This window comes from uncultured Oscillibacter sp. (assembly GCF_910579365.1).
GTDB lineage: Bacteria > Bacillota > Clostridia > Oscillospirales > Oscillospiraceae > Oscillibacter.
Genome location: NZ_CAJTUX010000018.1, coordinates 1 through 41452, shown reverse-complemented (window position 1 = coordinate 41452; position 41452 = coordinate 1). Strand labels below are relative to the sequence as shown.

Here is a 41452-nt window from a genome sequence, read left to right as displayed (position 1 = left end):
TGGGGGACGGCGCGTCCACCGTGGTGATGGAACAGCTGCGGACCCAGGACCCGGAGCCCCGCGACCACCTCTGCTATCTCACCAAGACCCCGGACGGAAAGATTTTGAAATCCTCCACCGTCTACATCCGGGACCGGAAGGGCCGGGTCTCTGCCATCCTGTCCATCAATTACGACATCTCCCGCCTTATTTTGATGGAGGAGGCCCTGCGCAACCTGACTTCCACCGGGGAGGAGGTCCCCTCCGAACCGGAGAAGATCACCAACGTCAGCGACCTGCTGGACGAGCTCATCCAGCAGTCCGTGGCGCTGGTCGGCAAGCCCGCCGCCGTCATGAACAAGGACGACAAGGTGAAGGCCATCCAGTTCCTCAGCCAGAACGGGGCGTTCCTCATCACCAAGTCCGGCGACAAGGTTGCCAAATATTTCGGTATCTCCAAGTACACGTTGTATTCCTATATTGACATGAATAAACAGGAGGGCAGCTGACATGATCGATCTTACCATCAACAAGCAAGGACTGGAGCACAACCTGAAAAAGGCCCGGGAGCAGAATATCCTCATCCCCACCATCTCCCAGATGCAGCACCCGGAGACCATCCCCGGCAAGGTCCGGGACAAGCTGAAGGACGTGGGCCTTTGGGACGTGAATCCCCTGAACCTCTTCCGCATCACCTGGAAGAACGAGGCCAAGGAGTCCGGCGGCCTTTTCCAGGAGGTGCCCAACTACATCGAGCTTCCCCCGGAGCTCACCGGCGTGCCCTGCCGCATCATCGCCATGGCGGGCAAGTGGTTTCCCACGGGCTGCCACAAGGTGGGCGCGTCCTTCGGCTGCCTGGCCCCCCGGCTGGTGACGGGGCAGTTCGACGTGGACGTCCACAAGGCCGTCTGGCCCTCCACCGGCAACTACTGCCGGGGCGGCGCCTTTAACTCCAAGCTGCTGGGGGCCCAGGGCGTGGCCATCCTCCCTGCCGAGATGAGCCAGGAGCGGTTCGACTGGCTCCACGAGATCGGGGCCGAGGTCATCGCCACCCCGGGCTGCGAGTCCAACGTCAAGGAGATTTTCGACAAGACCAACGAGCTCAAGCAGGACCCCCAGTATATGATCTTCAACCAGTTTGAGGAGATGGGCAACCCCCTCTGGCACTACAACGTCACCGGCTTCGCCCTGGCGGACCTCTTCGAGGCCGTCAAGCGCCCCGGGGACCGCTTCGCCGGGGCCTGCTTCACCTCAGGCTCCGCCGGAACCATGAGCACCGGCGACCTGCTCAAGGAGCGCTATCCCCTTCTCAAGCTGGGCGTGGGCGAGGCGCTCCAGTGCCCCACGATTCTCAACAACGGCTTCGGCGGCCACCGGATCGAGGGCATCGGCGACAAGCACATCCCCTGGATTCACAACGTGAAGAACACGGATCTGGCCATCGCCATTGACGACGAGGACTCCCAGCGCCTCCTGCGCCTCTTCAACACCCCCGAGGGGCAGGACTACCTTCTCAACACCCTGAAGCTGGACCCCGCGCTGGTGGAAAAGCTGACGTGGCTTGGCATCTCCGGCATCGCCAACGTGCTTTGCTGCATCAAGATGGCCAAGTACTACGAGTTCACGGACCGGGACGTGGTGGGCACCGTGCTGACGGACTCCGCCGCCATGTACGGAAGCCGGATTCAGGAGCTCCACGACCTGCACGGCGCGTACACCTCCGCCGAGGCCCGGCTGGACCATAACCTTCACGTTCTGGGCCTGAAGACCGACAGCATGATGGAGCTGACCTACGCGGACCGCAAGCGGGTCCACAACCTGAAATACTACACCTGGGTGGAGCAGCAGGGCAGAGACATGCACGAGCTCAACGCCCTGTGGTACGACACCGAGGGCACCTGGGACGCCGTCCACGCCCAGGCCAAGGACCTGGACGCCCTCATCGACGCCTTCAACGAGGAGAGCGGCGTGCTGAAAAACCTGTAAATCGGAATAGGAAAAGGCGAAGCGTTCAGCTCCGCCTTTTTCGCGTATCCGCCCGGGGAGGGGCGGTCAGATTTTCTTCTTGGCATCCTCCATCAGGGCCTTGACCCTGGCCCGGATTTCCGCGATTTCCCTGGTCTCCGCTTCCTCCAGCGGCAGGTCCGGGATATCCTCCAGGCGCAGCATTTCCCCGCCCGTGCGCAGCCACGCCTTGAGTTCCGTTTCCAGGGTCAGCTCTCCCTTCCGCTCCTCTTCGCACAGCTTTCTGGCCCAGAGCATTCCCTCGATCAGGACGTCCCCGGCCGCGCCGAAATTCATCTCGTCCATCAATGTCAACGCGTCCGAGACGGCGTTGTAAAGACGCAGGTAGCAATGGGGCGCTTCTTCCATTTCGATCACCTCAGCAAGTTTTTATTTGTGCTATGTTTTGTTTTATATTATATAATGCATCAATTCGGCAAAAATTGCAATACCCTATGTATTACAAGACAGCAATAATTTTGTATTGCACGGGGTGTGAAATGAGAAAATTCAAAATTCCCAAGAATCCCTCTTCCACGAACAAATCCGTTCGTTTTCCCAATGACCTGATTGAGGAGGTAGAAACCGCCATTCGCGGAACAGACTGCACCTTCTCTGCCTTTGTCGTTGAGGCCGTCCGGGTAGCTCTGGATAACCTGCGCGAGGACGAGGATGGCGGGACGTGAATCGGGGCCTTGGGGAGCGCCCGGTTGGAGGATTGAACCGCGCGGGGGCGGCGATCGCCGCCCCTGCTTGACAAAAGAATCCCGCTCATATATAATCATAACAGAAGGGCGCCGCCGCAAGACGGTTCGCCCGCGAAATAAGCTAGGGACTTACTCCGCTAGCCGTTCGGGTACCGGCCGGACGGCTAGCACGCTTTTGTGGTAAGTACCAGCATTGTCCCGATGAAAAACACCAGGAAACGCAGCACAGCAAAAAGCTGTCTCTTCCACATCCGCACCACCTCCCCCTGTCTGGAATTTGCGTTGGGGTATTATCGGTGGACCAACCATCCTATGCAGCAGCGCTCTTCTCCCTTTATTATACAGATTACAACACGGGTTGTCAATTCACATAAACCAGGGCCGGGAACGCATGGCGTTCCCGGCCCTGGTTCTCAAACGCGCAGGCCTCAGCGAATCTTCCGGGCCTCCACGTAGTACCGTTTGTCCTCCGCGTGGCCCATGGAGAAGGTCTTCCGGGGCAGCACGCCGTCGGCCATGACGGTCTTGAACAGCTGCTGCTTCCCCATGGCGGGCAGCTTGAAGCCGATGCTCTCCGGCTGGCGGCCCAGGCGGTCCGTCACCTCGCCGCCGTGGATATAGTCGATCTCGCCGCCGTGGTCCTTGACATAGCCGTCCAAAAAGGCCTGGAGGGTTCCCACCGCCAGCTGCACCCGGGGATTGGGGACGGTGAGAAAACCCTCGCCTCCGGCGTGGGTATAGGCGATGACGTGCCCCTCGCCCCTGCCCTCGTAAGCGCCGGGGTAGGCGGCCAGGAAGGATTCCAGCACCTCCCCCGGCTTCACGCCGAAGACCACCCGGTGGATGGGCTCGAACTGGAGGGCGCTGTCGTGGTTGTTCACCACCTCCACCAGGGCGTACCGGGCGGGGAGGGCGGCCCACTCGCTCTCGGGGGTGACCTTCTTCAGGTCCTCATAGCACTGCTTGGCGGTGGCCAGGGAGTGGTTCCCGTCTCCCACGGCGAAGAGCAGCGGCGGAGCGTCCTTCACGCCGTACTTCCAGGTCTGCTCCTCCGGGGAGCAGAGGGCCGCCAGGGCGTCCGCCGTCTGGTCCATCTGGGCGGAGGAGAGCCGCCAGCCGGTGATGCCGCCGCCGCCCTGCTGGAGGGGGAAGCGGTAGAGCTCCTCCATCTCGCCGGAGGCCCGGGTCAACGGCTCGATGACGGTTTTATTGGGGTCGTCGATGAGGAGCATGACGTGGGGCAGCTCGATGGGGGCGTCCTTCCGGACCTTCACCCGGGGGGGGATGCGGGAGAGGACGGTGCCCTCCGTGGCCCGGATGAGGGCCCCGGAGCCGGGGGTGAAGTCGTACTGCTCCAGGTCCACCATGCCAATCAGGCCGTGGCGGATTTTCCCGTCCGACTGGACCCGCTCGATATAGAGGAGGCTGTCCTCCAGGGTGCGGAACAGCCCGCCGTCCAGATAGGCGCTCATGGCGGCGTTGACGGCGGCGATGCGCTCCTCCACGTCCGGGGCGTTCAGCCCCGCCTCGGGGAGGATGAGCCGCAGGGTGGAGGGGGCGTCTCCCACGTTCTCCTCCACCGCCTGCCAATACTCGGGCTGGGAGGTGAACTGGTCGCAGGCCACCACGGCCCACTTTGTCATATCCGTGCCCTCCTTGGGCAGGAGGATGTTGGCGGGATAGAAGCCTAAGGTTTCAAACTTCGGATTCATGGTCGCGTCTCCCTTCCTGTTTTATTCAGAGTTGTCTTCGTTGCCGCCGCTTCAGCCCGGATGCGCTCCGGGCAGGCGAAGCGCGATCAAGTTCTTCTGGATACTTTTCTTTCAAGAAAAGTATCACAAAGCGGCCTTGATGGCGGCGAGCAGATCATCGAACTCCTCATAGGCGGGGATGTTCGGGTAGTCCTTCTTGATCTGCTCCGTGCTCTTGAAGAGGAAGCCCGCCTTGCTGGCCTGGATCATGGCCAGGTCGTTGAAGCTGTCCCCGGCGGCGATGGTCTCGTACCCGATGGACTGGAGGGCCTTGACGGTGGTGAGCTTGGACTTCTCGCAGCGCATCCGGAAGCCGGTGATCTCCCCGCTGGGGGCCACCTCCAGCGTGTTGCAGAAGATAGTGGGCCAGTTCAGCTTTTCCATCAGGGGCTTGGCAAACTGCTCAAAGGTGTCGCTGAGAATCAGCACCTGGGTGGTGGCCCGAAGGTCGTCCAAAAACGCCTTCGCCCCGGGGAGGGGATCGATTTTGGCGATGGTGGCCTGAATTTCCTTGAGGCCCAGGCCGTGCTCCTTCAAAATGCCCAGGCGGAAGTTCATCAGCTTGTTGTAGTCGGGCTCGTCCCGGGTGGTGCGGCGGAGCTCCGGGATGCCGCTGGCCTCGGCGAAGGCAATCCAGATTTCGGGGACCAGAACGCCCTCCATGTCAAGACATACGATGTTCATAGCATTTCTCCTTGGTGTTCCGTAATGGGGGAACCGAGTTCTCTGCCTGTAGTATACCAGAGTTTCCGGCGCTTGTCACCTGTAATTTGCGCCGCCGGGGCGGGCGGGTTTTTGTCCGGCGGGACTTGCTTTTTCCGGAATCCTATGGTATCTTGAGCGGTGCAAAGCGTCAAGCAAAACGGCAGGCGGCCCCTGTCTTTCAAGCCGGATGCTTCCCGCTATTCTAAAAGTAAGGAAAGAGGCAGCGTCTATGGATTTCCAGACCCTCTCCGCCGCGCGGTACTCCCTGCGCAAGTTCGACTCCCGGCCCGTGGAACCGGAAAAACTGAACCTCATTCTGGAGGCCGGGCGAAACGCCCCCACCGCCCACAACTACCAGCCTCAGCGCATCTTCGTCCTCCAGAGCGCCGGGGCCCTGGAGAAGGCCGACGCCTGCGCCGGCTCCCACTTCCATCCCCCGGTGATGCTGGCGGTGGGCTATGACCCCTCCGTCTCCTGGAAGCGGGAGACCGACGGCAAGGACCACGGCGAAATCGACGCCGCCATCGCCGTTACCCAGATGATGCTCCAGGCCGCGGACCTGGGCCTGGGCACCACCTATGTGGGCATGTTCGAGCCGGAAAAGCTGCTGGCCGCGTTCCCGGAAATGGCGGGAATCCGCCCCATCGCCCTGCTGCCCCTGGGCTATCCGGCGGAGGGGGCTCACCCCGCCCGCCTCCACACGGACCGCAAACCTTTGGAGGAGCTGACGGTCTATCTCTGAGACGCAAGCAGGAGGCTGCCGAAGGGCAGCCTCCTGCTTGTTACCGTCTCTTTCTCCCGCCGCGATAACCCCGGCGGTTTCCGCCGCCGACGCTGCGTCCATAGCGGTAGCGGCGGCGGCTGAAGAGCAGCTTCCACCCCGCGAAAAGCACCGCCAGCACCGCCACTACGCCCAGGATCACCTTGGCGGCGGCTGTGGAGAAAAACGCCTTCACGTCCCGCCACAAAACCCGCAGGCGGGAGGCCTCCACACTGTTCAGCGCCGCCAGATCCACCTGGGCGCACTCCTCCCCGTTCAGGCGGATGGTCATGGTGCCCAGCACGTCCCCCTCGCTGATGGGGGCCTCCGCCGGGTCGGATTTCAGCTCGATGGTCTTCTCCAGCTCCTCCAGGTCCACCCCCTTGGGCAGCAGCAGCTCCACCGTCTTCACCGGGCGGAGGGTCACGTAATCCGTGGAGGAGAGGGACACCGGGGCCTCGCCGGCCACGTCGTCTTCTTTCAAAACCGTCTGGTAGGAGAAGTTGCCAAAGCCCCAGTCGTACAGCCGGTTCGTCTCGCCGAAGCTGTAGGTCCACCAGGTTCCATCCGCCCGCTGTTCCCGCTCCGTCCCCAGAATGACGCAGAGGAAGTCCATGCTGGCCCTCTGGGCCGTGGAGACCAGGCAGTGCCCCGCCAGGGAGTGGGACCCGGTCTTCACGCCGTGGACGTCCCCGTTGTAGTAGTCCCTGCCGCTGCGGATGAGGAAGTTCGTGTTGTTCAGCTGCCGCTCCTCTGAGACGTTGGTGGCGGGGACGGTGTGGGAGCTGGTGTCGCAGATGGTCATGAACATGGGGTATTCCAGGGCCGCCTCGGTGATGAGATACAGGTCCCAGGCGGAGGAGTAGTGCTGGGAATCGTGGAGCCCGTGGGGATTCATGAAGTGGGTATTCTCACAGCCCAGCTCCTCCGCCTTGGCGTTCATGGCGGCCACAAAGCCGCTGACGGAGCCGGAGACCTTCTCCCCCAGGATGGCGCTGGCCTCGTTGGCGGAGCTCATCATCATGCAGTACAAAAGCTCCTCCACCGTCAGCGCCTCCCCCACCTCGATGCCGGCGGTGCTGCCGTCCTCCGCCAGGTCCTCCATGGCGGTGGCGGTGGCGGTGATCTCCTGGCTCATGGAAAGGCGCCCCTCGTCCACAGCCTCCAGCACCAGAAGGCAGGTCATGATTTTGGTGAGGCTGGCGGGATAGAGCTCGTCGTGCTCATTCAGGGCATAGACCACCGCCCCGGTCTTCCGGTCCACCAGCAAAGCCGCCTTGGCCTGGATTTCCGGGTCCGGGACCCCCGCCGCCCCGGCGGGGACAGTCAGCTGTGCCGCCAGCAGAAGAAGCAGGAAAAAAATCGAGAAAAAGCGCGTTGTTTTCATGTCCATCCCCCAAAATATGTGATATACTAAGTCTCAGCCAGGCCCTCAGGCGGCGGTTTGACGCCGCCGTTCGATGATTTCTTCACCTAGTATAGCAAAAAAAACGGAGGAACGCAACATGGACAAGCGCGGAAACATCGCTCTGGGGGAGTGGATGCTGCTGGGTTTGACGGGGCTGTTTTTGTGCCTGCTTCTGGGGCTCTTTCTCCATGACCGGGCGGCGCTGGCAATTCCCGCCGCCGCGGAGACGGAACGGAGCGCCCCCATTGAGGCGGTCCGCCCCGACCCGGCGCCCCTCAATCTCAACACCGCCTCGGAGGAGGCGCTTACCGCCCTCCCCGGCATCGGGGAGGAGCTGGCCCGGCGGATCGCGGCCTACCGGGAGGCCAACGGGCCCTTCGCGGCCGTGGAGGATTTGACAAAGGTCTCCGGCATCGGCCAGGGCAAGCTGGCCGCGCTGGAGGGATGGATTACAGTGGAGGATACGGAATGAAAATCCTGGTGGTAGACGACGAGAAGACCCTGGTGAAGGGCATCAAATTCAATTTGGAAAATGAGGGCTATGAGGTGGAGTGCGCCTACGACGGCGCCGCCGCCGTGGAGCTGGCCCGGGAGGGGAAGCTGGACCTCATCATCCTGGACCTGATGATGCCGGAGCTGGACGGGCTGGAGGCCTGCATGCGCATCCGGGAGTTTTCCAACGTGCCCATCATCATGCTGACGGCCAAGAGCGAGGACGCGGACAAGCTGATGGGCTTTGAGTGCGGGGCGGACGACTATCTCACCAAGCCCTTCAACATCCTGGAGCTCAAAGCCCGGGTCCGTGCCCTTCTCCGCCGGGCCGCCGGAGTCCAGCGGAACCGGGGCAGCATTCTCACCGCAGGGGGCATCACCCTGAACACCGAGGAGCGCTCCGCCGCCCGGGGGGACACGCCGGTGGACCTCACCGCCAAGGAGTACGATCTGGTGGAACTTTTGATGCGCAACCCCCGGCGGGTCTACAGCCGGGAAAACCTGATGAACGTGGTGTGGGGCTACAGCTACGCCGGGGACTACCGGACGGTGGACGTACACATCCGCCGCCTGCGGGAGAAGCTGGAGGAGAACCCGGCGGAGCCGGACCACATCTGCACCAAGTGGGGGGTGGGGTATTATTTCAAGGAATGAACGGTCTTATTGGAGCAGCCTCCAGTTCCGCTTCGGCCTGAGCTACATCCTGGTCATCCTGGCGGTGCTGGTGCTGCTGAATACCTATCCCCTCCTGGTGTCCGAGGATTTGGTGTTCCACTCCAAGGCCACGAATCTCCAGAGCAGCGTCTCCGTCATGGTGAACGCCCTCTCCGGCCTCTCCCCCCTGACGGAGCAAAACGTCGGCGACGCCATGGCCCTGGCGGAGGAGGCGGGCCTGAGCCGCATCCTGGTCACCAACAGCACGGGGCGGGTGCTCTACGACACCCGCGAGACCGGCTCCGCCGTGGGCTATCTGGCCTTGTACACGGAGATCGTCCGGGCCCTTCAGGGATACGACGCGTTCAGCTGCACCTACCAGCGGGGGGCCTTCCGAAGCCGGGCCTCCTCTCCGGTGATGTACCAGAGTCAGGTTATCGGCGCGGTCTACGCCTATGAGTACGACACAGAGCAGGCCGCCCTCCTCTCCGGCCTTCAGGAGACACTGCTGCGCCTCTCCGCCATGGCGGGGGTTCTGGTGCTGCTGCTGAGTTTGGTGCTGTCCAAGGCCCTGACCCACAAGATCGGCCTGCTCCTCACTGCCATCCGGCAGGTGCGGGAGGGGTCCTACAGCCACCGGGCGGCCATTCGGGGCCGGGACGAGATCGCCCAGATCGGCTTTGAATTCAACAGCCTGGCGGACCGCCTCCAGACTACGGAGACCGCCCGGCGCCGCTTCGTCTCCGACGCGTCCCACGAGCTGAAAACCCCTCTGGCCGCCATCCGGCTGCTGTCGGACTCCATCTTGCAGACGGACAACATCGACCCGGAGACCACCAAGGAATTCGTCTCCGACATCGGCCGGGAGGCGGAGCGCCTCTCCCGCATCACGGAGGACCTTCTCCGCCTCACCCGGCTGGACAGCGGCGTGCTGGATCCCCCGGCGGAGGTGGACATCCTGCCGGTTCTGGAGCAGGCCATGCGGATGATGACCCTGGTGGCCCAGGAGAAGGGGGTGGACCTCACCTACTCCGCCGGGGGGGCGTGCGTGGTCCTGGGGACCCGGGACGAGACCCATCAGGTCATCTACAATCTGGTGGACAACGCCGTGAAGTACTCCGCCGCCGGCGGCTCCGTCCAAGTCTCCCTGAACCGGGAGGGGGAGCAGGTGATCCTCGCCGTGGCGGACAATGGCGCGGGCATCCCGGAGGCGGACCTGCCCCGGATTTTCGAGCGGTTCTACCGGGTGGACAAGGCCCGGTCCCGGGCCGCCGGAGGCACGGGCCTGGGCCTCTCCATCGTCAGCGACACGGTGAAGCGCCGGGGCGGAACCGTGGAGGCCGCCAACCGTCCCGGGGGCGGCGCGGTGTTCACCGTCCGCTGGCCCGCCCTGGAGAGGAGGGAGGACGCGTGAGACACCGGCTCTGCCTGCTGCCGCTGCTGCTTCTGCCGCTTCTGCTGGCGGGCTGCCAGCGGGAGGAACCGGCCCGGACCGCCTATCAGCTCTACTTCCAGGAGGCGGACCTCACCTATTCCGCCGGGGACTCCCCCTTCCGCACGGAGACCGTGTACTTATACGACGCGGAGACCGGCACGCCCCTCCGGCTGGCGGAGGCGCTGATAAACGAGCTTTTGAAGGGCCCCGCCGACGAGACCCTGAAAAGCACCCTCCCCGCCGGGACCACGCTGCTCTCCCTGCGCATCGCGGGGGATCGGGCCCAGGTGGACCTGTCCCCTTCCTATGAGAGCCTTTCCGGCGTGGCGCTGACCCTGGCGGACAGCGCCATCGCCATGACCCTCTCCCAGGTGCCGGAGGTGTCCTCCGTCCAGATCACCGTTCGGGGCCGGGAGCTGGCCTATCGGGACCAGCAGGTGCTGAACATCCGGGAGGTGCTGCTGACGCCGGGGGAGGACGTGGTCAGCACCGTGGATGTCCTCCTCTATTTCCTGGACCAGGAGGGCCGTCTGGTCCCGGACGCCCAGACCCTGGACCTCTATGAGGGCGACACCCAGGTCTCCGCCGTGGCCAGGGCCCTGGAGCAAAAGCCGGAGGGCCGGAACCTCTTCTCCCCGCTGCCGGAGGGCTTTCAGGTGAAGTCCGTGTGGCTGGAGGAGGACATCTGCTACGCGAACCTCTCCTCCGCCCTGCTGGAGGGAGCGGAGGAGCAGGCGGTCCAGACCGCCCTCCGGGCGCTGGAGCATTCCCTTTCCTCTCTGGAGGCGGTGGAGGAGGTCCGCTTCCTGGTGGACGGCGAGTTCCGCCGGAGCCTGGGGGCGCTGGCGGAGCTGGAGGAGTAAAGTTTTGTCCTTGACATCCCTTCGCGGCTCCTGTAAACTAAAAAAGGTGGACCTTTTCAGGGCCGCCGCAAGAAACGAACAAAGAAACAGGAAGGAGAACCTCCGCTATGAGAACCCCCTCTGACCAGCAGACGCTGTTCCAGATTCGAGGCATTCCCCCGCTGGGCTCCGCCGTCTCCTTGTCCCTCCAGCATCTGGTCGCCATGATTGTGGGCTGCGTCACGCCGCCCATCATCATCGCCGGGGCCATCGGCCTGAGCCAAACGGACCGGGTGCTTCTGATCCAGGCCTCTCTGGTCATGTCCGCCGTGTGCACCATTATCCAGCTCTACCCTGTGAACAAGTATTTCGGCTCCGGCCTGCCGGTCATCATGGGCGTCAGCTTCGCCTATGTTCCCAGCATGCAGGCCATCGCCTCCACCGGCGGCGGCGTGGGGGCCATCGCCGGGGCCATGATCGTGGGCGGCATTGTCGCCATGATCGTGGGGGTGTTCGTGAAGAAGATTCGCCTGCTCTTCCCCCCGGTGATCACCGGCACGGTGGTTTTCACCATCGGCCTCTCCCTCTATCCCACGGCCATTAACTACATGGCCGGCGGCACGGCCAATACATATCAGCTGGTGGTGGAGACCAAGGGGCAGACGGAGGCTTTGGTTTACGGCTCCTGGCAGAACTGGCTGGTGGCCATTCTCACCCTGGCCATCGTCATGCTGCTGAACAACCACGGCAAGGGCATCTGCAAGCTGGCCTCCATCCTCATCGGCATGCTCTGCGGCTATGTGATCTCCATGTTCTTCGGCATGGTCTCCTTCGCCGAGGTGGGCTCCGCCGCCTGGTTTTCCCTGCCCCGGGTGATGCACTTCGGCGTCACCTTCGACCTCCCCTCCTGCGTGGCCATCGGGCTGCTCTTCGCCATCAACTCCATTCAGGCCATCGGCGACTTCACCGCCACCACCGTGGGCGGCCTGGACCGGGACCCCACGGATCAGGAGCTCCAGGGCGGCATCATCGCCTACGGCGCCAGCAACATCCTCACGGCCTTCTTCGGCGGCCTGCCCACGGCCACCTACTCCCAGAACGTGGGCATCGTCACCACCAACAAGGTGGTCAACCGCATCGTCTTTGCCCTCACCGGCGGCTTTTTGCTGCTGGCGGGCCTGTCCCCCAAGTTCGCCGCCGTGCTGACCACCATCCCCCAGTGCGTCCTGGGCGGGGCCACCATCACCGTCTTTTCCACCATCGCCATGACCGGCATGAAGCTCATCGCCTCCCAGAACCTGACGGCCCGGAACACCACCATCGTGGGACTCTCCGCCGCCCTGGGCGTGGGCGTCTCCCAGGCCAGCGGGGCCCTGAGCCAGTTCCCCGACGGCTTCACCATGATTTTCGGCAAGTCCCCCGTGGTCATCGCCACGCTGATGGCGGTGCTGCTGAACCTGATCCTGCCCAAAGAAAAGAACTGAGAACGTTATGGAGATTGAGATTCTGCGCTTCCACTGCCCCGGCCTGTCGGACGGCGGCTTCTTCCCCCGGGACAACACCGGCCGGGGGAAGGACCTGTCCCCCGAGATCGTGCTGGAGAATCTGTCCCCCCGGGCCAGGACCCTGGCCGTCACACTGGAGGACCTGAGCCACCCTCTCAAGGGCTTCACCCATTGGATAATGTGGAACTTTCCCGCCCGGGAGGTCATCCCCGGCGGTCTGCCCAAGTACGAGCGGCTGGAGTGCGGGGCGGCCCAGGGCATGGCCTACGGCATTCACCGCTACGCGGGGCCCAAGCCGCCCCCCTGGTCCCGTCACCGCTACCGGCTGACGGTTTACACCCTGGACTGCGTCCTGGGCCTGAGCTCCAACGCCCGGAAGAAGCACTTCCTGAAGGCGGCGGAGGGACACATCCTGCAAAAAGGCTGCCTGACGGCAGAATATGGCTGAGGAAACCGGGGAGGCGCAAGCCTCCCCCGGTTTTGGCGTCCCGACCCGGACGGGCATAGGGGGCCCTTGCGCATGCCCGGCGGGACCGCCCTTGATTTCCCCTCTTGCTTTTTTCCCGCGAAGGGACTATAATTCAATGCTATAAAGCTATAAAGCGCTAAACAATTCCCGTTCCAGCCATCCGGACTCATCGTCCGCAAGAAATAGAAGGAGGAATCTCCCTATGAACTTTGTCTTCATCTCCCCCAACTTCCCGGAGGCCTACCGCTGGTTCTGCATCCGCCTGCGGGAGAACGGCGTCAACGTCCTGGGCGTGGGCGACGCGCCCTATGACGGGCTCCACCCCGATTTGAAAAAGGCCCTGAGCGAGTACTACCGGGTGGACAGTCTAGAGGACTACGATCAGGTTCTTCGGGCCCTGGGCTACTTCACCGGGCAGTACGGCAAAATCGACTGGGTGGAGAGCAACAATGAATACTGGCTGGAGCTGGACGCCCGGCTGCGGACGGACTTCAACATCACCACCGGGCTCAAGGCCCATGAGATCGAAAAGTACAAGAGCAAGATGGCCATGAAGGCCTTCTATAAAAAAGCCGGCCTCCCCTGCGCCCGGTACGCGCCGGTGACGGACCTGGAGACGGGCCTGGCCTTCGCCGGCGAGGTGGGCTATCCCATCATCGTCAAGCCGGACAACGGCGTGGGGGCCATCGCCACCTGGAAGCTCAAGAACGACGAGGACATGCGGCAGTTCTTCCGAGACCCGCCGCCGGTGCAGTACCTGATGGAGGAGTACGTCTCCGGCTCCGTCACCACCTATGACGGCGTGTGCGATTCCCGGGGCGAGGTGCTCTTCGCCGCCAGCCACATCACCCGGAATTCCATTATGGACATGGTGAACGAGGGCGTGCCGACGTATTACTATGTGGATAAGGAGGTCCCTGCCGACGTGGAGGCCGCCGGCAGGGCCACGCTGAAGGCCTTCGGCGCGGCCAGCCGCTTTTTCCACCTGGAGTTCTTCCGCCTGACGGCGGACAAGCCGGGCCTTGGCCGGGTGGGGGACATCGTGGCCCTGGAGGTGAACATGCGTCCCGCCGGAGGCTATACCCCCGACATGCTGAACTTCGGCCAGAGCGTGGACGTCTACCAGATCTGGGCGGACATGGTGGCCTTTGACGGGCTGCGCCACCATTACGACGGTCCCCACAGCTACTGCGTCTACGCCGGGCGGCGGGACGAGAACCGCTATGTGCTCTCCCTGCCCCAGCTGGAGGCCCGGTGCGGCAATCACGCCCGGCTCTTCACCCGGATGCCCGACGCCCTGGCCGGCACCATGGGCAACCAGGTGGCCATCGCCTGTTTTGACACCCTGGAGGAGGTGGACGCCTTCGTCCAGTCCGCCTTCCAGCTGGAAGAGTCCTGAAGAAATTGGGTTCTCCCGCCCGGTGAAAATTTTTTCGCCGGGCGGGAACTTTTTTGCTCCCGCCGCCGTCATACTCTCAGAAGCCATTCACAAGACGATTACAACACAAGGAGACTATGTATGAAAACGAAACTTCTCGCGCTGATTCTGGCGCTGACTCTGACCCTGTCCCTGGCCGCCTGCGGCGGCAAGGACGCCCCCGCCCAGGACGGCGCCCCCGGCGCCCCGGAGGTCAGCACTCCCGAGGACGGGGAAACCGCCCCTGCCGAGGAGGGGGAACCGAACGCCCCCTCCACCAGCGCGCCTGGGGAGAACTGCCCCAATGAGCCCGGCGCCCCTGCGGAAAGCGAGTCCCAGGAGGGAGCCGACCTCGCCGAATTCTACAACACCCTCCGGCAGGAGTACACGTGGCCCGAGCTGATGAGCCTGACGGAGGACGAGACCATGACGGAGCTGCTGGACAGCTACTACCCCGGCCTGTCGGAGATTTCCACCAAGCAGTGCGGCGTCTACACCGCCGCCATCTCCGCCGCCGTAGGCGAGATCGCCCTGGTAGAGGTGGAAAACGCGGAGGACGTCCAGGCGGTGAAGGACATCTTCCAGGCCCGGATTGACTACCAGGTGGGAGACGGCACGAGCCCCGGCGGAGCCTGGTATCCCGCGACGATCGAGGGCTGGGAGACCAATTCCCACATTGTCAGCAGCGGAAATTACGTCATGCTGGCGGTGGGCGACGAAGCCGCGGCGGCGGCGGACCGCTTTAACCAGCTGTTCCAGTGACTCCCGGGGCGGAGGGACCACGGTTCCTCCGCCCTTGCGGTATTCCGGGGGACCGGAACGTCCCCTTCGGAGATTTGGGCCATGCAAAGGCGGCCTGTGCGGCTCCGCGGCGCAGGGCCAGAGCCGGACGCCCCCCGGCGAAATACCCCTTGCCTTCCGTTCCTCCCTGGGCTATAATGGATGTGACATTCCAACGTCAAAGGAGAAACGCATCGTGGCACTGTTTGATATCTTTAAAAAGCAGCCCGCCGGGAACAAGCCCCCCGCTCCCGCCGTCCCGGAGGACGACGTGTCTATCTACTCCCATATGCGGGTGGAAGTGACCACTATAGACGGACAGATTCTCTTTGTAGCCAAGCTGATGTATCCCCGAAGAACCATGGCGGAGCTGCATCAGTGCTCCGAGATCGATAACCCCATACTGAAGGACCAGTCGGAGATACAGCCCCTTTACGTCCACATCCGGGGCTATCATGACCGCCAGCGGAAGGCTGTGTATATGGAGGGCGTCATCACCCCCCAGCCCAAGCACATCTGGCTGGTGTCGCAGCTCAGTGTCGTCCGGGTGGGAAACGACCGGGCCTTCTTCCGCCTGGACACAAACCTGGAGGCCAACGTCACCAAATTCAGCGGCCGGAACGCCGGCGAGCACCCCTGCCGCCTGCTGAACATCAGCGTGGGCGGAGCCCGCATTGCCTCGACGCAGCAGTACTGGGAGGGAGACAAGCTCCTCCTCACCGTGAAGCTGCTGGAGGACCGGGGCCCTTCCGTCATGTACTGCCAGGTGCTGCGGGTCATCGAAAAGGAGGATGGCCCCACGGAGTACGGCTGCCAGTTCCTGGAGCTGAACGAGGCCGACCAGGACAAGATTACAGAGAACATTTTTACCGCCCAGCGGAAGAGGCGGAGCACCTCCAAATAACCACGCCGCCCGCGCCGGATACCGGCGCGGGCGGTTTTCCTCAAAGGCGGAACAGCTTCAGAATGATGCCGTAGAGCACCGAGGCCACGGTGCCGAAGACAATCACCGGCCCCGCCACGGTGAACATCTTCGCCGCCATGCCGGTGACGAAGCCCTCGCTCTTGAAGTCAATGGCCGGGGACACCACGGCGTTGGCAAAGCCGGTGATGGGCACCAGCGTCCCCGCGCCGCCGTAGCGGGCGATCTTGCCGTAGAGATTCAGTCCCGTCAACAGGGCGGAGAGGAACACCAGCGTACAGGAGGCGGCGGTGCCCGCCTCCTCCTTGTTCAGTCCCGCCGCGGCCCACCCGTTGGTGATGGCCTGGCCCAGTACGCAGATGGCCCCGCCGACGGCAAAGGCCAGGACCACATCCTTGACGATGGGCGACTTTTTGGCCTTCTGCTTCACATAAGCCTGATACTCCTTGGGAGACATGTCCATGGAAAACTTCCTCGTTTCGTTCTGGATTTCCCAAATAGTGTTGCCCGCAGAGCCGGAAATATTCCCCGCCTGTGCCGGGAGCCTGATGTTCTTGCCGGAGGCGGAGATGCGTGGTATAATGGATGACATTATGAAGCAAGAGGAACCGGCGAAGATGGAAGCGCTGCCAATTCCAATCCTGTGAACGGCGGGCCGCCCAGTATATCCGGCGCTGTTTTGCCCCCTCCCGTCAAGCCGAGCCGACTTTTGAACATTGGGAATGGAAGCTGGGCAGAGGAGCTTCCTGAACACCGGCGTTTTTCAGAAAAGGAGCCCTTTTATGAGCAAACCTCTGGGCATTTACATCCACGTCCCCTTCTGCAAGCAAAAATGCGTCTACTGCGATTTTTACTCCCTCCCCCGCCGGGAGGGGGATATGGACGCCTATGTCTCGGCCCTCCGCGCCCAGCTGGCGGAGGCGGACTTCTCCGGCTATGAGGCGGACACCGTCTACTTCGGCGGCGGCACCCCCAGCTATCTGGGCCCCCGCCGCCTGACGGTCCTGCTGGAGGCGGTCTCCGCCGCCTGTCCCCTGGCCCCGGAGGCGGAGATCACCTTCGAGGCAAACCCCGACTCCGCCGGGGACCCGGGGGCCCTCTCCGCCCTCCGGCGGGCGGGGTTCAGCCGCATCTCCCTGGGCATGCAGTCTGCCGCCGACGGGGAACTGCGGGCCATCGGCCGGGTCCACACCATGACCCAGGTCCGTTCCGCCGTGGAGGCGGCCCGGCAGGCGGGTTTTGAAAACCTCTCCCTGGACCTCATCTACGGCCTGCCGGGGCAGGACCTTCCCCGCTGGCGGGATAATCTCGCCGCCGCCGCGGAGCTTGGTCCGGAGCATCTGTCCTGTTACGGGCTCAAGGCCGAGCCGGGCACGCCCCTTTACGCCCGCCGGGATACCCTGCCGGGGGACGAGGTCCAGGCGGACATGTACCTGGAGACCGCGGACTTTCTGGAGGGCTGGGGCTGGCGGCAGTATGAAATTTCCAACTTCGCCCGCCCCGGACGGGAGTCCCGGCACAACCTCAAGTACTGGACCCTGGGGGAGTACGCCGGCTTTGGCCCCGGGGCCCACTCGGATTTTCGGGGCCGCCGGTACGCCTGGGAGCGGGACCTCACGTCCTTCCTCCGCGGCGCGCCGTCCCTGTCCGAGTCCCAGGCCATGACCCCCAAGGACCGGGCGGCGGAATGGCTGATGCTGTCCCTCCGCACCGTCCGCGGGCTGGAGGCGGCGGAGTGGGAGGCGCGCTTTTGCCGCCCCTTCGCCCCCTTCGCGCCCTTTTTGACCCGGTGCGCCGCAGCGGGCTACGCCCTTCGGGAGCAGGGCCGCTGGCGGCTGACCCCCCGGGGCTTCCTGGTGTCCAACCAGATCATCGGGGAACTTCTGGACCAAATTCAAGAGGAGTGAGCGCATGCACGTCTACACCACGGGCCAGTGGGTCCTGCTGTTTTTCTTCTACTGCTTCTGCGGCTGGGTCTGGGAGTCCTGCTATGTCTCCCTCTGCCAGCGGCGCTGGGTGAACCGGGGCTTTCTCCACGGCCCCCTGCTGCCCATCTATGGCTCCGGGGCCATTCTCATCCTTCTGGCCACCATCCCCGTGGCAAAGGACCTCCGGCTGGTCTGGCTCTTCGGCATGCTGGCCGCCACGGTTCTGGAGTACGCCACCGGCGACGTGATGGAGCGGATTTTCAAGGTCCGTTACTGGGACTACTCCAATCAGAAGTTCAACCTCAACGGTCACATCTGCCTCACCAGTTCCATCGCCTGGGGCTTCTTCTCCATCCTGCTGGTGCGGTTTGTCCATCCCCCCATCGCCCGGCTGCTGGCCCGGGTTCCCGCCCTGTGCGTGGACCCCCTGGCCTTCCTTCTCACCGCCGCGTTTACCGTGGACGCGGTGCGCTCCGTCCAGGCCGCCCTGGACCTGCGGGACCTGCTGGCCCGGGCCGCCGAGGAGAACGAGGACCTGCGCCGCCTGGCGAAACGGGCGGAGGTCTACGCCGCCTTCGCCAGGGATGATCTCCGCCGCTTCCGGGAGAAAACGGAGCTGGAGAAGCTGCTGCTCCAAAAGCGGATGGAGGAGGAGCGGGAGGAGCGCCGCCTGGCCCGGACGGAGCGGGTGGAAGCCTCCCTCCGCCGCCTCACCGCCTCCAAACTGGAGATTCTCTCCACCATCTCCGGCGCTCTGGAGACCTGCCGGAACCATCTGGAGGACCTGCCCGACCTGAAGCCCGAGGACCTGGAGGCGCGCCGGTCGGAGCTGGAGGAGGTCATCCGCCGGGTCCGCCAGCGGGAGGCCGCCCTGCAAAACCGCTCCTCCGCGCCCTATCACTGCTCTCTCCGCCTTCTGCGGGCCCATCCCTCCGCCACCGCCAAGGACTTTGCCGAAACGCTGGAGACGCTGAAAAGGCTGGGGAAGGATTAGTCCCTCCCCAGCTCCTCCAGGCGTCCGCGCAGACGGTCGCGGTCCGTGAGAAGGTCATAGACCGCGTCCTCCGAGAGGACGCCCCGTTTCAGGTCCTTGGGAATCCGTCCCGCGGCGTCGTCGTCATAGTCCCGCCGCCACAGGTCCCCGCTGTAATAGGCATCCAGTTCCGCCAGCTCCTCCCGGACGGCGGCATAGTCCTCCAGGGCCTGTTCCAGGGCGTCCACCGCCTCCCTGCCCCGGTTCAAAATTCCCTCCATATGGGCAATGCGTTCCAATTGATCCATCGCGCGCCTCCTGCCGCAAAGCCCGCCGGACTGCTTGTCCGGCGGGCTCCGGCCGGCGAAACGTTTTTCGCCAACCGGAGCGAGTTTTTCAAACCAGAGGCTTGAAAAACTTCAGATTGAAAACGAAAGGAACCCCTCCTGGGTTCCTCTCGTAACTCTCTTCCTTCCCGTCGAATCCGTCTTTCCGCGTCTTTTGACGCTGCGCGCCCGCCGGACTGCTTGTCCGGCGGGCTTTTGTTTCGCTCGCTTTCAGCTCATCTGCTTCCGGCGGCTGAGATTCATGGTGCCCTCCTGCATGTTGTTCAGGGTCTCCAGGCTCATGCCGGTGCCCAGGGCCACGCAGGAAATCGCCTCGTCGGCGATCATGGTATGAATGCCCGTCCGGGCCGTCACCAGCCGGTCGAAACCGGACACCAGGCTGCCGCCGCCGGTCATGACGATGCCGTTGGTGGAGATGTCCGCCACCAGCTCCGGCGGGGTCCGCTCCAGCACGGAGTGGATAGCCTCCATAATGCGCTCCACCGGCTCCTCAAAAGCGTCCATCATCTCCGTGGAGCTGACGGCCACCACCTTGGGAAGGCCCGTCAGGAGGCACCGGCCCTTCACGTCCATGACCTCCTCCTCGTCCTTGGGGAAGACGCAGCCGATCTGCTTTTTCATCTCCTCGGCGGTGCGCTCACCGACCAGGAGGTTGTGCTTGCGGCGCATATACTTCACCACGGCCTCGTTGAGCTGGTCGCCGGCGATCTTGATAGAGGCGGACTCCACCACGCCGCCCAGGGAGATGACGGCGATGTCCGCCGTGCCGCCGCCGATGTCCACCACCATGTGCCCGTCGGGCTTGGCGATGTCGATGCCCGCGCCGATGGCCGCGGCCACGGGCTCCTCAATGAGATAGACCTTCCGGGCTCCGGCCTGGATGCCCGCGTCGATGACGGCGCGCTCTTCCACCTCCGTGATGCCGGAGGGCACGCAGATGATGACCCGGGGCTTGAAGACGGAGACCCCCGCCACCTTGTGAATGAACTCCCGGAGCATCCGCTCCGTCATGTCGTAGTCGGAAATGACGCCCTCCCGCAGAGGGCGGATGGCGATGATGTTGCCGGGGGTGCGGCCCAGCATGGCCTGGGCCTCGGAACCCACCTTCAGCAGCTTTCCGGTGTTTTTATCCAGTGCGACCACGGAAGGCTCGTTCAAAACGATGCCCTTTCCTCTTACAAATACCAAAACCGAAGCGGTACCAAGGTCGATACCGATGTCCTTTGCCATGGGCAATTCCTCCATTTATCTGATGTTCAAAAGATGATAGGCGGAAAACCGCCTGGGATTCCATAAAGTTACAAGGTACATTATACCGACAGTTCCCTCAGAATGCAAGTCTATTCTTTCGCTTTTTCTCCCCTGTTTTCCTCCTCCGGCCTGGGAAACGCCGCTGCGGCGCAGACCACTCCCGCCGCGCCCGCCTTCCGAAGGGCCCCGGCGGCGGAAACCAGGGTGGACCCGGTGGAGCACACATCGTCGATGAGGAGAATCCGCCTTCCGGAGAGGCTGCCCAACGCCTCGTAGACGCCCCGGACATTCTCCCTTCGCCGGGCGGCGTTCTCCAGCCCAGACTGGGCGGGGTTATCCCGGACCTTGCGGAGCAGGGGCTCCGGCTCCGCGCCCCAGAGCTTGCAGGCGCTCTCCGCCAGAAGGCGGGCCTGGTCATAGCCCCGGCGGCGAAGGCGCTTGGAGCTGACGGGGACCCAGGTCACCCCGTCGAACTCGCCGTCGAAGTGCTCCGCCGCCGTCTGGGCGATCTGCTCCCCCAGAGGTCCGGCGGCGGACACGCCTCCGCGAAACTTGAAGCGGAGAATGGCCTCCCGGACGGCGCCCTCATACCAGAGCGGCGCGGCGCACCGGAGGCCGGGGGCCAGCTCCCGGACGGCGCGCTCCTCCCCGGTCCGCGCAAGCGCGTCCAGACAGGCCGGGCAGCCGCCTGCGGCGTCCCGCACCTTGCCGCAAAAGGGGCACTTCGGCGGGAAGAAGAGGTCCAGCAGACCGCTCCAGACCCTCATGCCTTCGGCCCCGGCGCGCTCCGCCGCTCCAGCAGCTCTTCATAGGTGGTGCCCAGTACGCGCTTGATCGTCCGCAGCTGAGACGCCTGGATATGCTGCTTGCCGCGCTCGATTTTGACCAGGGCCTCCCTGGTCATCGAAGCGCCTTCCAATTGCAGCAAACTCACCAGTTCAGTCTGTTTCAGTCCCCTTTCCTTGCGGATAGCCCGGATGTTCGCGCCAATGCAGATATCCTGCTTGATTTTTTGTTCCTCCATAATTACCTCACAAAAGAACCCGTTTGGGTTCATTTTTCTTTATTCTATGGAGGAACCTTTTCTTGAAGGGACCCATACAGGTCCACAGCAAAAAAGGTCCATCGCAAAACACGATAAACCTTCCATGCCAGAGCGGTTATCCGTTATCCGGAACCCCGCAAACCCTTTGGAGGACGCCGTCTGTTCCGGCGGCGTCCGCTTATCACTCCGCGTCTCTCTGCGCCAGCCTCCACCGGAGGCCGGAGTAGCGGCGCTGCTGGCGGTCGTTGGCCGCCATGGCCCGGATGGCCGCGTCGTCCCCCACGGCCACCAGCAGCTCCCTGGCCCGGGTCAGGGCCGTGTACAGCACTCCCCGCACCATCAGGGACGGGGCCGCCGGCATCGCCGCCAGCACCACACAGCGGTACTCGCTGCCCTGGGCCTTGTGTACCGTCTGGGCGAAGGCCAGGTCCACCTCGTTCAGCTGCTCCGCGCCGTAGACGGCCCGCCGCCCGTCGAAGTCCAGCTCCAGCCACTCGCCGGAGTCGTCGATCTTCACAATTCTTCCCACGTCCCCGTTGAACATCCCCGTGCCCACGGTTCCGTCCTCTTTTTCCCACACCACGTCGTAGTCGTTCCGGGTCTGCATCACCCGGTCCCCCTCCCGGAAAAGCCGCTCTCCCCACAGCAGCTCCCGCTTCCCCGGGGCCTTGGGGTTCAGCGCCTCCTGAAGGCGGCGGTTCAGATTCCCCGTGCCGGTGGGGCCCTTCCGGGTGGGGGTCAGCACCTGAATCTGGTCCGCAGGAATGCCCATGTTCTCCGGCAGGCGGGTTTCGCACAGCTCCACCAGCGTGTTCACCGCCCGCTCCGGGTCCCGGCGGCAGAGGAAGAAGAAGTCCCCCTGGTTATTCGCCAGGTCCGGCGAGCCCCCCTGATTCACCGTGTGGGCGTTGCGAATGATGGCGGACTGCTCCGCCTGGCGGAAGACCTCCCGCAGGAAGACCGTCTCCACCCGTCCGCTGCGGATGAGGTCCGAGAACACGTTTCCCGCCCCCACGGAGGGCAGCTGGTCCGCGTCCCCCACCAGCACCAGCCGGGTCCCGGGCCGCAGGGCCCGGAGCAGCGCCGAAAACAGGGGCAGGTCCACCATGGACATCTCATCCACCACGACGGCGCCGGCCTCCAGGGGCTCCTTCTCCGTCTTGGAGAAGGTCACCTGCCGGGCGTCCTCGTTCCAGCTCATTCCCAGGAGGCGGTGAACCGTCTGGGCCTCCATGCCGGTGAGCTCGCTCATGCGCTTGGCCGCCCGGCCCGTGGGGGCCGCCAGGACCGTATCCAGCCCCATCTTTTGGAAGAGGGCCACGATGCCCCGGACGGTGGTGGTTTTGCCGGTGCCGGGGCCGCCGGTGAGAATCAGCACGCTCTCCCTGGCCGCCAGCTCCACGGCCTTTCTCTGCTGGGGGGCGTAGGTGACGCCCTGGGTCCGCTCCAGCTCGTCCACAGTCCGGGCGGCGGAGACCCGGCCCTCCGGCACGGCGGCCAGCAGGGCCCCCAGCCGCTGCTTCACGGAGACCTCCGCCTCCCACAGCCGCCGGAGGTAGCAGGCGTCCACGTTGGCCACCCGCTCCTGCACCACCACTCCCCGGTCAATCAAGGCGTCCAGGGCCAGCTCCGGCCGGTCCGCGCCGCACTCCAGCAGCTGGGCCGTGGCGGCAATGAGCTTGTTCCGGGGCAGGAAGACGTGGCCGTTGTTCTCATTGTGGCCCAGCTCAAAGCTCACCGCCGCCTCCAGCCGCTGCCCGCTGTCCGCCTCGAAGCCCATGCTCAGCGCGATCTCGTCGGCGACGGAGAACTCCACGCCGCAGCCGTCCCCCGCCAGAAGGTAGGGATTCTCCCGCAGCTTTTCCAGAGCGGCGTCCCCGTACTGCTGGCGCAGGCGCATGGCCAGCACCGGGGGCAGCTGATACCGGGCCAGAAAAGCCATCAGCCGCCGCAGGCCCATGTGCCGCCGGAAACCCTCGGCAATCTCCTGGGCCTTCCGATGGGTGACGCCCTTCACCGTGGCCAGACGCTCCGGGGCGGTCTCCAGTATGTCGAAGGTCTCCGGCCCGAAGCGGCTCACGATGTTCCGGGCGGTGGCGGGGCCCACGCCCTTGATGACGCCGGAGGAGAGGTAGCTGAAAATTTCCTCCTCCTCCTCCGGCAGGCTCCGCTCCATCTCCAGTCCCCGGAGCTGCTCTCCGTGCTGGGGGTGCTGTTCCCAGACGCCGGAGACGGTGAGATGTTCGCCGGGGGCCACGCAGGGGATGCACCCCACCACGGTGACGACCTCCCCCTCCTCGGTAAGGAGGCGGAGGACCGTATAGCCGTTTTCAGCGTTTTGAAAGATGACGCTATGTACCGTGCCCTCCCGGCAGATTTGCTCTTCCATTTGGAATGTCCTCTCTTTTTCGCGTTCCAGGCGGACTCAGAGTTCCGCGGCAATCTCCCCTGCGGGGACCAGGGCGGCGTTTTTCTCCCGCGCCGCCAGATAGCGGGCCAGGGCCTGACCGTCGGCGGTGAGGCCGCAGTCCGCCAGAATGATTTTCGCCCCGGGAAGGCCCCCCTGGACCCGGCGGAGCTCCCGGACGTCCGCCTCCATGGCCAGAGCCTCGCCCCGGAGGGGGAGAACCAGCAAAAGGCCCGGGATGGCCGGGCGGCCGCCGATGCGGAGCAGGGCCCCGGCGGCGGCCCAGACAATCGTGGTCAGGCCTACGGCGGATAAGAAGGCTATGACGCCGTCTTGCAGTAGAAGCATTTGAATCACCTCGGTTTAGCTTATGCAATGCCGGGGGATTCGGTTATCCATCCGCCGGATGGGGGTGGGCGATCGCCCTGGCGGGCGGGGGGGGTGGATGTCGAATCGGCTTTCTCCTCTTTCCGCTGCCGCTGCCTTGGCGGTTTTTTGCGGCTGGGATGCCGGATGGCTCCCGCCTTGGCAGACGGACGGCAATCTGACGCCCTTCTCCCGGGCCTCCGCACCGGGCAGGGGCTGTCCGATTCCCTCCGGGCCTGACTACCGCGTGATTCCAAGCTCCCCCAGGATGGCCTCCTCCCGTTCCCGCATCTGCGCCTTCATCGGTCCCTCGTCCATGTGATCGTACCCCAGCAGATGCAGCACCGAGTGGACCACCAGGTAGCCCAGCTCCCGCCGGTTCGAGTGCCCGTACTCCTTCGCCTGGGCCGCCACATGCTCCAGGGAAATCATCATGTCCCCCAGGGGCACCAGCCCTGTGCCGGGGTCCGCGTCCTCCGGTCCCGGCAGCTCCCCCGGGCAAAGGTCGAAGGCCGGGAAGCTCAGCACATCTGTGGACTTGTCCACCTGCCGGGTCTCCCGGTTCAGGGCCCGGATCTCCTCGTCGCCGGTGACAAGCACGTCCACTTCACAGGGAAAATCCACCCCCTCCGCCGCCAGCGCCGTGCGGACGGCCTTGCGAATGATAGCCCTCTGGCTCTCGTTCACCCCGGGGACCCCGGCGGTGACGGGGATATAGTGCCGCTTCATCGCTTCTTCCCCTTTTCCTTGTTCTTCCGGGTCTCATAGTCCTCATAGGCTTGTACAATTCTCTGGACCATGACGTGCCGCACCACGTCGGCGTTGGTCAGCTGGCAGATGCCGATGCCCTCCACGTTTCGAAGGACCCGCATGGCCTCCTTCAGGCCGGAGGTCTTCCCGTCCGGCAGGTCGATCTGGGTGGCGTCGCCGGTGATGACGATCTTGGACCCGAAGCCCAGCCGGGTCAGGAACATCTTCATCTGCTCCCGGCTGGTGTTCTGGGCCTCGTCCAGGATGATGAAGCTGTCGTCCAGGGTGCGGCCCCGCATATAGGCCAGAGGGGCCACCTCGATGCTGCCCCGCTCCAGGTATTTCTGGTACGTCTCCGCCCCCAGCATGTCGAAAAGGGCGTCATACAGCGGCCGGAGGTAGGGGTCCACCTTGCTCTGGAGGTCGCCGGGCAGAAAGCCCAGCCGCTCCCCGGCCTCCACGGCGGGACGGGTGAGGATGATGCGGTTCACCTGCTTGTCCCGGAAGGCCTGGACGGCGGCGGCCACGGCGAGATAGGTCTTCCCCGTGCCCGCCGGGCCCACGCCGATGGTGACCGTGTTTTTCAGAACGGAGGCGATGTAGTCCTTCTGACCGATGGTCTTGGGCTTGATGGGCCGGCCCTTGGCGGAGATGCACAGGACGTCGCCGGCAAGCTCGGCGATCTTCTCCTCCTTCCCCGCCCGGACCATGCTGATGACATAGCGGACGTTCTGTTCCCCGATGGCCTCCCCCCGGCTGGAGAGGGTGAGGAGGGCCTGGACGGCCTTGCAGGCCAGGTCCACGTGTTCCGCCTCTCCCTCCACCCGGAGCTCGCTGTCCCGGTTGACCACGGTGACGGAGAACTCCTGCTCCAAAAGGCGGATGTTCTCGTCAAAGGACCCGAAGATGTTGATGGCCTGCTCCAGCCGCTCGATGCTGATCCGTTGTTCCAAAGTCTTCACTCCCGTATTTTTCAGGCGCTACGCGTCTGTTTCTTCCGTATTCTCCGTATAGATGGGCGCCGCCTCCCCGATCTCCTCCCGGCACTCCGCCGACAGCGTCACCACCAGCGCGTCCCCCCGCTGGCGGGAGGAGCAGAGGGTGGACCGCACCTCGCCGTAGGGCTCCACCATGTCCCGGAGCTGGGCCGTGAGGATGGCCTCGGCGGCCTTCTCCGCCTGGGCGGCGGTCTGGGGGGCGGGCACGGGCTCGTAAAAGCGCCATTTCTCCATTACCAGCGTCACCGGCAGGGGAATGCCCAGAAGGGTGCAGGGATGCCTGCTGGTTATTTTATCATATTCCGTCCCTTCAATGCTACTGTTTGAGAAGAATTTTATCCGCCGGGTCCCGCATACCAGGGAGATTCCCGTTTTCTCCCGCCCCGTATAGCGCTTTTCCATCGCCGTCAGGGGCATAACGGCGGTGAGGTGATACCACGTCCGGGCCTCCACCTTCCCCATGCCCGCCAGGACCCGGGCCCCCACGGTGTCCGTGTCCTCCACGCCGGAAATCAGAATCTGCCCCTCCGTCACGGCGCTGCCGGGGATCACGCAGCTGACGCCTCCGATGGTCTGGACCTTCAGCACCAGCCCCGCCCGCCGGGCCACCAGGTTGGATGGTTCCCGCCGGTCGATCATCACGGGGGGCGGCGTCCGCTCCCGCACCTGGACGCTGGCCCGGCAGCCGGAGACGTTGACGGCGATCCAGCTTAGTTCCGGCACGTCCAGCAGCACGTGGTTCCGGATGTCCTCCCCGTTGAGGGACAAGCCGAAGGTCCCCAGGCCCACGCCGTTTTTCTCCAGGGCCCGTAGGATGCGCTCCGTGGGGACGGTCTCGTTGCCCTCCACTTGGAACTCCCAGATGAAAAAGGACCCCAGAAACAGCCCCAGGGCGCAGGCCGCCAGCCCCACCGCCAGAACCTGCCGGTGGCGAAAGCGCAGGAGAAAATAGGGCGCTCCCTCCACCCCCATGACGGAGAAGGCGCAGTCCAGGTTCCGCCCCGCCTGCCGGAGGGCCTTCCAGTCCCTGCGGGACAGGCGGCAGGTGAAGGCGGTGGGGGACTCCCACTCCAAGTCCCAGAAGGCCAGCCCCTGGGCCCCGCAGAGATTCAGCACCCGCTCGGGGAAGGCACACTCCGCCCGGACCCGGACCTGCCCCCGCAGCAGGTTCACCATCCCCCTCAGCATGGCCCCACCCACTCCACCGAGTCGATCTTGCCGCCCACCCGCAGCTCTCCCGCCGTCATGGCCATCAGGGTCAGCCGCTCCCCCTTGATGCGAAGGACCCCGGCGGCGGTGTTGGCGTCGATCTGCTCCTCCGTATAGGCCAAAAGGCCGGTGTGATGCTCCAGGTACAGCTGGCGGCTTCCCACCATTTCCAGCCTGGGCAAACCCGCCACCACGTCCGCCGGGAGGTCGAACAGCTCCGCCACTGCCGTCAGCACGCCGCCTTCCCGGTCCCTTCGATTGCGCTCCATATTGCTCACCTCAAGAGATTTCTATGCGGCGGCGGTCCAAATTCTGCTTGTCCCCCTCTCTTTTCCGCCGGGCCGCACATGTTCCCCCCTCCCGGCGCATAAACCTTCCACGAGGTGAGGCTTATGAACACGCGCTGGCGGACCGGCGGCTGTCTGGTTCTCTGCGGTCTTTTAATCTGGTTTCTGGCGGACGCCGCCCAGGTTCGCGGGGCGGCGGCGGCGGGGCTGGCGCTTTGCGGCCGGTCCGTCATCCCCGCTTTGTTCCCCTTTATGGCGGTGTCCACCATGCTGGTGTCCCTGGGCTTTGGCCAGTGGGCCGCTCCCCGGCTGGCGGGGCTGATGAGCCTCTACCGCCTCCCCGGTTCCGCCGGGTCCGCCCTGCTGCTGGGGCTGGTGGGGGGCTATCCCATCGGGGCCCGGACGGCGGCGGAGCTCCGCAAAAAGGGACTGCTCACCGCCGCCGAGGCGGAGCGGCTTCTGGGTTTTTGCAACAACTCCAATCCGGTGTTTCTCATCAGCGTTCTGGGGGGCGGGGTCTTCGGCAGCCCCCGGCTGGGAGTGTACCTGTGGCTGATTCACCTGCTCTCCGCCCTGCTGACAGGCTTTTTCTTCCGGGGAGGAAGGGGCCCCGCCCCGCGTCCCTGTCCGCCAAGGGCGGCCTCTTATCAGGCGCTCTCCCTTCCCGCCGCCTTTGTGGAGGGGGTGCGGAGCGCCTGCGGCAGCATGCTCTCGGTCTGCGGCTTCGTTCTGTTTTTCTTCGTTCTGGCCAGCCCTCTGGCAAGCCTGGGCGGCCCTCTGGCTGCGGGGCTGGTAGGGTTTTGGGAGCTCTTTTCCCTGACGCCGCTGCTGGCGGCGGACCGCCTGAGCTTTGTCCTGGCCTCGGCCTGCGCGGGCTGGGGCGGCGTCTCCATCCTCTGCCAGACGGCGGCGGTGCTGGAGGGCAGCGGCCTGCGGCTTCGGAACGTCGTCTTGGGAAAGGCGGTTCAGGCTCTTCTGGCCGGGGGGCTGGCCTGGGCCGTGAGCCTCTGCGCGCTCTGAGGGCGGCGGGACCCGCCGGCAAAAATTTAACGAGTTCCAAACATAAAATTCTGGACGGCCGCCGGGAAACATGGTATACTATATATTCTAACTATACCGTCCGCTCCGGTTCCGCCGGGGCGGCTGGAAGGAGTGCTGCGCCATGCGCGAGGAGATGCGGACCTTTGGCTATCTCTGCCCCCAATGCGGGAAACCCGTCCTGAAAGCCCGTTCCGTCTTTGCCCTGGAGGCCTCCGGCGCGGAGGTGGACTGCGGCTGCGGCGGCTCCGCCCTGCGGGCGGAGTTCGACGGGGAGCGGTTTCATCTCTCCGTTCCCTGCGGGCTCTGCGGCGGGACCCACACCGCCGTCTGCCCGCCGGAGCGGGTGCTGGAGGGGGCCGGAACCGCCCTGACCTGCGCCGGGACGAAGCAGTTCTGCTGCTTCATCGGCCCGGAGGAAACGGTGGACCGTCAGCTCCGGGAGCTGGCCATCCTGGCGGAGAAGGAGCGGAAGGGAAATGGGGACGAGGCCTTTCTGGACAGCGTCATCATGTATGAGGTCCTCTCCGAGCTGCGGGACATCGCCGCCCGCCCCGGGGGCATCGCCTGCGCCTGCGGCAGCAGCCGTTATGGCATGGAAATCCGCCGGTCCGCCGTGGACCTCATCTGCCGGGACTGCGGGGCCAGACTCCGTCTCCCCGCCGCCACGGACCAGGACCTGGACGACCTGTGCTGTCACATGAAGCTGGTGCTGCCGGGGAAGCGCCCCTGAAGCGGCAGTGTCAAACCGCCGCTTTCCAGCATACGCTGTGCTGTTTGCGCAAAATCCCTTCCGAGGAGGTACTTCCATGATCGCCATACTGGCCCGTGTCTTTCTCAAACCCGAGAAAACATCCGAGGCCCAGCTGCGCAAGGGCTACGGAATTCTCTGCGGCGGCATGGGCGTCTTTTTGAACCTGCTGCTCTTCCTGGGCAAGCTGCTGGCGGGTTTGTCCGCCGGGTCCATCGCCGTGGTGGCCGACGCTGTCAACAACCTCTCGGACGCCGGGTCCTCTCTGGTGACGCTGCTGGGCTTCCAGCTGGCGGGGCAGAAGCCGGATCACGACCACCCCTTTGGCCACGGGCGAATGGAATACCTGTCCGGTCTCGTGGTGGCCATGCTGATTCTTCTGATGGGCTTCGAGCTGGCCCAGTCCTCCGTGGGCAAGATTCTCCACCCCGTTCCGGCGGAGGGGGGCTGGCAGGTGACGGCCATGCTCTGCGCCGCCATTTTGGTAAAGCTCTATATGGCCTTTTATAACCGCCGGATCGGCCGGCGCATCGGCTCCACCGCCATGGCCGCCGCCGCCATCGACTCGCTCAGCGACTGCGCCGCCACAACGGTGGTGCTGGCCGCCTCCCTGGCGGAGCGGTACACGGACCTGATTCTGGACGGCTGGGGCGGACTGCTGGTGGCCCTGTTCATCCTCTGGTCCGGCCTCCAGGCCGCCAAGACCACCATGGACCCCCTGCTGGGCACGCCGCCCTCGGCGGAGTTTGTGGAGGAAATCCGCTCCCTGGTCCTCTCCCACCCGCCCATCCTGGGGGTCCACGACATCATTGTCCACGACTACGGCCCCGGGCGGCGGATGATCTCCCTCCACGCCGAGGTCCCCGCCGGGGGGGAGCTGCTGGAGCTTCACAGCCGCATCGACCATGTGGAGCGGGAGCTCCGGGAGCGCCTGGGCTGCGAGGCGGTGATCCACATGGACCCCGTGGCCACGGACGACGGCGTCACCCAGGAGACCCGCCGGCGGGTGGAGACCCTGGTCCGCTGCATTGACAGCGGCATCACCATTCACGACTTCCGGGTGGTGCCCCGGAGCGGGCACGCGCACCTGGTCTTCGACGCGGCGGTGCCCTTCGACTTCCGCCTCAGCGACCAGGAGGTGGAGGAGAAAATCCAAAGCGCCGTTCAGGCCCTGGACAGCAGCTTTCAGGCCAAGGTCCGGGTGGAGCGGTCCTACACCTGAAAATGGGGGCCGCAAGGCCGCGCTCTTCGATCACAGCGCGTCTCCGGAGACGAAACCGCCTCCGGGGGCGCGTTTCATTTCCGCCTCTTGACAAGCCTCGGTCATCTATGTATAATGAACATAGATGACCGAGGTATGCTGGCAAGGAGGCGCGCCATGAAAATTGACAAAAGCCTGATGAGCGGCAGCACGACGCTGCTGGTTCTCTCCCTCCTCTCCGGCGGGGAGATGTACGGTTACCAGATGATTACGGAGCTGGCCCGGCGGTCCAACCGCGTCTTCGAGCTGAAGGAGGGGACGCTGTATCCCATTCTCCACGGCCTGGAGGCGGAGGGACTGGTCACAGTGCGGGAGAAGGCCGAGGGCGGACGGACCCGAAAATACTACCGCATTACCCAGAAGGGCCGCAAGGCCCTAGACGCCCGGAAGGAGGAGTGGGTGACCTTCCGGGAGCAGGTGGACGCGGTGGTGAACAGCGCCGCTCAGGCGTGAGGGCGGGGCTATGAGAGACGCGTTTCAAATCTGGGTGGACGCCGTGTGCCAGGAGGTCCGCTTCCGTCCGGACCGGAAAGGCATTGAGACGGAGCTTCGGGTCCACTACGAGGACCATGTGAAAGACCTTCTCCGCCTGGGCCGCTCTCCGGAGCTGGCGGCGGAGCGGGCGCTGAACGCCATGGGAAGCGCCCAGGAGGTGGGCTGGGCCCTGGACCGTGTCCATAAGCCGTGGCTGGGCTGGCTGTGGGAGGCAAGCCGGTGTCTGGCCTGGGCCCTGGCGGTTCTGGCCCTGGTGACGCTGTTTCACACCATCGGCTGGGATTCCCTGGCGGAGCGCACACGCGGGGAGCTCTCCTGGGAGGAACCTCCCGCTTCGGCGGCGAAGGTGGAGCTGGAGCACGGCGTCCTCTGGGCCGCGCCGGGGGACGTGACGGAGGAGGACGGCCACACCGTGGCGGAGGTCCGGCTATGGCTTCAAATGCGGGACCCCCTGGGGACGGAACCCTGGTACGGCACACGAAGCTGGTTTTTAACCTGGCGGGACGACCGGGGAGAACTGTCGCATTGCAAACGTGACAACGCCGCCTGGACCTGGCCGGAGAGCCGGTATTGGGTCTACAATGCCGAAGCGGCGTCCTTCGGCTGGACCCGTTACTACCAGGCGGTGGAGCTGGTGCTGGACGGCCCGCCCCAATGGGCGGAGGTCTCCTATCCCCTCTCGGGACAGGACTGGACGCTGCGGGTGGAATGGGAGGTGGCGTCATGAAGCTGACGCGGGGACAAAAGACGGCCCGGAACCTGACGCTGTGCGCCCTGCTGGGGGTCTTGGTCTATACAATGCTGGGCTTTCCGCCCTACACGGTCCGGGGGATGCTGGACCAGGTGGAGCGGCAGTACCTCCTCTCGAACCTGGAGCCGGTGCTGGTGGAGAAAAGCTCCATGCGCTACAGCAACCGTTTTCTCGCCCATCACGTCACCTATCTGATTGCCCGCACCGGGGATACCTATATCAGCACGGACTTTACCCGCCACGGCCTGGAGGTCTGGCCGGAGTACCGGCGGAGTTTGAACATGAGCCGGGGCGCCCTGTGCATGGGCCTGAACGGGACGCTGTACGTGGCCGGGGAGTTCGCAGACGCGGCCTCCGCCTCCGTGGAGGTGACGGCCCGGAGGACCACCCGGACATACGTCCCGGAAACCGGGGAATACGAGCAGACCCTCGGGGAGGAAAAGACCTTCGCCTATCAGGGGGAGAAGATCAGCGACGCCCTGTTCTCCTTTTATTACCGGGAGGAGGACGCGGATACCTGGGGCGTCTGGGGGGTCAACACCGGCCTGGAGGGGGCGGCGTACAACTGGTACAGCGTCTATACCAAAGGGGCCTCAGACGGGGTCCGGGGTGTCCTTCACGCGGACCTGCCGGTAACTGTAACGCTTTACGACGGCGGCGGCGGCGTGCTGGACACCCTGGAGCTGGCCATCGACAATTATGAGCTTCACTACAACTACTGGTAAAAGAAGAGGACGGCATCTTACGATACCGTCCTCTTTTTGTGCCAATTACTGCATTACCCCGGAGATATAAGCGTCGATCAGCTCTTTCAATTCTTTCGCAGTGTAACTCTTATCCGGGTCCCTTTCAAAAATCCGAATAAGATCGTAGGCCATGGCTTTCTGAACATCTTTTCGCTCGTTCTCAGCCGGCATTGTGTTACACTCCTTTCCAAAACAGACCGAGTTTTTATCCTTTAAACTCCACGAACAGCTCCCGCACGGCGTTGGGGTCCGCCGGGGCGGCCTTCGCCGCGGGGGCGGCAGCCGGAGCGGCGGCGGGCTCGTCATGGGGACCATCCCGCCACGCCAGGAACTTCGGAGCCACCTGAGGGAACAGGGCCAGGGACAGCACGTCCTCGTCGCTCTTGGCGATGCCCTTGAACTCCTCCCGGTACTTCTCCACCTCGGGCTGGAGCAGGTCCGCCGGGCGGCAGGTGATGACGTCCTCCGGCTTGATGCCGGCCAGCGACCGGACTTCCTCGTTGACCTCGCCGGGGACCTGTCCGTACTCGCCTCGGAGAAGACCCTTGGACTCCTTGGGGAAGGTCTTGTACTTGCCCACCACCACGTTCATAACGGCCTGGGTTCCGACGATCTGGCTGGTGGGCGTGACCAGCGGGGGATAGCCGAAGTCCTTGCGGACCCGGGGAATCTCCGCCAGCACGTCGTAATACTTCTCCTCCTTGTTCGCCTGCTTGAGCTGGGAGATCAGGTTGGAGAGCATGCCGCCGGGCACCTGATAGAGAAGGGTGTTGGTGTCCACGTTCAGCACCTTCGGGTCCAGGCTGCCCTGCTCCTTGAGCTTCTGGGCGACCTTGCGGAAGTGGGCGGCGGCCTCGCTCATCTTGTTCAGGTCCAGCTTGGTGTCCCGGACGGTGCCCTGAAGCGTCGCCACCAGGGACTCCGTGGCGGGCTGGGCGGTGCCGTTGGCCAGGGGGCTCAGGGCCGTGTCCACAATGTCTACGCCGGCGTAGGCCGCCATGAGATACACCATGTCGCCGGTGCCGGTGGTGTTGTGGGTGTGGAGGTGAATGGGAATCTTCACGGTTTCCTTCAGCTTCTTCACCAGGTTATAGGCGTCCATGGGGAGAAGCAGGTTCGCCATGTCCTTCACGCAGATTACGTCCGCGCCCATCTGCTCCAGCTCCAGGGCCAGCTTGACGAAGTACTCCTCGTTGTGAATGGGGGAGATGGTGTAGGAGAGGGTGGCCTCCACCATGCCGCCGTACTTCTTGGTGGACTTGATGGCCTGCTCCAGGTTCCGCACGTCGTTCAGCGCGTCGAAAATCCGGATGATGTCGATGCCGTTTTCAATGGATTTCCGGCAGAAGGCGTCCACCACGTCGTCGGCGTAGTGCTTGTAGCCCAGGATGTTCTGGCCCCGGAAGAGCATCTGGAGCTTGGTGTTGGGCAGGGCCTTGCGGAGCTTTCTCAGACGCTCCCAGGGGTCCTCGTTGAGGAAGCGCATGCAGGAGTCGAAGGTGGCGCCGCCCCAGCACTCCAGGGACCAGTAGCCGATGGAGTCCAGCACCTCGCAGGCGGGAAGCATATCCTCCACCCGCATCCGGGTGGCCGCCTGGGACTGGTGGGCGTCCCGAAGGATGGTATCGGTGATATACAGGGGTTTCTTAGAGAGGAATTCCATAGCCATTTATACTACCTCCTATTAACCGAACAAGGAGATCATCACGCCCGCCGCGATGGCGGAGCCGATGACGCCGGCCACATTGGGACCCATGGCGTGCATCAAGAGGAAGTTGCTGGGATTGGCCTTCTGACCCTCCACCTGGGAGACCCGGGCGGCCATGGGCACGGCGGAGACGCCGGCAGAGCCGATGAGGGGATTGATCTTCTCCTTGAGGAACAGGTTCATGATCTTCGCCAGGACCACGCCGCCGGCGGTGCCGAAGCCGAAGGCCACGATACCCATAACCATGATGGCGATGGTCTGAAGGCTGAGGAAGGTCCGGCCCGTGGCCGTCGCGCCCACGGACACGCCCAGGAAGATGGTGACGATGTTGATGAGCTCGTTCTGCACGGTCTTGCTCAGACGCTCCACCACGCCGCACTCCTTAAACAGGTTGCCCAGCATGAGGCAGGCGATCAGGGGGGCGGCGGAGGGCACCAGCAGCGCCACAAACACGGCCACCATGATGGGGAAGATGATCTTCTCGGTCTTGGAGACCTGCCGCAGGGGCTTCATGACGATCTTCCGCTCCGCCTCGGTGGTGAGAAGGCGCATGATGGGGGGCTGAATGACGGGAACCAGGGCCATGTAGCTGTACGCCGCCACGGCGATGGGACCCAGCAGCTCCGGGGCCAGCTTCGTGGCGCCGTAGATGGCGGTGGGGCCGTCCGCGCCGCCGATGATGCCGATGGAACCGGCCTGGGCGGAGCTGAAGATGCCGGAGAGGCGGCAGCCCACAAAGGTCATGAAGATGCCAAGCTGCGCCGCCGCGCCCAGGAGCAGGCTCTTGGGGTTGGCAATCAGGGGGCCGAAGTCCGTCATGGCGCCCACGCCCATGAAGATCAGGCAGGGATAGATGCCAAGCTTCACGCCGAGATAGAGAATGTCGATAAGGCCCGGCGTGATGGACTGGCCCGCCGTGGCCGTGGCCAGCACCGCGTCGGCGACGCCCACGGCCTTCAGCTCCGCCAGGAACTCCGCCGTGACGGGGGCTCCGCCGATGAGGTCCCAGTGGATGTGTCCTCCGGCGAAGAAAATCTCGTGGTACATCTCCGCGCCGGGAAGGTTGGTGATGAGCATGCCGAAGGCGATGGGCACCAGCAGCAGCGGCTCAAATTTCTTCACAATGCCCAGGTAGAGAAGCGCGCAGGCGATGACCAGCATCAAAAGGCACTTCCAGTTGTCCCCCTGGGCAAACAGCGCGAATCCCGAGCTGTTTACAAAATCCAGAATAGCTTCCATTTGAAACCCTCCAGCGCCTTACTGGATGACGCACAGCAGCGCGCCGGACTCCACCGCCGCGCCCTTGGCGGCATGGATGGAGGCGACCTTGCCGTCGCGGGGGCACATGATCTCGTTTTCCATCTTCATGGCCTCCAGGATCATCAGCACGTCGCCCTTCTTCACAGAAGCGCCCTGGGTGACCTTCACGTCCAGGATGGTGCCGGGCATGGGGCTGGTGACCTGTTCGCCTCCGGCGGGGGCGGCGGCGGGGGCCGCGGCAGCGGGGGCGGGGGCGGGAGCCGCGCCGGTCAGCTCCTCCAGCTCGATCTCATAGGCCGTGCCGTTGACGGTGACTTTGTACTTTTTCATAACGCTCTCTCCTTCTTGTTTCTCACAGTTTTTTCATGGATACGATGCGGATGCCCGTAATGCCGGTGCCCAGCTCCTCCGCGATGGCGGCGGAGACGGCGGCGGCGATCTCCTGGCGGTTGCCCTCCGGGGCGGCGGGGGCCGCCGCAGCCGGGACGGGGGCGGAGACGGCGGGAGCCGCGCGGCTGCCCACGATCTTGCCCATAATCATCGTCAGGACGATGAGGCAGACGAGCCCGAAGAACACGGTGCCCATGCCCATCAGGCAGACAAACAGACTTGAAGGTTCCATAACTTCCCTCCCAAAAAATGTGATGCAGGGCTATTGTATCAACTTCTAAAGAAAAAAACAATGACTTTGCGGAAATTTTATCAGGGGTTTTTTCCCTGCCCCTCAAAGGCTGGACGTCAGGAGTAAAACATGGTACAATTTTACGAATTCGGGGAGCAAAGCAGGGAATCCGCCTGTTAAGAACCTGCCAAAGATTCCGCCTCCCCGCCGGAAAGGAGCCCGTCATGCACTATCAAAACATTGTCCCGGGCCGCTTCCTCCGCCGGCCCAACCGCTTTGTCGCCCAGGTGGAGGCGGAGGGGGCCGTCCAAACCGTCCACGTGAAAAACACCGGCCGCTGCCGGGAGCTGCTGGTCCCCGGCGCCGCCGTCTATCTGGAGAAAAACGCCAGCCCCAAGCGGAAGACCGCCTACGACCTCATCGCCGTGCAAAAGGGGGACCTGCTGGTGAACATGGACGCCCAGGCCCCCAACCGGGTGTTTGCCGAGTGGCTGGAGCCCCGGCTGCCGGCGGGGGCGGTCCTCCGCCGGGAATATGTTTACGGGGACTCCCGGCTGGACTTCTGCGTGGAGAGTCCCCGGGGTCTCTTCCTGATTGAGGTCAAGGGCGTCACGCTGGAGGACGGCGGCGCGGCCCGCTTTCCCGACGCTCCCACGGAGCGGGGCGTGAAGCACCTCCGGGAGCTCCAGAGGGCGGCGGAGGCCGGGCTGGGGGCGGCGCTGTTCTTCGTGGTCCAGATGGAAACCATGCGCAGCGTGGCCCCCAACGACGAGACCCACCCCGCCTTCGGCGCGGCCCTGCGGGAGGCGGCGGCCCACGGCGTGCGGGTCTGCGCCTGGGACTGCGCCGTCACGCCAAAGAGTCTGCGCATCCGCAGCGAGGTGCCGGTCCTGCTGTGAGGGTCCTCCCCTATTCCAGCAGCCGGCGCACCGGCTCCGCCTCAAAGACCTGGGCGTACCGCCGCCGCAGCTCCTCCGCCGCTCCGGCGGTCTCCGCCTCCGGGGCGAAGAGGCCGAACACCGCCGGGCCGGAGCCGGACATGGCGGCGGCCAGGGCCCCCCGGCGGAGAAGGGTCTCCTTGACGGCTTCGATCTCCCGCCGCTCCTCCGGTTCCAAAACCGTCTCGAACACGTTCCCCACACACCTTGCCGCCCCCGCCAGGTCCCCACGGTCCAGGGCGGAGATCATGCCATCCACCTCCGGGCGGAGGCGGTCCCCGTCCAAGCGGAGCCGGGCGAACATCGGTCCCGTGGGCAGATCGAAGTCCGGCTTGCAGAGAACGAAGCGGCAGTCCGGCAGGGGAGGGAGGTCCGTCAGAATCTCTCCCCGGCCCTCCGCCAGGGCGGTGCCCCCCCGGACGCAGAAGGGCATGTCGCTGCCCGTCAGGGCGCCGATTTTCTCCAGCTCCTCCCGGGGCATGTCCGGCGCGCAGCGCTGCCGCAGAAGCCGCAGCAGGGCCGCCACGTCGGCGCTGCCGCCCCCCAGGCCCGCGTAGGCGGGCGTTCGCTTCTCCAGCGTCACCCGAAGGGCCGGCAGAGGACGCCCCAGGGCGGCGAAGAAGGCCTCCGCCGCCTGCCGCTCCAGCGTCTTCTTCCCCGCGGGAAGCGTGATGCCCCGGGCGGAGAGAGTGAAGCCCTTCTCCCCTTCCTCCAGCGTCACGGCGTCGCAGAGGCTCACCGTCTGCATCACCATGCGCATCTCGTGATAACCGTCCGGCCGGCGGCCCAGGATGTCCAGGGCCAGATTGACCTTCGCCGGGGCGGCCTGCGCGTATCGTTCCATTCCGTCCTCCTTCCGGCCGCGTCCCTCCGCCCTTCCGCGGGGCCCTCCCGGTCCCGCGGAAGCCGGGGCGCGCTAGGGCCTGTCTTATGGGAACAGGCCCTAAAAGCCCATCTCCGCCAGTTCCCGAACCAGGCGGATGTAAAATTCCCCGGCGTCAAAACCGGGGCGCTTCCGCCGCCGGCCTCCCACGCCGTCCTGATGGGAGACGCCCTCCAGCGTCCCCCGGTAGTTCCCCCAGACGGCGGACTCCGGGGACACAAGGCCGTCCGTGGGGGCGTCGGCCCTGGTCAGCCAGAGCTGGACGCGGTCCATAGGGTCCCAGCCCGCCCGGTCCAGCCGGGCGCCCCAGCTCTGGTAGTACACCAGGGGGCTGTCCGGGTTTTCGGCGTTGAAGCGGGCCATGGCCTCCGGCGTCAGGGCGGTCACCGCCGCCAGGAAGTCCGGGTCCCGGTCCCCCCGGGCCCGCCAGAAGCGCTCCATCCCCCGGCCCGCCAAGCGAACGATCCGCTCCCGCCCCAGCCACTCCGCCGCCGCCTTCGATCCCCGGTGGGGCGTGCAGATGGTGGTGAGGGAGGCAGTCCTGGAGGCGAAGCCCAGGGTGGAGATCAGGTAGCGGGCCTCCAGCCCGCCTTTGGAGTGGGCGATGAGGTTCAGCTTTTCGCTTCCCGTCTCCGCCAGAATCTCCCCGGCGCGGCGGCGGAGGGCCCCGGCGTTGCCGGGGATGCCGCCCCAGGCGTCCTGACCGCTGAGGAAGACCCGGGCTCCCCGGTCCGTCAGAATCGCTGTGACGCGGCCCCAATAGGGGAAAATCCAGTCGTCCCGGCAGTTCAGGCCGTGAATCAGCAGGATGGGATAACGGGTCCGGCAGTCTTTCATGGGCTTCTCCTTTCCGGCGGGTTGGGTTCCTGCGGGTCAGTATACCACGGCGGGCGGAAAGAAAAAAGCCCTGTTTTTTGACTGCGGGGCCGGTTTCCTCCTCGAATAAGCATTGACATTTCCGCCGATGCCCGTTATCATAAGAGAACCTGCCCGGGGCGGTCTCTCCGCCTGTGGGTTTTGCAACGAAACATACGAGAGAGGAACGAGAAATTTATGAAACGGGAGCGTTTTCAATCCCGCCTGGGCTTCCTTCTGGTAAGCGCGGGCTGCGCCATCGGCATCGGCAACGTGTGGAAATTCCCCTATGTCGCCGGGGCCAACGGCGGCGGCGTGTTTGTGCTGTTCTACCTGCTGTTTTTGGCCATCATGGGCGTGCCGGTGCTGACCATGGAGCTGGCGGTGGGCCGGGCCAGCCGCAAGAGCGCCGTCCAGGGCTATCAGGCCCTTCAGAAGCCGGGCGGCAAGTGGCACATTCACGGCTGGTTCTGCGTGGCGGGCTGCTGCCTTTTGATGATGTATTACACCACCGTCTCCGGCTGGATGCTGGGCTACTTCTTCAAGTTCGCCGGCGGGGCCTTTTCCGGCCTTGGCGGCGAGGCGGTGGACAGCGTCTTCTTCTCCATGCTGGGAAATCCCCTGGAGATGACCGCCTGGATGGCCATGACGGTGCTGGCGGGCTTTTTGGTGGTGAGCTTCGGCCTCCAGAAGGGTCTGGAGCGGATTACCAAGTGGATGATGCTGGGCCTGCTGTGCCTCATCGTGGTGCTGGCCGTCCACAGCCTGACTCTCCCCGGCGGGATGGAGGGCGTAAAGTTCTATCTCCTGCCCGACTTCCAGCGGGCGGCGGACGCCGGCCTGGGGCACGTCCTCACCGCCGCCATGAACCAGGCGTTCTTCACCCTGAGCTTAGGAATCGCCGCCATGGAGATTTTCGGCAGCTACATGAGCCGGGACAACACCCTCACCAGCGAGGCGGTGCGCATCTGCGTGCTGGACACCTTTGTCGCCCTGATGGCGGGCCTCATCATCTTCCCCGCCTGCTTCGCCTTTGACGTGCAGCCGGATCAGGGCCCCACCCTGATTTTCATGATTCTGCCCAAGGTATTCGTCAACATGCACGGCGGCCGCCTGTGGGGCGCGCTGTTCTTCCTGTTCATGACCTTCGCCAGCTTCTCCACGGTCATCGCCGTCTTTGAAAACCTCCAGGCCAACGCCATTGACAACTTCGGCTGGTCCCGGAAGAAGGCGGCCCTGATGAACTGCGTGTTCGTTCTCATCGCCAGCATGCCCTGCGTCCTGGGCTACAACCTCTGGAGCGGCCTCCACCTCATCGGCGGCCGGGACGTGCTGGACAGCGAGGATTTCCTGGTCAGCAATCTGCTGCTGCCCCTGGGGTCCCTGGTGTATCTGCTGTTCTGCGTCAGCAAGAGCGGCTGGGGCTATGACCGCTATCTGGAGGAGTGCAATACCGGAGAGGGGCTCAAGATGCCCCGGTGGCTGTGGCCCTACTTCCAGTTTGTGCTGCCGGTGCTGATTCTCTTTATTCTGATTCAGGGCCTGATCTGACCGGAGTTTCCGGACCATCATAAACGGCGGCGAGGCAAAAGCCTCGCCGCCGTCTTCATTGGAAGGAGCGCTTTCTCTCCGCCGCCTTGCCGCGAACCTCCGCGCCCGCCGTTCGGGACTGCCGCGCCTCCGGCAGGCGGACCAGGACAGCCCCCGCGAACCATTTCCAAGGCGGAAAACTCAGAAGGCCACCTTCATGCAAAGCGCCACCAGGCACAAAATCACGGCGCAGGGGACGTACACATACCGCCCGACGTGATACCACCAGGCCCCCGGGGCCTTTTCCGCCCCCTTATTCACCTCGTCCAGCAAATCCTCCCGGCGCATGATCCAAAACCAGCTCACCGCGCCCAGCGTGGCCCCGATGGGGATGATATAGATGGACACGATGTCCATCCAGGGACCCCACTTGAAGATCGGCTCCATGTGCAGGCCGATGCCCAGGCACACCACGCAGAGCAGCACCAGCATGGCCTTCCGGCTGAGCTTCGGGAACTTGTGGAGCAGGGATTCCCCCACCGCCTCAAACATGTTCTGCAAAGAGCTGACCCCGGCGAAGATCATGGCCGCATAGAGAATCACCGCGAACAGCCGCCCCAGGGGGATGTCCTGCAAAATCCGGGGCAGGGTGACGAAGAGCAGGGAGGGCCCCGCCCCCACGTCCAGCCCGTAGGCAAAGCAGGCGGGGATGATGACCAGGGCCGCCACCAGAGCGGCGATGGTATCAAAGAGGGCCGTCCGCTTGGCCAGGGCGGCCACATCCTCCGCCGAGTCCAGATACGCGCCGTAGACGATCATGCCGCTGCCGGTGATGGACAGGGAAAAGAACGCCTGTCCCATGGCCCAGATCCAGACCATGGGGTCCAGCAGCTCCTCCCACCGGGGGGAGAACATATAGCGGTAGCCCGCCGCCGCACCGGGGAGGAACGCCACCCGCACCGCCAGGATGAGGAAGATGACGAAGAACAGGGGCATCATGATCTTGTTGCTTTTCTCAATGCTCTTGGCCCCCAGCAGCAGCGTCAGAAGCGTGCCCACCACCACCACGGCATGGAAGGGAATCACGGAGTAATCCGCCAGGGAGAAGCTCTCGAACCAGACGGCGGTGTCCGCCGACATCAACTCGCCGGTGAGGGAGCCGGCGAAGGCCTTCAGCACATAGGCGATGATGACCGCGTAGCCCAGGGCGATGCACATGGACC

47 protein-coding genes are annotated in these 41452 nt (G+C 64.6%); 24 read left to right on the top strand and 23 right to left on the bottom strand.

Going from position 1 to position 41452, the window contains the following annotated elements; all coding sequences use genetic code 11:
• Nucleotides 1-488 (top strand): helix-turn-helix domain-containing protein (locus tag QZ329_RS06745; RefSeq protein ID WP_295750077.1); only part of this gene is annotated, 488 nt, incomplete at its 5' end.
• 1 nt (nt 489) lies between these two features.
• A complete protein-coding gene (locus QZ329_RS06740; protein ID WP_295750074.1) occupies nt 490-1965 on the top strand; it encodes a pyridoxal-phosphate dependent enzyme in 1476 nt (491 codons plus the stop codon).
• Between the two features lie 66 nt (nt 1966-2031).
• Here the strand turns inward: QZ329_RS06740 and QZ329_RS06735 are convergent, their stop codons facing one another.
• Nucleotides 2032-2352, bottom strand: coding sequence for a hypothetical protein (locus QZ329_RS06735; protein WP_295750070.1), 321 nt, complete (start codon nt 2350-2352; stop codon nt 2032-2034).
• Between the two features lie 131 nt (nt 2353-2483).
• Between QZ329_RS06735 and QZ329_RS06730 the strand changes: the two genes are divergently transcribed.
• Nucleotides 2484-2669: a YlcI/YnfO family protein gene (locus QZ329_RS06730; RefSeq protein WP_295750067.1), complete on the top strand. Its 186-nt coding sequence runs from the start codon at nt 2484-2486 to the stop codon at nt 2667-2669.
• Nucleotides 2670-3118: 449 nt separating this feature from the next.
• On the opposite strand, the gene QZ329_RS06725 is transcribed toward QZ329_RS06730, so the two are convergent.
• Together QZ329_RS06725 and thrH are read right to left on the bottom strand one after the other, a co-directional pair.
• Complete coding sequence (locus QZ329_RS06725; RefSeq protein WP_295750065.1) at nt 3119-4402, bottom strand: DUF1015 domain-containing protein; 1284 nt, start codon at nt 4400-4402, stop codon at nt 3119-3121.
• A gap of 123 nt (nt 4403-4525) precedes the next feature.
• Nucleotides 4526-5125 (bottom strand): bifunctional phosphoserine phosphatase/homoserine phosphotransferase ThrH, encoded by a 600-nt coding sequence (thrH, locus tag QZ329_RS06720; RefSeq protein WP_295750062.1) that lies wholly within the window; start codon nt 5123-5125, stop codon nt 4526-4528.
• Nucleotides 5126-5375: 250 nt separating this feature from the next.
• Here thrH and QZ329_RS06715 point away from each other — a divergent pair, with 250 nt between their 5' ends.
• A complete protein-coding gene (locus QZ329_RS06715; RefSeq protein ID WP_295750059.1) occupies nt 5376-5888 on the top strand; it encodes a nitroreductase family protein in 513 nt (170 codons plus the stop codon).
• A gap of 40 nt (nt 5889-5928) precedes the next feature.
• On the opposite strand, the gene QZ329_RS06710 is transcribed toward QZ329_RS06715, so the two are convergent.
• Entirely contained in the window at nt 5929-7293 is a 1365-nt protein-coding gene (locus QZ329_RS06710; protein ID WP_295750056.1) for a D-alanyl-D-alanine carboxypeptidase family protein, read from the bottom strand.
• 118 nt (nt 7294-7411) lie between these two features.
• Here QZ329_RS06710 and QZ329_RS06705 point away from each other — a divergent pair, with 118 nt between their 5' ends.
• From QZ329_RS06705 to QZ329_RS06665, 9 genes are all read left to right on the top strand, one after another.
• Nucleotides 7412-7786 carry a helix-hairpin-helix domain-containing protein gene (locus QZ329_RS06705; RefSeq protein WP_295750052.1) on the top strand — a complete coding sequence of 125 codons (375 nt, stop codon included), beginning with the start codon at nt 7412-7414 and terminating at the stop codon, nt 7784-7786.
• The gene (locus QZ329_RS06700) at nt 7783-8460 is read left to right on the top strand and encodes a response regulator transcription factor (protein ID WP_295750050.1); all 678 of its coding nucleotides are present in this window, start codon (nt 7783-7785) and stop codon (nt 8458-8460) included. Before QZ329_RS06705 ends, QZ329_RS06700 begins: the two co-directional genes overlap by 4 nt.
• 70 nt (nt 8461-8530) lie before the next feature.
• Nucleotides 8531-9874: a HAMP domain-containing sensor histidine kinase gene (locus QZ329_RS06695; protein WP_295750048.1), complete on the top strand. Its 1344-nt coding sequence runs from the start codon at nt 8531-8533 to the stop codon at nt 9872-9874.
• On the top strand, nt 9871-10758 hold the full coding sequence (locus QZ329_RS06690) for a GerMN domain-containing protein (protein ID WP_295750046.1): 888 nt from the start codon (nt 9871-9873) through the stop codon (nt 10756-10758). Before QZ329_RS06695 ends, QZ329_RS06690 begins: the two co-directional genes overlap by 4 nt.
• A 107-nt stretch (nt 10759-10865) precedes the next feature.
• Nucleotides 10866-12221, top strand: coding sequence for a nucleobase:cation symporter-2 family protein (locus QZ329_RS06685; protein WP_295750043.1), 1356 nt, complete (start codon nt 10866-10868; stop codon nt 12219-12221).
• A 7-nt stretch (nt 12222-12228) separates the two neighbouring features.
• Nucleotides 12229-12690 (top strand): YbhB/YbcL family Raf kinase inhibitor-like protein, encoded by a 462-nt coding sequence (locus tag QZ329_RS06680; protein WP_295750040.1) that lies wholly within the window; start codon nt 12229-12231, stop codon nt 12688-12690.
• Between the two features lie 223 nt (nt 12691-12913).
• Complete coding sequence (locus tag QZ329_RS06675; RefSeq protein ID WP_295750038.1) at nt 12914-14110, top strand: carbamoylphosphate synthase large subunit; 1197 nt, start codon at nt 12914-12916, stop codon at nt 14108-14110.
• Nucleotides 14111-14230: 120 nt separating this feature from the next.
• Nucleotides 14231-14890, top strand: a complete 660-nt coding sequence (locus tag QZ329_RS06670) for a DUF4358 domain-containing protein (RefSeq protein ID WP_295750035.1) — start codon at nt 14231-14233, stop codon at nt 14888-14890.
• Nucleotides 14891-15104: 214 nt separating this feature from the next.
• Nucleotides 15105-15812, top strand: a complete 708-nt coding sequence (locus QZ329_RS06665; RefSeq protein ID WP_295750032.1) for a PilZ domain-containing protein — start codon at nt 15105-15107, stop codon at nt 15810-15812.
• A gap of 40 nt (nt 15813-15852) precedes the next feature.
• Here QZ329_RS06665 and spoVAC read toward each other — a convergent pair whose 3' ends face one another.
• On the bottom strand, nt 15853-16293 hold the full coding sequence (gene spoVAC, locus QZ329_RS06660; protein WP_295750029.1) for a stage V sporulation protein AC: 441 nt from the start codon (nt 16291-16293) through the stop codon (nt 15853-15855).
• Here spoVAC and QZ329_RS06655 point away from each other — a divergent pair.
• The 3 genes from QZ329_RS06655 to QZ329_RS06645 all read left to right on the top strand — a co-directional run bounded on the left by QZ329_RS06655 (nt 16292) and on the right by QZ329_RS06645 (nt 18752).
• Entirely contained in the window at nt 16292-16477 is a 186-nt protein-coding gene (locus QZ329_RS06655) for a hypothetical protein (protein WP_295750026.1), read from the top strand. The genes spoVAC and QZ329_RS06655 overlap by 2 nt on opposite strands.
• A gap of 135 nt (nt 16478-16612) precedes the next feature.
• The gene (gene hemW / locus QZ329_RS06650; RefSeq protein ID WP_295750023.1) at nt 16613-17737 is read left to right on the top strand and encodes a radical SAM family heme chaperone HemW; all 1125 of its coding nucleotides are present in this window, start codon (nt 16613-16615) and stop codon (nt 17735-17737) included.
• A gap of 4 nt (nt 17738-17741) precedes the next feature.
• On the top strand, nt 17742-18752 hold the full coding sequence (locus QZ329_RS06645) for a putative ABC transporter permease (RefSeq protein ID WP_295750020.1): 1011 nt from the start codon (nt 17742-17744) through the stop codon (nt 18750-18752).
• Here QZ329_RS06645 and QZ329_RS06640 read toward each other — a convergent pair.
• The 10 genes from QZ329_RS06640 to QZ329_RS06595 form a co-directional block, all read right to left on the bottom strand.
• The gene (locus QZ329_RS06640) at nt 18749-19039 is read right to left on the bottom strand and encodes a DUF4298 domain-containing protein (RefSeq protein WP_295750017.1); all 291 of its coding nucleotides are present in this window, start codon (nt 19037-19039) and stop codon (nt 18749-18751) included. The two genes, QZ329_RS06645 and QZ329_RS06640, sit on opposite strands and share 4 nt — an antisense overlap.
• A gap of 249 nt (nt 19040-19288) precedes the next feature.
• Complete coding sequence (gene mreB / locus QZ329_RS06635; protein WP_295750015.1) at nt 19289-20314, bottom strand: rod shape-determining protein MreB; 1026 nt, start codon at nt 20312-20314, stop codon at nt 19289-19291.
• Between the two features lie 104 nt (nt 20315-20418).
• Entirely contained in the window at nt 20419-21096 is a 678-nt protein-coding gene (locus QZ329_RS06630) for a ComF family protein (protein WP_295750012.1), read from the bottom strand.
• On the bottom strand, nt 21093-21353 hold the full coding sequence (locus tag QZ329_RS06625) for a helix-turn-helix transcriptional regulator (protein WP_295750009.1): 261 nt from the start codon (nt 21351-21353) through the stop codon (nt 21093-21095). Before QZ329_RS06625 ends, QZ329_RS06630 begins: the two co-directional genes overlap by 4 nt.
• Before the next feature lie 202 nt (nt 21354-21555).
• On the bottom strand, nt 21556-23763 hold the full coding sequence (locus tag QZ329_RS06620) for an ATP-dependent RecD-like DNA helicase (RefSeq protein WP_295750006.1): 2208 nt from the start codon (nt 23761-23763) through the stop codon (nt 21556-21558).
• Nucleotides 23764-23799: 36 nt separating this feature from the next.
• The gene (locus tag QZ329_RS06615; RefSeq protein WP_295750003.1) at nt 23800-24129 is read right to left on the bottom strand and encodes a hypothetical protein; all 330 of its coding nucleotides are present in this window, start codon (nt 24127-24129) and stop codon (nt 23800-23802) included.
• A gap of 258 nt (nt 24130-24387) precedes the next feature.
• Complete coding sequence (gene ybeY, locus QZ329_RS06610; RefSeq protein ID WP_295750002.1) at nt 24388-24876, bottom strand: rRNA maturation RNase YbeY; 489 nt, start codon at nt 24874-24876, stop codon at nt 24388-24390.
• Nucleotides 24873-25850, bottom strand: a complete 978-nt coding sequence (locus tag QZ329_RS06605) for a PhoH family protein (RefSeq protein WP_295750000.1) — start codon at nt 25848-25850, stop codon at nt 24873-24875. Before QZ329_RS06605 ends, ybeY begins: the two co-directional genes overlap by 4 nt.
• A 27-nt stretch (nt 25851-25877) precedes the next feature.
• Nucleotides 25878-27083 (bottom strand): sporulation protein YqfD, encoded by a 1206-nt coding sequence (locus QZ329_RS06600; protein ID WP_295749998.1) that lies wholly within the window; start codon nt 27081-27083, stop codon nt 25878-25880.
• Complete coding sequence (locus tag QZ329_RS06595; RefSeq protein ID WP_295749996.1) at nt 27077-27373, bottom strand: YabP/YqfC family sporulation protein; 297 nt, start codon at nt 27371-27373, stop codon at nt 27077-27079. Before QZ329_RS06595 ends, QZ329_RS06600 begins: the two co-directional genes overlap by 7 nt.
• 123 nt (nt 27374-27496) lie before the next feature.
• On the opposite strand from QZ329_RS06595, the gene QZ329_RS06590 reads away from it, so the two are divergent.
• The 6 genes from QZ329_RS06590 (at nt 27497) to QZ329_RS06565 (ending at nt 32412) form a co-directional block, all read left to right on the top strand.
• A complete protein-coding gene (locus QZ329_RS06590) occupies nt 27497-28411 on the top strand; it encodes a sporulation protein (RefSeq protein ID WP_295749992.1) in 915 nt (304 codons plus the stop codon).
• Between the two features lie 142 nt (nt 28412-28553).
• Nucleotides 28554-29162, top strand: coding sequence for a hypothetical protein (locus tag QZ329_RS06585; protein WP_295749990.1), 609 nt, complete (start codon nt 28554-28556; stop codon nt 29160-29162).
• Nucleotides 29163-29238: 76 nt separating this feature from the next.
• Nucleotides 29239-30402: a cation diffusion facilitator family transporter gene (locus tag QZ329_RS06580; RefSeq protein WP_295749988.1), complete on the top strand. Its 1164-nt coding sequence runs from the start codon at nt 29239-29241 to the stop codon at nt 30400-30402.
• Nucleotides 30403-30558: 156 nt separating this feature from the next.
• Nucleotides 30559-30894 carry a PadR family transcriptional regulator gene (locus QZ329_RS06575; RefSeq protein WP_295749986.1) on the top strand — a complete coding sequence of 112 codons (336 nt, stop codon included), beginning with the start codon at nt 30559-30561 and terminating at the stop codon, nt 30892-30894.
• A gap of 10 nt (nt 30895-30904) precedes the next feature.
• On the top strand, nt 30905-31663 hold the full coding sequence (locus tag QZ329_RS06570) for a hypothetical protein (RefSeq protein ID WP_295749985.1): 759 nt from the start codon (nt 30905-30907) through the stop codon (nt 31661-31663).
• The gene (locus QZ329_RS06565; protein WP_295749983.1) at nt 31660-32412 is read left to right on the top strand and encodes a hypothetical protein; all 753 of its coding nucleotides are present in this window, start codon (nt 31660-31662) and stop codon (nt 32410-32412) included. Before QZ329_RS06570 ends, QZ329_RS06565 begins: the two co-directional genes overlap by 4 nt.
• Before the next feature lie 45 nt (nt 32413-32457).
• On the opposite strand, the gene QZ329_RS06560 is transcribed toward QZ329_RS06565, so the two are convergent.
• Genes QZ329_RS06560 through QZ329_RS06540 form a run of 5 tightly spaced genes read right to left on the bottom strand, consistent with a single transcriptional unit; the run spans nt 32458 to nt 36023 of the window.
• Nucleotides 32458-32604, bottom strand: a complete 147-nt coding sequence (locus tag QZ329_RS06560; protein ID WP_295749981.1) for a hypothetical protein — start codon at nt 32602-32604, stop codon at nt 32458-32460.
• Nucleotides 32605-32638: 34 nt separating this feature from the next.
• A complete protein-coding gene (locus QZ329_RS06555; RefSeq protein ID WP_295749979.1) occupies nt 32639-34102 on the bottom strand; it encodes a pyruvate carboxylase subunit B in 1464 nt (487 codons plus the stop codon).
• Between the two features lie 15 nt (nt 34103-34117).
• Complete coding sequence (locus QZ329_RS06550; protein ID WP_295749977.1) at nt 34118-35380, bottom strand: sodium ion-translocating decarboxylase subunit beta; 1263 nt, start codon at nt 35378-35380, stop codon at nt 34118-34120.
• Between the two features lie 18 nt (nt 35381-35398).
• The gene (locus QZ329_RS06545) at nt 35399-35731 is read right to left on the bottom strand and encodes a biotin/lipoyl-containing protein (protein ID WP_295749975.1); all 333 of its coding nucleotides are present in this window, start codon (nt 35729-35731) and stop codon (nt 35399-35401) included.
• Nucleotides 35732-35753: 22 nt separating this feature from the next.
• Nucleotides 35754-36023, bottom strand: a complete 270-nt coding sequence (locus QZ329_RS06540) for an OadG family protein (protein ID WP_295749972.1) — start codon at nt 36021-36023, stop codon at nt 35754-35756.
• Nucleotides 36024-36247: 224 nt separating this feature from the next.
• Between QZ329_RS06540 and sfsA the strand changes: the two genes are divergently transcribed.
• Complete coding sequence (gene sfsA, locus QZ329_RS06535; RefSeq protein WP_295749970.1) at nt 36248-36922, top strand: DNA/RNA nuclease SfsA; 675 nt, start codon at nt 36248-36250, stop codon at nt 36920-36922.
• A gap of 10 nt (nt 36923-36932) precedes the next feature.
• On the opposite strand, the gene ispE is transcribed toward sfsA, so the two are convergent.
• Nucleotides 36933-37805: a 4-(cytidine 5'-diphospho)-2-C-methyl-D-erythritol kinase gene (gene ispE / locus QZ329_RS06530; protein WP_295749968.1), complete on the bottom strand. Its 873-nt coding sequence runs from the start codon at nt 37803-37805 to the stop codon at nt 36933-36935.
• Between the two features lie 99 nt (nt 37806-37904).
• The gene (locus tag QZ329_RS06525) at nt 37905-38681 is read right to left on the bottom strand and encodes a hypothetical protein (protein ID WP_295749966.1); all 777 of its coding nucleotides are present in this window, start codon (nt 38679-38681) and stop codon (nt 37905-37907) included.
• Between the two features lie 216 nt (nt 38682-38897).
• Between QZ329_RS06525 and QZ329_RS06520 the strand changes: the two genes are divergently transcribed.
• Nucleotides 38898-40250: a sodium-dependent transporter gene (locus QZ329_RS06520; protein WP_295749964.1), complete on the top strand. Its 1353-nt coding sequence runs from the start codon at nt 38898-38900 to the stop codon at nt 40248-40250.
• Nucleotides 40251-40430: 180 nt separating this feature from the next.
• Here QZ329_RS06520 and QZ329_RS06515 read toward each other — a convergent pair.
• Nucleotides 40431-41452: sodium-dependent transporter (locus QZ329_RS06515; protein WP_295749962.1), on the bottom strand; the 1022-nt coding region annotated here is incomplete at its 5' end.

Bases quoted from the DNA above. Each gene is read 5' to 3' on its own strand.
- QZ329_RS06580 (WP_295749988.1), top strand. From the start codon at position 29,239: ATGATCGCCATACTGGCCCGTGTCTTTCTCAAACCCGAGAAAACATCC.
- ispE (WP_295749968.1), bottom strand. From the start codon at position 37,805: ATGGAACGATACGCGCAGGCCGCCCCGGCGAAGGTCAATCTGGCCCTG.
- QZ329_RS06710 (WP_295750056.1), bottom strand. From the start codon at position 7,293: ATGAAAACAACGCGCTTTTTCTCGATTTTTTTCCTGCTTCTTCTGCTG.
- QZ329_RS06655 (WP_295750026.1), top strand. From the start codon at position 16,292: ATGGAAAACTTCCTCGTTTCGTTCTGGATTTCCCAAATAGTGTTGCCC.
- QZ329_RS06730 (WP_295750067.1), top strand. From the start codon at position 2,484: ATGAGAAAATTCAAAATTCCCAAGAATCCCTCTTCCACGAACAAATCC.
- QZ329_RS06600 (WP_295749998.1), bottom strand. From the start codon at position 27,083: ATGCTGAGGGGGATGGTGAACCTGCTGCGGGGGCAGGTCCGGGTCCGG.
- QZ329_RS06565 (WP_295749983.1), top strand. From the start codon at position 31,660: ATGAAGCTGACGCGGGGACAAAAGACGGCCCGGAACCTGACGCTGTGC.
- QZ329_RS06545 (WP_295749975.1), bottom strand. From the start codon at position 35,731: ATGAAAAAGTACAAAGTCACCGTCAACGGCACGGCCTATGAGATCGAG.
- ybeY (WP_295750002.1), bottom strand. From the start codon at position 24,876: ATGAAGCGGCACTATATCCCCGTCACCGCCGGGGTCCCCGGGGTGAAC.
- QZ329_RS06590 (WP_295749992.1), top strand. From the start codon at position 27,497: ATGAACACGCGCTGGCGGACCGGCGGCTGTCTGGTTCTCTGCGGTCTT.
- QZ329_RS06675 (WP_295750038.1), top strand. From the start codon at position 12,914: ATGAACTTTGTCTTCATCTCCCCCAACTTCCCGGAGGCCTACCGCTGG.
- QZ329_RS06705 (WP_295750052.1), top strand. From the start codon at position 7,412: ATGGACAAGCGCGGAAACATCGCTCTGGGGGAGTGGATGCTGCTGGGT.
- QZ329_RS06615 (WP_295750003.1), bottom strand. From the start codon at position 24,129: ATGCTTCTACTGCAAGACGGCGTCATAGCCTTCTTATCCGCCGTAGGC.
- QZ329_RS06620 (WP_295750006.1), bottom strand. From the start codon at position 23,763: ATGGAAGAGCAAATCTGCCGGGAGGGCACGGTACATAGCGTCATCTTT.
- QZ329_RS06685 (WP_295750043.1), top strand. From the start codon at position 10,866: ATGAGAACCCCCTCTGACCAGCAGACGCTGTTCCAGATTCGAGGCATT.
- spoVAC (WP_295750029.1), bottom strand. From the start codon at position 16,293: ATGGACATGTCTCCCAAGGAGTATCAGGCTTATGTGAAGCAGAAGGCC.
- QZ329_RS06670 (WP_295750035.1), top strand. From the start codon at position 14,231: ATGAAAACGAAACTTCTCGCGCTGATTCTGGCGCTGACTCTGACCCTG.
- thrH (WP_295750062.1), bottom strand. From the start codon at position 5,125: ATGAACATCGTATGTCTTGACATGGAGGGCGTTCTGGTCCCCGAAATC.
- QZ329_RS06715 (WP_295750059.1), top strand. From the start codon at position 5,376: ATGGATTTCCAGACCCTCTCCGCCGCGCGGTACTCCCTGCGCAAGTTC.
- QZ329_RS06570 (WP_295749985.1), top strand. From the start codon at position 30,905: ATGAGAGACGCGTTTCAAATCTGGGTGGACGCCGTGTGCCAGGAGGTC.
- QZ329_RS06550 (WP_295749977.1), bottom strand. From the start codon at position 35,380: ATGGAAGCTATTCTGGATTTTGTAAACAGCTCGGGATTCGCGCTGTTT.
- QZ329_RS06680 (WP_295750040.1), top strand. From the start codon at position 12,229: ATGGAGATTGAGATTCTGCGCTTCCACTGCCCCGGCCTGTCGGACGGC.
- QZ329_RS06645 (WP_295750020.1), top strand. From the start codon at position 17,742: ATGCACGTCTACACCACGGGCCAGTGGGTCCTGCTGTTTTTCTTCTAC.
- QZ329_RS06725 (WP_295750065.1), bottom strand. From the start codon at position 4,402: ATGAATCCGAAGTTTGAAACCTTAGGCTTCTATCCCGCCAACATCCTC.
- hemW (WP_295750023.1), top strand. From the start codon at position 16,613: ATGAGCAAACCTCTGGGCATTTACATCCACGTCCCCTTCTGCAAGCAA.
- QZ329_RS06640 (WP_295750017.1), bottom strand. From the start codon at position 19,039: ATGGATCAATTGGAACGCATTGCCCATATGGAGGGAATTTTGAACCGG.
- QZ329_RS06575 (WP_295749986.1), top strand. From the start codon at position 30,559: ATGAAAATTGACAAAAGCCTGATGAGCGGCAGCACGACGCTGCTGGTT.
- QZ329_RS06525 (WP_295749966.1), bottom strand. From the start codon at position 38,681: ATGAAAGACTGCCGGACCCGTTATCCCATCCTGCTGATTCACGGCCTG.
- QZ329_RS06740 (WP_295750074.1), top strand. From the start codon at position 490: ATGATCGATCTTACCATCAACAAGCAAGGACTGGAGCACAACCTGAAA.
- QZ329_RS06585 (WP_295749990.1), top strand. From the start codon at position 28,554: ATGCGCGAGGAGATGCGGACCTTTGGCTATCTCTGCCCCCAATGCGGG.
- QZ329_RS06540 (WP_295749972.1), bottom strand. From the start codon at position 36,023: ATGGAACCTTCAAGTCTGTTTGTCTGCCTGATGGGCATGGGCACCGTG.
- QZ329_RS06555 (WP_295749979.1), bottom strand. From the start codon at position 34,102: ATGGCTATGGAATTCCTCTCTAAGAAACCCCTGTATATCACCGATACC.
- QZ329_RS06595 (WP_295749996.1), bottom strand. From the start codon at position 27,373: ATGGAGCGCAATCGAAGGGACCGGGAAGGCGGCGTGCTGACGGCAGTG.
- QZ329_RS06700 (WP_295750050.1), top strand. From the start codon at position 7,783: ATGAAAATCCTGGTGGTAGACGACGAGAAGACCCTGGTGAAGGGCATC.
- QZ329_RS06520 (WP_295749964.1), top strand. From the start codon at position 38,898: ATGAAACGGGAGCGTTTTCAATCCCGCCTGGGCTTCCTTCTGGTAAGC.
- QZ329_RS06560 (WP_295749981.1), bottom strand. From the start codon at position 32,604: ATGCCGGCTGAGAACGAGCGAAAAGATGTTCAGAAAGCCATGGCCTAC.
- sfsA (WP_295749970.1), top strand. From the start codon at position 36,248: ATGCACTATCAAAACATTGTCCCGGGCCGCTTCCTCCGCCGGCCCAAC.
- QZ329_RS06630 (WP_295750012.1), bottom strand. From the start codon at position 21,096: ATGAGGGTCTGGAGCGGTCTGCTGGACCTCTTCTTCCCGCCGAAGTGC.
- QZ329_RS06625 (WP_295750009.1), bottom strand. From the start codon at position 21,353: ATGGAGGAACAAAAAATCAAGCAGGATATCTGCATTGGCGCGAACATC.
- QZ329_RS06735 (WP_295750070.1), bottom strand. From the start codon at position 2,352: ATGGAAGAAGCGCCCCATTGCTACCTGCGTCTTTACAACGCCGTCTCG.